The 57671-nt window shown below is 67.9% G+C and carries 43 protein-coding genes and 1 tRNA gene; 17 read left to right on the forward strand and 27 right to left on the reverse strand.

The features are described 5' to 3' along the window. Positions 1 to 70: 70 nt before the first annotated feature. Together ABIC30_RS28160 and ABIC30_RS28165 are read right to left on the reverse strand one after the other, a co-directional pair. A complete protein-coding gene (locus ABIC30_RS28160) occupies positions 71 to 364 on the reverse strand; it encodes a hypothetical protein (protein WP_354456459.1) in 294 nt (97 codons plus the stop codon). Between the two features lie 174 nt (positions 365 to 538). Next, entirely contained in the window at positions 539 to 1630 is a 1092-nt protein-coding gene (locus tag ABIC30_RS28165; protein ID WP_354456460.1) for a GSU2403 family nucleotidyltransferase fold protein, read from the reverse strand. A 284-nt stretch (positions 1631 to 1914) separates the two neighbouring features. On the opposite strand from ABIC30_RS28165, the gene ABIC30_RS28170 reads away from it, so the two are divergent. Both ABIC30_RS28170 and ABIC30_RS28175 read left to right on the forward strand, forming a co-directional pair. After that, positions 1915 to 2301 (forward strand): nucleotidyltransferase family protein, encoded by a 387-nt coding sequence (locus ABIC30_RS28170; protein WP_354456461.1) that lies wholly within the window; start codon positions 1915 to 1917, stop codon positions 2299 to 2301. 10 nt (positions 2302 to 2311) lie between these two features. After that, complete coding sequence (locus ABIC30_RS28175) at positions 2312 to 2914, forward strand: HEPN domain-containing protein (protein WP_354456481.1); 603 nt, start codon at positions 2312 to 2314, stop codon at positions 2912 to 2914. Between the two features lie 54 nt (positions 2915 to 2968). On the opposite strand, the gene ABIC30_RS28180 is transcribed toward ABIC30_RS28175, so the two are convergent. The 5 genes from ABIC30_RS28180 to ABIC30_RS28200 form a co-directional block, all read right to left on the reverse strand. Continuing rightward, entirely contained in the window at positions 2969 to 4987 is a 2019-nt protein-coding gene (locus ABIC30_RS28180; RefSeq protein WP_354456462.1) for a hypothetical protein, read from the reverse strand. Continuing rightward, a complete protein-coding gene (locus tag ABIC30_RS28185; RefSeq protein WP_354456463.1) occupies positions 4984 to 6585 on the reverse strand; it encodes a tyrosine-type recombinase/integrase in 1602 nt (533 codons plus the stop codon). Before ABIC30_RS28185 ends, ABIC30_RS28180 begins: the two co-directional genes overlap by 4 nt. Further along, entirely contained in the window at positions 6582 to 7763 is a 1182-nt protein-coding gene (locus ABIC30_RS28190; protein ID WP_354456464.1) for a tyrosine-type recombinase/integrase, read from the reverse strand. The genes ABIC30_RS28185 and ABIC30_RS28190 overlap by 4 nt, the downstream gene beginning before the upstream one ends. 651 nt (positions 7764 to 8414) lie before the next feature. After that, the gene (locus ABIC30_RS28195; RefSeq protein ID WP_354456465.1) at positions 8415 to 10643 is read right to left on the reverse strand and encodes a TonB-dependent siderophore receptor; all 2229 of its coding nucleotides are present in this window, start codon (positions 10641 to 10643) and stop codon (positions 8415 to 8417) included. Between the two features lie 130 nt (positions 10644 to 10773). Next, positions 10774 to 11661 carry an acid phosphatase gene (locus ABIC30_RS28200; RefSeq protein WP_020094287.1) on the reverse strand — a complete coding sequence of 296 codons (888 nt, stop codon included), beginning with the start codon at positions 11659 to 11661 and terminating at the stop codon, positions 10774 to 10776. Positions 11662 to 11968: 307 nt separating this feature from the next. Between ABIC30_RS28200 and ABIC30_RS28205 the strand changes: the two genes are divergently transcribed. Beyond that, the gene (locus ABIC30_RS28205; protein ID WP_020094286.1) at positions 11969 to 12832 is read left to right on the forward strand and encodes a hypothetical protein; all 864 of its coding nucleotides are present in this window, start codon (positions 11969 to 11971) and stop codon (positions 12830 to 12832) included. A 35-nt stretch (positions 12833 to 12867) separates the two neighbouring features. On the opposite strand, the gene ABIC30_RS28210 is transcribed toward ABIC30_RS28205, so the two are convergent. The 4 genes from ABIC30_RS28210 to ABIC30_RS28225 all read right to left on the reverse strand — a co-directional run bounded on the left by ABIC30_RS28210 (position 12868) and on the right by ABIC30_RS28225 (position 15904). Beyond that, positions 12868 to 13722 (reverse strand): alpha/beta fold hydrolase, encoded by an 855-nt coding sequence (locus tag ABIC30_RS28210; protein ID WP_354456466.1) that lies wholly within the window; start codon positions 13720 to 13722, stop codon positions 12868 to 12870. A 26-nt stretch (positions 13723 to 13748) separates the two neighbouring features. Then, a complete protein-coding gene (gene dapD / locus ABIC30_RS28215; RefSeq protein WP_020094284.1) occupies positions 13749 to 14624 on the reverse strand; it encodes a 2,3,4,5-tetrahydropyridine-2,6-dicarboxylate N-succinyltransferase in 876 nt (291 codons plus the stop codon). Between the two features lie 36 nt (positions 14625 to 14660). Beyond that, a complete protein-coding gene (locus tag ABIC30_RS28220) occupies positions 14661 to 15152 on the reverse strand; it encodes a cyclic nucleotide-binding domain-containing protein (RefSeq protein WP_020094283.1) in 492 nt (163 codons plus the stop codon). 65 nt (positions 15153 to 15217) lie between these two features. Beyond that, on the reverse strand, positions 15218 to 15904 hold the full coding sequence (locus tag ABIC30_RS28225) for a response regulator transcription factor (protein ID WP_020094282.1): 687 nt from the start codon (positions 15902 to 15904) through the stop codon (positions 15218 to 15220). A gap of 377 nt (positions 15905 to 16281) precedes the next feature. On the opposite strand from ABIC30_RS28225, the gene ABIC30_RS28230 reads away from it, so the two are divergent. Further along, on the forward strand, positions 16282 to 16839 hold the full coding sequence (locus ABIC30_RS28230) for a L,D-transpeptidase family protein (RefSeq protein WP_020094281.1): 558 nt from the start codon (positions 16282 to 16284) through the stop codon (positions 16837 to 16839). Positions 16840 to 16890: 51 nt separating this feature from the next. Here ABIC30_RS28230 and ABIC30_RS28235 read toward each other — a convergent pair whose 3' ends face one another. Next, a complete protein-coding gene (locus tag ABIC30_RS28235; RefSeq protein ID WP_199778775.1) occupies positions 16891 to 17598 on the reverse strand; it encodes a YggS family pyridoxal phosphate-dependent enzyme in 708 nt (235 codons plus the stop codon). A gap of 268 nt (positions 17599 to 17866) precedes the next feature. Here ABIC30_RS28235 and leuS point away from each other — a divergent pair, with 268 nt between their 5' ends. Then, positions 17867 to 20452, forward strand: a complete 2586-nt coding sequence (gene leuS, locus ABIC30_RS28240; protein ID WP_020094279.1) for a leucine--tRNA ligase — start codon at positions 17867 to 17869, stop codon at positions 20450 to 20452. Positions 20453 to 20855: 403 nt separating this feature from the next. Here the strand turns inward: leuS and ABIC30_RS28245 are convergent, their stop codons facing one another. From ABIC30_RS28245 to ABIC30_RS28255, 3 genes are read right to left on the reverse strand one after another with little or no spacing between them, the layout of a single operon-like run. Further along, positions 20856 to 21641: an ABC transporter substrate-binding protein gene (locus tag ABIC30_RS28245; protein WP_020094278.1), complete on the reverse strand. Its 786-nt coding sequence runs from the start codon at positions 21639 to 21641 to the stop codon at positions 20856 to 20858. Between the two features lie 15 nt (positions 21642 to 21656). Further along, positions 21657 to 22427, reverse strand: coding sequence for a TerC family protein (locus ABIC30_RS28250; protein ID WP_020094277.1), 771 nt, complete (start codon positions 22425 to 22427; stop codon positions 21657 to 21659). Then, positions 22424 to 23377: a lipid kinase gene (locus tag ABIC30_RS28255; protein WP_020094276.1), complete on the reverse strand. Its 954-nt coding sequence runs from the start codon at positions 23375 to 23377 to the stop codon at positions 22424 to 22426. Before ABIC30_RS28255 ends, ABIC30_RS28250 begins: the two co-directional genes overlap by 4 nt. Before the next feature lie 215 nt (positions 23378 to 23592). Here ABIC30_RS28255 and ABIC30_RS28260 point away from each other — a divergent pair, with 215 nt between their 5' ends. The 3 genes from ABIC30_RS28260 (at position 23593) to ABIC30_RS28270 (ending at position 27078) form a co-directional block, all read left to right on the forward strand. Then, a complete protein-coding gene (locus tag ABIC30_RS28260) occupies positions 23593 to 24525 on the forward strand; it encodes a hypothetical protein (RefSeq protein ID WP_020094275.1) in 933 nt (310 codons plus the stop codon). A gap of 233 nt (positions 24526 to 24758) precedes the next feature. Beyond that, the gene (locus ABIC30_RS28265) at positions 24759 to 26033 is read left to right on the forward strand and encodes a thermonuclease family protein (RefSeq protein WP_042671712.1); all 1275 of its coding nucleotides are present in this window, start codon (positions 24759 to 24761) and stop codon (positions 26031 to 26033) included. A 4-nt stretch (positions 26034 to 26037) separates the two neighbouring features. Continuing rightward, complete coding sequence (locus tag ABIC30_RS28270; protein ID WP_020094273.1) at positions 26038 to 27078, forward strand: aldose epimerase family protein; 1041 nt, start codon at positions 26038 to 26040, stop codon at positions 27076 to 27078. Positions 27079 to 27103: 25 nt separating this feature from the next. Here the strand turns inward: ABIC30_RS28270 and ABIC30_RS28275 are convergent, their stop codons facing one another. The 6 genes from ABIC30_RS28275 to ABIC30_RS28300 form a co-directional block, all read right to left on the reverse strand. Next, positions 27104 to 27460 (reverse strand): hypothetical protein, encoded by a 357-nt coding sequence (locus tag ABIC30_RS28275; RefSeq protein ID WP_020094272.1) that lies wholly within the window; start codon positions 27458 to 27460, stop codon positions 27104 to 27106. 24 nt (positions 27461 to 27484) lie between these two features. Next, complete coding sequence (locus ABIC30_RS28280) at positions 27485 to 27829, reverse strand: hypothetical protein (RefSeq protein ID WP_020094271.1); 345 nt, start codon at positions 27827 to 27829, stop codon at positions 27485 to 27487. Positions 27830 to 27845: 16 nt separating this feature from the next. Continuing rightward, positions 27846 to 28274: a hypothetical protein gene (locus tag ABIC30_RS28285; protein ID WP_020094270.1), complete on the reverse strand. Its 429-nt coding sequence runs from the start codon at positions 28272 to 28274 to the stop codon at positions 27846 to 27848. Positions 28275 to 28405: 131 nt separating this feature from the next. Further along, complete coding sequence (locus ABIC30_RS28290) at positions 28406 to 28924, reverse strand: Hsp20/alpha crystallin family protein (protein ID WP_020094269.1); 519 nt, start codon at positions 28922 to 28924, stop codon at positions 28406 to 28408. A 154-nt stretch (positions 28925 to 29078) separates the two neighbouring features. After that, positions 29079 to 29561: an Hsp20 family protein gene (locus tag ABIC30_RS28295; RefSeq protein ID WP_020094268.1), complete on the reverse strand. Its 483-nt coding sequence runs from the start codon at positions 29559 to 29561 to the stop codon at positions 29079 to 29081. 482 nt (positions 29562 to 30043) lie between these two features. Then, positions 30044 to 32698, reverse strand: coding sequence for a DNA translocase FtsK (locus ABIC30_RS28300; RefSeq protein WP_234081407.1), 2655 nt, complete (start codon positions 32696 to 32698; stop codon positions 30044 to 30046). Positions 32699 to 32865: 167 nt separating this feature from the next. Here ABIC30_RS28300 and mtnA point away from each other — a divergent pair, with 167 nt between their 5' ends. Together mtnA and ABIC30_RS28310 are read left to right on the forward strand one after the other, a co-directional pair. Next, positions 32866 to 33969, forward strand: coding sequence for an S-methyl-5-thioribose-1-phosphate isomerase (gene mtnA, locus ABIC30_RS28305; protein ID WP_020094266.1), 1104 nt, complete (start codon positions 32866 to 32868; stop codon positions 33967 to 33969). Between the two features lie 234 nt (positions 33970 to 34203). Next, a complete protein-coding gene (locus ABIC30_RS28310) occupies positions 34204 to 34899 on the forward strand; it encodes a class I SAM-dependent methyltransferase (RefSeq protein ID WP_042672819.1) in 696 nt (231 codons plus the stop codon). Between the two features lie 7 nt (positions 34900 to 34906). On the opposite strand, the gene ABIC30_RS28315 is transcribed toward ABIC30_RS28310, so the two are convergent. The 3 genes from ABIC30_RS28315 to pth form a co-directional block, all read right to left on the reverse strand. Beyond that, entirely contained in the window at positions 34907 to 35896 is a 990-nt protein-coding gene (locus ABIC30_RS28315; protein ID WP_020094264.1) for a MaoC family dehydratase, read from the reverse strand. 150 nt (positions 35897 to 36046) lie between these two features. After that, positions 36047 to 37144, reverse strand: coding sequence for a redox-regulated ATPase YchF (gene ychF, locus ABIC30_RS28320; RefSeq protein ID WP_020094263.1), 1098 nt, complete (start codon positions 37142 to 37144; stop codon positions 36047 to 36049). A 230-nt stretch (positions 37145 to 37374) separates the two neighbouring features. Beyond that, positions 37375 to 37983 (reverse strand): aminoacyl-tRNA hydrolase, encoded by a 609-nt coding sequence (pth, locus tag ABIC30_RS28325; protein WP_026605103.1) that lies wholly within the window; start codon positions 37981 to 37983, stop codon positions 37375 to 37377. Between the two features lie 295 nt (positions 37984 to 38278). Here pth and ABIC30_RS28330 point away from each other — a divergent pair, with 295 nt between their 5' ends. Next, positions 38279 to 38509 (forward strand): hypothetical protein, encoded by a 231-nt coding sequence (locus tag ABIC30_RS28330; RefSeq protein WP_020094261.1) that lies wholly within the window; start codon positions 38279 to 38281, stop codon positions 38507 to 38509. Positions 38510 to 38523: 14 nt separating this feature from the next. Here the strand turns inward: ABIC30_RS28330 and ABIC30_RS28335 are convergent, their stop codons facing one another. Then, positions 38524 to 40749, reverse strand: a complete 2226-nt coding sequence (locus tag ABIC30_RS28335; protein ID WP_042672812.1) for an FUSC family protein — start codon at positions 40747 to 40749, stop codon at positions 38524 to 38526. A gap of 199 nt (positions 40750 to 40948) precedes the next feature. Here ABIC30_RS28335 and ABIC30_RS28340 point away from each other — a divergent pair. From ABIC30_RS28340 to ABIC30_RS28360, 5 genes are all read left to right on the forward strand, one after another. Then, positions 40949 to 41025, forward strand: a tRNA-Arg gene (locus ABIC30_RS28340). A 396-nt stretch (positions 41026 to 41421) separates the two neighbouring features. Beyond that, a complete protein-coding gene (locus ABIC30_RS28345; RefSeq protein WP_354456467.1) occupies positions 41422 to 44268 on the forward strand; it encodes a hypothetical protein in 2847 nt (948 codons plus the stop codon). After that, positions 44265 to 45341, forward strand: coding sequence for a Druantia-type antiviral defence protein DruD (gene druD / locus ABIC30_RS28350; RefSeq protein WP_354456468.1), 1077 nt, complete (start codon positions 44265 to 44267; stop codon positions 45339 to 45341). Before ABIC30_RS28345 ends, druD begins: the two co-directional genes overlap by 4 nt. Positions 45342 to 45356: 15 nt before the next feature. Then, positions 45357 to 50903 (forward strand): DEAD/DEAH box helicase family protein, encoded by a 5547-nt coding sequence (locus tag ABIC30_RS28355; protein WP_354456469.1) that lies wholly within the window; start codon positions 45357 to 45359, stop codon positions 50901 to 50903. 40 nt (positions 50904 to 50943) lie between these two features. Then, entirely contained in the window at positions 50944 to 52935 is a 1992-nt protein-coding gene (locus ABIC30_RS28360; RefSeq protein WP_354456470.1) for a DEAD/DEAH box helicase family protein, read from the forward strand. Here the strand turns inward: ABIC30_RS28360 and ABIC30_RS28365 are convergent. Together ABIC30_RS28365 and ABIC30_RS28370 are read right to left on the reverse strand one after the other, a co-directional pair. Continuing rightward, on the reverse strand, positions 52932 to 54959 hold the full coding sequence (locus ABIC30_RS28365; protein ID WP_354456471.1) for a Druantia anti-phage system protein DruA: 2028 nt from the start codon (positions 54957 to 54959) through the stop codon (positions 52932 to 52934). The genes ABIC30_RS28360 and ABIC30_RS28365 overlap by 4 nt on opposite strands. Then, complete coding sequence (locus ABIC30_RS28370) at positions 54949 to 56586, reverse strand: ATP-binding protein (RefSeq protein ID WP_354456472.1); 1638 nt, start codon at positions 56584 to 56586, stop codon at positions 54949 to 54951. The genes ABIC30_RS28365 and ABIC30_RS28370 overlap by 11 nt, the downstream gene beginning before the upstream one ends. 264 nt (positions 56587 to 56850) lie before the next feature. Here ABIC30_RS28370 and ABIC30_RS28375 point away from each other — a divergent pair, with 264 nt between their 5' ends. Further along, on the forward strand, positions 56851 to 57555 hold the full coding sequence (locus ABIC30_RS28375) for a hypothetical protein (protein ID WP_354456473.1): 705 nt from the start codon (positions 56851 to 56853) through the stop codon (positions 57553 to 57555). Positions 57556 to 57671: the final 116 nt, after the last annotated feature.

Consider the following 57671-nt stretch of genomic DNA (forward strand, 5'->3'; position numbering starts at 1 on the left):
TGATCCTCGTTCCTGATCATCTCGACCTCCTCGCTCATCGAGGGGGTCAGGTCCTCATGGCGTCAGGGGGTCAGTTTGCCGTGTCGCCTGACACCTGTCTCGACCACGTATAGTTCCAGCGGAGTTCCGCCTTAGCCACGAGGGCTTCCCAGGAAAGCGGTTCGCCAGACCAAGCGACGATCTCCGCCAGCAGCCATTCGACCACTTTCGGATCCAGGGCCTTCCGCTGCACCCTGCGTGCGCGATCGACCGTCCCGTTCTTTCCCCGTTTCGGCATCAGACGTTCGCTTCCGGCGTACGGCACGAGATAGCCGGACGGAGCCTTTCGGAAGCGTGACCATTCCTTCGACGCATGCGGTTGCATGGACGCCGTTCCTTCCGGACGCGCGGGACCATCGCGGCCCGGCGGGCTCTGCCCGGACCCGCAGACTTTCGGATGGAAATGCCAGCCGACGGTCCAGATCCGACCTTCGATGGCGCCTCCGCTTCCAGACGATCGTCCGTCCGCGCAGATGCGCCGACGGACCGACCCGGTGGGCTACATCCGTGGAACGGGTGTGCCCATGTCCGACGTCAGCCCGTATTCCGCCGGGTCGGCGTCGATCTCCTCCAGCCCGTTCTCCAGCGTCCGCTCTAGGGCGTCGCGCAGTTTGGGCTGCATGCACGAGATCCCGGTCTCGAGAGCCTCGCGCCATACGGGTCCGCGATCCCAAGCCTCGGACCACGCCATCGCGAGATCGCCATGGCGCCGTACGGTCTCAAGCGCCGATGCCAGAGCCGCAGCCTGATGGAGGTCGCTCGAGCCCTCCGCGCAGCCGATCGTATCGCCGTTGACGCAGGCGGCTACCAGGATCCTATGGACGGCAAACCGCCCGGGCGCCGGAATAGCCACAGGTACCCCGCTCCTGTGCAACAGAACCGATCTGACCGGCTCCCGGATCAGGAAGTCGAGGAACGTCGCCGGCGGAGCGGGCGCATCGCCGAAGTGGTCCTCCTCGTCATCCAGCGTCAAAAGCTCGACCGTGTAGCCCGTATCCGACGCAAACTGCATCGAGACGCGTCCGCCCGGGCCATGGGACACAGCGCGGAACGAGGAATCGACCGCTCGGAGAAAATCCAGCACCGGAGGCGAACTCTCGCCCACAGCAGCCGAGATCGTATCGAATTTGGCCGTACCCACATCGGCCGGCCGCATGACTGCCGAGGGAAGCCGCACTCCAAGGAACCCGCCCAGGCATTGAAGCGCGACCGGGCCGATCAGCACGCCGCCGAACTCGAATAGACCTGCCTCGGCCAGGGCGGCGACGATGTCCCCGGTCATCGGTTCCGGCTGGGGGAATCCCGTCTCGCGCACGAGGGTCGACACGAGCTTCCGGCGTGCCCGGCGAGCGTTCTTGAGGTTCTGGAAGTCCTCGACCCGTCGCGTGATCTCCTCGTCGGTTGCCGGCCCGACGTAGGTCCGCTTGTTCGCCCCATTCACTGCCTGGTCGAAGTACCAGTAGCGTCGACCTTTCACCTCCACAGGGACGAACCGGCCCGAGAGATCGAGGTCGCTCTCGAACGAGGCGTCCATGACGCGTTCGCAGAGTTCTGCGAACATGGTCCGGTACACGAGGTCGACCTCGCGCATCACGCCCTCGTTATACTGTCTTCGCGAATCAAGTATAACACATAGGCTGCGATCTTGGAAGGCGGATATTCATCTTGCAAACCTTTCGGACCGATCGCGATGCGTGTGATGGCCGGCTCCCGGCGTTTCGGCGCTCGTCCGACCGGAGGCACCACACCGACCTTTCGAGGATCATCAACGAGCGCAACGCGTTCGGTTGCGGCCACCCGGCCAATCTACAGAGGTCGTTGGCTGCGAAAGGGGCGCCAACGTGTTAAGGTGCCGGGCTCGGTGAGGGTGGAACGATGGCATCCGAGGTGGCCGACAGAAGTAAGGGCATCGACGCATCCGTCTGGAGCGCGGTGCAGGATTTCGCACAGGCATTGAGCCGGTCCTACGGCAGCCGTGTTCGCAAGCTCGTCGTCTTCGGCAGCCGCGCGAGACGACAGGCGCAGCCGGACAGCGACATCGATGTGGCCGTCGTCATCGATACTCTGGAGGGGCGCCGCTACGACGAGCGCATGCGAATGGTCGACATCGCCTATGAGATCCTCCTGTCAACCGGGATGGATATCCAGGCGTGGCCCGTGACGGTGTCCGAATGGGAGGGCCTGCAGGAACACTCCAATCCGGAACTCCTGGACAACATGAAGCGCGACGGCATCGAGTTCCGAGGCCAGCTTGCCGCCTGACCTGCTCGCCATGTCCGTGGAATCTGCGGAAGCAGCGCGGGATGCATTCGACAACGGTCACTACGATACCGCGGTGAACCGCGCCTACTATGCGACGTTCAACGCCGCCCGAGCTTGGCTTCGCCACCTCGGCAGGCCTGTCGAGGGCAAGCATGGAGCGATCATCAACGACTTCGGCCTGACGATCGTCAGGCCAGGGCTGGTAGGGCCCGAGGTAGGCAGAGCCTTCAACAGGATGCGCGAGTCCCGGAACGACGCCGACTATGGCGAGTCGAGCTTCGTTCCGCACGAAGTTCTGACGATGGTCGAGCAAGCCGAGAAGCTCGTCGACCGCGCGTTCGCGGAGCTTTCCACGAGAACGGCCACCACCGCTCGGCCGCGGCGACAGAGTGCCAGGGAGCGCGCCGAGGAGACTATGCGGACGGCTTTGGTCTCGATCCTCGTCCGGGCCGCGACAGCCCGCGGCCTCGACGTACCTCCCGAAGTCGCGCGGCAGCTCCACGAGGAAGCTTCTCCATCTGACATCGAGGAACTCATCGTCGAAATCGACGGGTCGACCGACCTGCGGGAGGCTGTGGAGCGGAAGCTGGGCCGGCCGCGGCCGGGCGCATGAGCCGTCCGACCAGCTGAACCGTTCCCGGCTCGTCCGCCTCGTACGGCCTGCAACCTATCCCGCGAGTCGGTCGGGCTCTTCCGGGGCCGGCAACGCGGGCAACTGCACGATGGTCCCGTCAGGGATGGAAGCGTCGTCGTGGATGGCCATGATGGCACGTAGGCCGGCAACCAGCCGCTCGTGGTAGGCCACGAAGTTCGCCGCGCCGTAGGTTCCGTCCCCAGCCTCGGCGCGCGCCTTATCCAGCATGATCTCGGCCTCGGCGAGCCGCTTCCGGGCCCGCTCCCGTCCCGCCGGATCGCCTTTCACGACCGCGCAGTCGGCGCACCCTGCCGCGCACGCGCCGTGGTGAGGGCAGGGGGCGGCGGCCCAGTCGTGCAGGCACATGCCGAGGTCGGTCGTGTGGGCGGTCGAGAGGTGCACCTGCAGAAAGGCCGAGCGTTCGACGGGCGGGTGCCTGTCGAACGCGATCCGGATCGGGCCGCGCATCCGGTCGGTCTCGATCATGGTCCGGGCCTTCTCGGCCAGCTCGTACCCGCTCAGGTGATCGTACACGGCGTTCTGGGCGACGTGCCTGCGCCCGGACCACATCGCCATCTCCAGCTGGCTGATGCCGCCGCGCTGCCCGATGGTGTTCAGGAAGTGCCTGAGCTGATGGGTGTTCATCCGGATCGGCGAGCCGTCCGGCATGGCTAGGCCGTGCCGCTCGAAGATCGACCCCGATCCTCCGCGCCCGCACAGGAATTCCTGGACTGCCGGATAGTCGACGAACTCCACCACCGACCGCTGCTCGCCCTTCAGCGAATGGAAGAAGTTGCGGTGTACGAGCATCAGGCACTCGTGCCGAGCCAACGGATGGCCCTCCGGCAGCGTCTCGCTCCGCGAGAGCAGGAAGGCCTCGAAATCGTCCTGCCGGCAGGCGATCCTCCGACCCGGCAGCTGCTGCACCGGGATCCCGTTGTCGTAGATGATATCGCGGGCGTTCCTGCCGAGGTGATCATTCCGGACGCCGGTCAGATCTGCGATCTCGGGAGGCGTCAGTAGACGATCCGGCGGCCCGCCTCCGTAGGGCAGGGGGAGCCAGGCGCGACCCGGATTGTCGTGCATGTACCGCGCGACGGCTCGGGCCGAGGCCGTGATGCGCGTGATGTCGCGGATCGCGCGCTTGGCGACATCCGTCATCGTGGTCGGGATCCACTTGACGTCCCAGGACCACCCTTTCGATCCCAAATACCGGATGCCGTAGCGCATCACCGGCTGCCCGTCCGCGTCCAGCGCCGGGATGCCGTTGTGCGTGGCCGCCTCATAGACCTCCGGATCGACCGGGAGCGTCAGCAACTCGCCGATCCGCCAGGGAGCGCACGCCAGGAGCTGCACGACCCGGAGCAGCAGAAGATCCCGATCGGAGAGGTCCGCAGTCGGGATCGAGCCGAGGGCCGCCAGGGCGGCCTCGCTCGGCAGCTTCGTGTCGCGGGCCGCTTCCGCCTCCGGAGAGATCCTGGTCTTTTGGTCCTCGTGGGCGAAGGGGTTGGCGAAGTCGATGCGCCTGCCGGCAATCCCGCGATCGCTGACGAACTTCGCCATACGGGCGAGGTAGACGCCGATCCGATAGGGAACAGTGCTTTCGGCCACGTCCCGCCTCGCGAGTTCCGCCGCCCGACGGAAATCCTCGGGCTCCAGCAGACATGGGTCTCGCGCCTTGTCCGCCAGGGCGGCGTAGAGGTAGCGGCCGGCACGGATGGCGTTGCCGTGCCCGCTCATGTTCAACTGTGGGCTGGCGGCCTCATGGAGCCGCACGTACGCCTTGATGAACCCGGCGAACGGTTCGAGCATCGGCTCGGCCACGAACGCTGCTTTCCGCCCCTTCATCGAGCTCGCGGTGAACCAGAGGGTCGTCGTGGTGCTCGCGCTCCCGCCGCTCCTCCGCGTGCCTCCGGCCCCGACCGGCCAACCGGTGGCATCGAAGTCCAGGTCGGTCCCGAAGGCGTGGCTCCTCCGAGCCGCATCGACCATGCGACGGTAGTTCTCGTCCGGCGTGCGGCTCCAGAACGGGACGATCTTGGCGTCGCTCATGAGGGACTTCCGATCTCCTTCGCCCGCTCGGCTTGTATCAGGGCGCATCGGTGGACGACGTCGGCGACCGCGAGGATCAGGTCGTCGTTGAGGGCGATCATCCTGGGACCGAGACCGGCGGCCTGCCGCTCGGCGCGTTCGGCCGCGAGCGAGCGCAGGACGTGCTCGTGGGGAGCGTCGATCCAGGGCTGGAAATGGACGCAGACGTAGCAGGCTCGCGGCGCGGCGAGGCCGCAGAAGGCGAAGTTTCCGCAGGTGCCGACCCCCTGGAGGTCGGCGTCGGGGGCGTCGGCATGGAAGATGCGGCTGGCCCGGTCCCCACCTCTCGTGGCCTCGTGTTCGCCCGCGACGAGCTTGCCCATGAAGGCCTGCGCGAGCGGTGCAAGATCGAGCGCGACGGCGGCATCGAGCTTCTCGACGATGTCGCCTTTGAGGTTCACGTAGCTCTGCACCGACTGCAGATCGGTGTGGTCCAGAAGATCCGCGACGGCTCGGGGCGAGGCGCCCTCCCGCAGGAGACGGGTCGCGAAGAGGTAGCGGAACCGGCGCGGAGTCATGCGCAGAGGTTCGCCGGTGCGGGGCGAGCGGACGTCCAGAGCCGCCACGGTATCGCCGACGATCGCGCTGATCTCGCCGGCCGTCGGATGCATGGCGTAGGCGCGACGGACCCCGTCCAGCAGCTCCGCCCGCGGTCTCCGTCGCGGGAACAACGGCAGGGCGAAATCGGGGTCGGGCCAGCCGAGCCGGGCGCGTTCGTCGGCGTTCGCCCGAAGCACCTTCCGGATGACCGCGAGCGCCCGCGCGTCGATCTTGCGGCTACGGAACTGGGTCCGGACGTCGGCGTCGCGCTTCTTCATCCGCGGTATGCGCAGTTCGGCCAGACCGTCGTCCCGGACGACGAGGTCCTCCTCCCGGAGCAGTGCCAGCTGCCGCGGGTTCGCTCCGAACAGGATGCAGAGCCAGACGATCGCGAGGCTCGAAGCCGGCAGGGTGTCCCGCTCCAGGGCCGCCCTCAGCGCGTTCAGCAGCAGCGTGGTCTCGACGTCGTCCAGCGGACCCTTGTCCGGATCCCGCGACCGGACGGCGGCTGCGGCGGGGCCGGTCTTGATCACGGTGTTGCGCAGGTCGATGGCGGCCTGCCTGTCGAAGGCCGGGCAGCGGGTCGAGCACCACGCGAACCATGCGCGCATGTGCACGAGCCTGAGCTTGTGCCAGCGCTCCTCGTCCCGCGCCTGGAAGAACGCCTGTGCGTCCAGCGTGCTGGCGCAATCGCGGGCGTTGGCGAGGCACTGTTCGGCGAAGACGGAAAGCCGGCCCGCGACCTTGATCGTATCGAACGCGTTCCGGACGTGGCTGGGCGACCTGGAGCAGATCAGCGAGACGACATAGTCGGCGGTGGCTTCGAGGATCGTCGACGAGGGGATGGAGATCTTCGACCAGTCGAGCACGATGCGGGCGGTCGCCTCGTGGATGTGCCAGAGGGGTCCGGAACAGTCGACCTGATGTCCAGCCAGATCGACGATCCCATGGCGCGGCCTCGGGAGAAGCGTCGCCTCCCGATCCTCCGGGGCCTGCGGAAGCGCGGCGGTGGCGGTCATGAGCGCGACGATCCGGAGAAGCTGAGTTCCTGAAGCTTGTGCAGGTAGGCCGCGCCCTGCTCGCGGATGTGGCGCTGGGTGTAGTGCTCGCCCTGGTTCGAGGTCTTCGACCAGCCCATCAGGAAGCGCCTGGTCTGCGCCTCGATGCCCGGCCGCAGCTCCTCCGCGTCGGCAAGCTCGGAGAAGCGGTCGTTCCAGGTGTGTCGCAGGAGATGGGGGACGAGGCCGTCGGGGACGTCGGGAGCCGTCCTCAGCTTCCGGAAGATCGCGTGGATGGTCTCCTCCGCGATCGGCAGGCCTCGCTCCGACACGAACACGTAGGGGTTCCGCTTCGAACCGGGATAGACCCTCGGATCGAGCCGCTCCTTCGTCAGCCAGTTGTTGAGCGCGTACGCCGAAGCGCGAGAGAGGGGCAGCGTCCTCGCCGCGGTCTTCGTCTTCGCCTTCCTGCGCCGGGTGTCGTCCGGGTCGTTGTCCCGCCGATGGACCGTGACGACGGGCTGCGATCCCGACAGCATCAGGTCGTGCCTCTTGATGCCGCGCAGTTCGCCGAGGCGGATCCCCAGCTCGTAGAGCAGGAACACGATGAGGAAGTTGCGCTGCTGGTGCCTCGCCTCGAACGGGTTGCCGGCCGACCCGGGGAGGATCGCCTCCAGGATCGCGACGGTCTCGGCATCGTCGAAGCCCTCGCGCGACACGGTGCCGGCGGAAGGCAGGAGTTCGGTCATCTGCGTGACGAACGCGTCGAGACGCATGGCGCCCTCGACGTACAGCGGAGTTCCGCGGACCAGCCGCTGCAGCGCATGGCCGCCGCACCAGCGGACATAGGCGGCGACGGACCGGCATCTCCCGATCCAGGCCCGATTGCAGATGACGCGGACGGTGCCGTGCCTGGGACTTCTGCGGCCGTTCCGAACGGCGACGTCCTCGCGCAGCCATTGCCGAATGGCGACGACCTCGTCGGTTCCGAGGAACTCCAGGGAGCGGACCCTGTCGGCGAGATCAACGCCGGCTGCGTCGGCCCAGGCATGGGCCTGAACGATCGCGGCAGCGGCGTGCCTCTGCGTCGCGAAGGCGCGTCCGCCGTCGCGCAGGACGACCGACAAGTAGAGGTTGGGCCACCAGACCGGTGCCGCGTCCGCATCGAGCACGACGGCGACATCCTCGCCCCAGCTCATGCGCTGCTGGGTCGAGCGCCAAGGGCGAGGCTCGCGCGGGCCTGCAAGAGTGACGGCACCATCCATGCCGACCACGGTGTACGCGGGACGGGCGGGAGGCAACCGAAGGGCGCAGTTTACGTCAAGCGTGCGTAACCAACTGCATATAAAGAGAAAATAGCGAACAGTTTACGAAATCGTGTGACGACGGCGTCGGGCCCGCCGCCTGCGCGTACCGGGAGCGGTCAGGTGGTGCCAAGTTGCGGGACGTAACCGGCATTCGGTCGGGAAGTCATTGATACGTATGAACAATGCGCGGCAGTTTACGGGACGGGTCGGCGCATGCGTCGCGCCTTCCGTCATCCTTGAGCCGCCTCGCCTCCGGCCAGCAACAGTTTACGCGCCGGAGGGATGGAAATCCTCGCAAGCATCTGACGAAACTCGGGAAGCCCCGCCAGTTCACGCGGAGCGCCCGCAGTTTACGCAATGCCGCCGGCATCCAGGCATCAACATACTGAAAAACCTAACTGATTCCTCGCAGTTTACGCGATGGAACACATTACGGTCGACCAAAAGGCTTTCGACAAAAGTTTACGCCGGCCGAAACGGGAAATTTCCCTTTTCGAACCGGCGCTTGGAGTATTTAGTTTACGTATTTAAGTAGATTACGGTCTACCAGCGGTAGATCAGGCTGCCGATGACCGTCGCGGGCGCGCCGCGGTAGCAGAACCCGGCCTGGCAGGTCGTGTAGCTGCGGTCGAAGATGTTGGACGCGTTGATCTGCGCGCGGAAGCCCCTGTACTTCGGGTCGAGGGCCGCGAAATCGTAGGCGACCAGCGCGTCGAACAGGGTCACGGTCGGATTGCGGACGGTGTTCTCGTCGTCGGCGAAGCTCGTCCCGGCGTAGCGGATGCCGCCGCCCAGTTGCAGGCCGGCCAGCGGCGAGCCGGGCGCGAACTGATAGGTCCCGAAGGCGGTGAAGCTGTCGCCCGGGATCCCCGAGAGGGCGTTGCCGTCGATCGGCCGCCCGGTGACCAGGGAGGTCTGGCGCAGATAGCGAAGGTTGAGGTGGGTGTAGGACAGCGTCAGGTTGGTTCCCGGCGCGAAGTTCGCCGTCAGCTCGGCCTCGAACCCTTTCGACTCGACCGACCCGGTCGCGACCTGATTGGCGATGTTGTTCGGATCCTGCCGCAGGAGCGACGATTGCACGATGTCGAACCCTGAGAACGACGTCGTGATGTTGGTGTTCGGGATGGCCGCCTTCACGCCGGCCTCGATCTGGTCGCCGGTCGCGGCCTTGAACGGGTTCCCGTTCACGTCGACGCCGACCTGCGGCGTGAAGGTCGTGGCGTAGCTGGCGTAGGGCACCAGGAAGTCGGTGAGCAGGTAATTCAGGCCGATGCGGCCCGAGAAGGCCCGATCGGTCTGGTCGGCGACCGTGCCGGCCGTCCGGTCGCTCGTGTTCTGGAAGACCCAGTCGTGCCGGCCGGTGAGGGTCAGCACGAAGCGCCCGAGCTTGGCCTGATCCTGCAAGTAGGCGCCGATCTGATCCTGCGCCTGACTCTGGAAGTTCGTGTAGCGCGGCCGGGCGATCACCTGCTGGCCGTAGTTCAGGGTCAGGAGGTTGAGGTCCGGCGCGGCCCCGAAACCGAAGGCGCGCGTGTAGTCGTAATGGGCGTAATCGACCCCGCCGATCAGGGTGTGCTGGATCGGACCGGTGGTGAAGCGGCCCTCGAGCTGGTTGTCGAGGGAGATCTGGCCCAGCGTGTCCAGGTAGGCGCCGGCCGTCCGCGCGCCCAGGGTCCGGGCCGGGTTCAGCCCCGTGATCGAGGTGTAATCGTAATCCGCGCGAACGTCGTAGTAGCGAAAGTTCTGACGGAAGATCAGATCCGGCGAGAACCTGTGCTCGAAGGCGTAGCCGACGCGATACTGCTGCTGCTTGTACTGGTTGAGCGCCGGATCGCCGGAGTAGAAATTGGTCACCCGGAAGCCCGGATCGTTGTAGAAGAAGGACGTTCCCGGCAGGCGCGACTCGAAATACTCGCTGAGGAAGGTGAAGCTGGTGTCGGAATCCGGGCGCCACGTGAAGGACGGGGCGATGAAGGTGCGGTCGTCGTCTCCGCCGGGCAGGTAGGTGTTGGACTGGCGCTTCACGCCGGTCACGCGGTAGGCCATCGTCCCGTCGGTGCCCGCCACCGGGCCGCCGATGTCGAAATTGCCCTGGAAGCGGTCGTAGTTGCCGGCCTGAAACTGCACCTCTCCGAAGGGTACGAAGACCGGGCGCTTCGAGGTCGAGTCGACGATGCCGCCGGGCGAGCCGAGACCGTAGAGGCCCGAGGCCGGCCCCCTCAGGATGGTGACCGCGTCCAGCCCGTAGGGCTCGCTGCGCGGGATCGTCAGGCCGACGGCATTGAGGCGCAGGCCGTCGCGGAAGATGCCGTTGTAGGTCGCGCTGAAGCCGCGGATGTAGAAGGCATCGTAGCGGGGATCGAAGCCGAACACGCTGCTCGACACGCCCGGCGTGTAGGCGATCGCCTGGGCCAGATCCTGCACGTTGCGGTCGTTGAGCTGCTCCCGGGTGACCACCGAGACCGATTGCGGGGTCTCGAGCAGGGGCGTGTTGGTCTTGGTCGCCGCGGGGCTCACGCGCGCCACGTAGCCGGTGACGCCGGAGGGGCCGCCGCCGCCGCCGCTGGTGGCCGCGCTGCCGCCGTCGCCGCGGCTGACATTGCCGCCGCCGCCGACGCCCGTCGGGGCCGCGGCGGCCGGGCGGGCGGCCTCCACGGAGATCTCGTCGAGCTGGACGGCGGCGCCCTGCGCGGCGGCCGCCGGGACCAGGGCGACGGTGGTCAGTGCGGTGGTGGCGAGGAGCAGACCGGACGGAGCGGAACGAAACGACATCGGGAACCCACGAACGCGCCTCTACACGGCGCCCGGGGCTCCCGTACCATCGATCACGGCCGCTCGATCAAGCCGAAAACGTGTTGTAAATCACACACTTGGAAGCGTTCAAATCTACAATCGTTCGCGCCTAGAACTCGAGCGGGGGCTCCCGCAGGGCGGTCGCCTCCCGGGTGCAGGCGGCCTGATCGGGAACCGTCCCGGGGCTGGCGAGGGCGCCGCGAAGCTCGGCGCGGGCCTTGTCGAGATCGGCGCGGAAGGCCGCGTCGCCCATCAGGGCGGCGAAGACCGCGGTGCCGGTCAGGCGTCCCGCGGCCACGTCGCTGAGCCAGTGCACGCCGCAGACGATCCGGCTCTCGCCGTAGGCCCGGCCGCGGGCCAGGATCGGGGTCGCCTTCTCGGGCACCAGGGAGGCGAGGATCAGCGCGTAGGCCCAGCCCTGCGTGGCGTGGCCCGACGGGTAGCTGAAGCTGTCGGCCAGGGCCTGGCTACGCTGCACGCAGATCGGCGCCTCGTTGCCGACGAACGGGCGGAGGCGCCGGTAATGGACCTTGGGTCCCCGCGTCGCCCGGGCGAGATCGAGGCGGGCGCGCTCCAGGAGGTTGATCACCGCCGGCACCCGCGCCTGATCGATCCGGGTGCCGAGCACGCAGGCGAAGTTCTCCAGGACGGCGGCGGCGCCCTCGGACACGTCGTTGGCGGCCAGCTCCCAGCGCGGCGACCCCTTGAGGGCGCGGGTGCTGTTGAAGGCCGCCCGGTCGGCCTTGTCGAGGGGCGCGTCGTGGGCCGGCGGGGAGGGCAGGAACTGGACGGCGTCCGGCACCGCCGCGTCGGCCAGATAGGGCTTCACGGCCGGCTTGCCGGGCTTCAGCGTGTCGGCACCGAGGGACGGGGCCGCCGGTGTTGCCGGGGGGGCCGAGGGGGCTGGGCGGGGGGAATCCTCGGCGCGGGCCGCGACGGCCAGGAGGAGGGCGAGGGCGGCCGGGGCGAGGAGGGGCAGGGACGGCGTGCGCAGCATCGGATCCGGGACTCTCTCGGATGGAATCTGCGGGGCGCGCCCGCTGCCGGAGGAACGGCTCAGCCGGCCCGTTCAGTCCCTGCACAGGCGGCCCGATCTGTCCAGCGTGCGGCGGCCGAGGCGCCTTATGAACCGCTGCATGTTGTAGGTGCGCATTCCGATCGGCGCGCGGTGCGAAGCGTCGTCAGAGCATGGCGATGCCCGGGGAAACGCACGTCGACAACCTCCGATGCAAGCCCGAGGCAAGTTTGCTCGGCAACACTGACCGGTAGATGTTCTATCGCGGGCAGCGCAAAGCGGCACTCTGATGATTGACACCCAGAAGAAGGATCACCGCCGCGAAGAACTTGGGTCCCTCTACGTCATCACGGCGCATGAATTCAATCATGTCGCGAGATCGACGCCGATAGACAGGAGATTTTTCGACAGGGACCTCCCCGCGAAATTCTATTTCGTCGATAAAACCGGCGCGCCACGCGATTTTCGGAGCACGTACATCGAGGAACGCATCCTCAATCCCAGCATCATTGACGCCGGGAGCAGATTTATCGCGGAATGGTCGTTCCTTCTCACTGAATTCGATAAGCCTTTCGCACAGTATCCGTTCTTCGTCGTGTCGTCACGGTTCTTCGAGAAGAATCTGTCCCTACCCCTGGAGCTTCAGACGTTGCTGGCGTTCGCCTTCCCGTGCCTGAAGTGTTACGGATGGGGATACTTACCTTCGTACGATCGAAAGGCCAATTTCCAAGATCTCCAATTCTACAAGGAAGTTGGCTATCTCGGCATCAAGGATGAGGGAATCGCTTTTCTCGACGGGCTGTACGGCGTGCGCTTCGTCGATCAGTACCGCATGATTTCCGATTTTTTCTGCAACTATATCGGCTTCCAATCGCGTGAACATCTTATCGAGTACGTCAAATTCTACCTTCCATTGATACGAAGATTTTTTGACGCAGACTGGAACATCGTTCGACAGCCCGAATTCTACGTGCGCAGAACAGGGACGTATCGGAACGAGAAGCCATTCACCTTCCTTCTGGAAATGGCGTCCCATTTGTTCTTCTACAAGAATAACCTGAGGTTTTGTGGCGTCAGCTACGACGGCATTCACGAAGTCGACGAGCGCGAAACGATCATGAGGCCGATCATAACGTGGGATCAGGCGGGATGACCGGCTAGAACCTTTCCGGGAGCCCTCGAACGGATTCAGCCTTCCCGGATCGCGGCGGCCACGGCGTCCGGATGCTCCTCGTGCGGGCTCAGGGCGCCGGGGATCGCGGCGCCGGTCACGCGGCCGCCGGCGACGAGGGCGTCCATCTCGGCGCCCGAGCGCCGCGGGGCGCCCGCGGGGCGCAGCACCAGGGTCGGCGGCAGGCCGTCGCCGAACAGGGCCAGGAAGGCGTCGCGGCTGCCCACCGGGTCGAGGCCGCCGGTGACGAAGGCGGCGGTGCCGAAGCGGCCGTTGCGCTGGCGGGTGATGGCGTGCTTGTCGCGGATCACCGCCGGGGTGACCCGGGCCGCGTCGGCGTAGACGTGGGCGCGCATCATCCGGCCGATGATCGGCGGGCTGATGTTGATCCGGTAGAGCGCCTCGCCGAGGATCGGGGCCTCCACGGCCCGGCGGATGCGCGGGAACCAGTGCGCCCGCCCCGGCATCGCGGTGGGCAGCGGTCCCCGCCAGGTCGGGGCCACCAGGACCAGCCGCCCGAAGGCCCCCGGGTGGCGCCGCGCCGCCGCCACGAGGTAGCCGGCGGCGTGGCCGGCCGCGACGCCGAGGGCGTAGGGGCCGGGCGCGGCCGCCAGCAGGGCGTCCAGGAAGGCGTGGAAGGTCGCCGGGGCGAGGGGGACCTGCGCCCGCGGCCGGGCGCCGAAGCCCGGCCAGTCGGGGACGAGGCAGCGGTACTCCGTCCCGAGGCGGTCGGCGAGGCCGCGCATCTCGGCCCGCGCCGAGATGGTCGACAGGGCCGGGAGCAGGAGCGCGTCCGGCCCCGCCCCGATCCGGTCGCAGGGGGTCGGCACCGTCCGGCCCGCCACCGTCAGGGTCAGCTCGGACGTCTCCATCGCGCTCCCGCCAGGTCCCGGATGAATCAGGTGCGCAGCAGCTCGTTGATGGCGGTCTTGGACCGCGTGCCGGCATCGACGCGCTTGACGATCACCGCGCAGTAGAGGCCCGGGCCCGGCGTGCCGTCCGGCAGCGCCTTGCCGGGCATCGTGCCCGAGACGACCACCGAGTAGGGCGGCACCCGGCCGTACATGACCTCGCCGGTGGTCCGGTCGACGATCTTGGTGGAGGCGCCGATATAGACGCCCATGGACAGGACGCTGCCCTGGCCGACGATGACGCCCTCCGCCACCTCGGCGCGGGCGCCGATGAAGCAGTCGTCCTCGATGATCACCGGGTTCGCCTGCAGCGGCTCCAGAACGCCCGCGATGCCGGCGCCGCCCGAGATGTGGCAGTTCTTCCCGACCTGCGCGCAGGAGCCGATCGTCACCCAGGTGTCGACCATCGTGCCCTCGCCGACATGGGCGCCGAGATTGACGAAGCTCGGCATCAGCACGGCGCCGGGGGCGATGTAGGAGCCCCGGCGGACGAAGCAGCCCGGCACGGCGCGCAGGCCCGCGGCGCGGAACTCGGCCTCGCCCCAGCCGGCGAATTTCGACGCGACCTTGTCCCACCAGGGCGCGCCGCCGGGGCCGCCCTCGATCGTCGCCATGTCGTTGAGGCGGAAGGAGAGCAGCACCGCCTTCTTCAGCCACTGGTTCACCACCCAGTCGTGGTTGCCCGACTTCTCGGCGACGCGGGCCTTACCCGAATCGAGCAGCTCCAGGGCCGCCTCGACCGCCTCGCGCACCGCGCCCTTGGTGGCGGTCGACACGTTGGCGCGGTCGTCCCAGGCGGCTTCGATGGTCTGGGCGAGATCGGAATGGGCGAGATCGGAATGGGGCTTGCCGGCCTGGGACATGGGACGGGTCAGAACTCTTGCGGCGGGAGCCCGTGCTTACAAGCGGCCACCGGAGCTGTCACCTGAGGAGATGCCGTCGATGACCTCGAGCAGTTCGCGCACCTGATCGAGATCGGTCACCAGGCCGGCGAGGTCGTCCGCCAGGGTGTCGTGGACGGCCCGCGCGGCGGCGGGGAACTCCTCCAGCACGCGGCGCATCAGCATCGGGGTGATCCGCATCACCGCGGCGCTCCCCTCGGCCCGGGCCTCGGTCGGGCGCGTCCCGCGCACGAACAGGGCGAGCTGGCCGATCAGGGCCGAGCGCCCGGCCCGCACCGGCTCGGCCGTCGGAACCCGGGGCTCCAGGCGGATCGTGCCCGCCATCACCACGAAGCCGCCATCGGCCGGATCGCCGCGGGCGAAGAGCAGGTCGCCGTCCGCGAGGTCGCGCCGCTCGGCCGCGAAGGTCAGCAGGCGCAGGGCGTCCCGGTCGAGGAAGCCGAACAGCGGCGCGGCCGCGAGGATCGCGATATCGTCGTCGAGCCCCAAGAACGCCTCACCACCCTGCGCATACGCGAACCCGCCGGATCGCCTACACGTAAAGCTTCAATTCGTCAGGGCAGCAACTTGTATCCGCCGCCCTCGGTCACGAGGATCGCGGCGGTGGCGGGGTTCGGCTCGATCTTCTGGCGCAGCCGGTAGATATGCGTCTCCAGCGTGTGCGTGGTCACCTGGGCGTTGTAGCCCCAGACCTCGGCCAGCAGGGTGTCGCGGTTCACCACGGCCCGGCCCGCCCGGTAGAGGAAGCGCAGGATCGCGGTCTCCTTCTCGGTGAGCTTCAGCTTGGAGCCGCGCTCGCCGACGAGGAGCTTGGCGCCCGGGCGGAACGTGTACGGGCCGATCTGGAAGACCGCGTCCTCGGAGGCCTCGTGGCTGCGCAGGTGGGCGCGGATCCGGGCCAGCAGGATGCCGAACTTGAACGGCTTGGTGACGTAGTCGTTGGCGCCGGCCTCCAGCCCCTCGACGTGATCCGCCTCGGAATCCTGGGCGGTCAGCATGATCACCGGGCCGCGGAAGCCGGCGGCGCGCATCCGGCGCACGGCCTCGCGCCCGTCGAGGTCGGGCAGGCCGACATCCATGACGGCGAGGTCGATCCGCTCCGCGGCGACCCGCCGGATCGCGTCGGTGGCGTTGGCCTCGGTGAAGACCGTGAACTCGTCGCAGAGATCGAGCTGCTCGGTCAGGGTATCGCGCAGGACCGCGTCGTCGTCGCAGATCAGCAGGCGGTAGACATTCGGCATCGTCCGGGCCCCAATGCGTGCTGCGGGAGGGGCGAGGGCCGCCTGCCGGGTGCAGCATGCGATGATGTCAGATCTCGGCAGGATCGCGCGACGACCCTACCCAGGCTTGTGTTTCCGCATCCTTTCGCCGCCGTGACAAGCGCCCCGGCGAACGGGCTGCGGGATCGGGGGCGCGCCGCTCCGGGATCACGGCGGCGGTCCCCGCGGCGCGGCGGGGGGCTGGCGCGCTCCCGAATCCCGGCTCGGCGGCCCGGGTTCAACCGAGAGATAGAGCATCCTTTGTGGCCGGAAGTTGCCTTGTGCGCAATTTTTCACCGGTTCGAAGTACCGATCCCGGGCATAAGGCCCCGGGACCGGGCGGATTCGGGAGGACGGAGATGCGGCGGCCGAGCAGGGGACCCATCCGCCTGACCCTGGGGGAGATCCGCGTCCGCGCCCTCGTCGGGGACCGGCGGCGCGGGCAACTCCTCGTCGGCCCGGCGGTGATTCCCTGCGCCCTCGGGGCGGGCGGGATCGTCGGCGACAAGCGCGAGGGCGACGGCGGCTCGCCGCGCGGGCGCTTCCGCCTGCGCGGCGGCGCGTACCGGCCCGACCACCTCGCGGTCCGGCCGCGCACGCTGCTGCCCCTGCGGGCGACCCGCCCCGACGACGGCTGGTGCGACGAGAGCCGGGACCGCCGCTACAACCGGCCGATCCGCCTGCCGGCCCCGGGGGTCAGCGCCGAATCGATGTGGCGGGGCGACGGGCTCTACGATGTGGTGATCGACCTCGACTACAACCGCGCCCCGATCCGGAAGGGGCGGGGCTCGGCGATCTTCCTGCACATCGCCCGGGACGGCTACCGCCCCACGGAGGGCTGCGTCGCCCTGGCCCGGGCCGATCTCCTGCGCCTGCTCGGGCGCCTCGGGCCGCGGACGCACCTGCGGATCGGCTGAGGCCCGGGCCCAGGTTGAGGCCCGGGCCCAGGTTGAGGCCCGGGCCCAGCGTCAGGCCTTCCGGGTCCGGGCCCCGAAGATCGCGGTCCCGACCCGGACATGGGTGGCGCCGATCTGGATCGCCGCTGGGAAGTCCGCGCTCATGCCCATGGAGAGGATCGGCAGGTTGTGCTCGTGGGCGAGCCGGGCCAGCAGGGCGAAATGGGCCGAGGGCGGGTCGTCCGCGGGCGGGATGCACATCAGGCCCTGGATCGCCAGCCCGTGGGTCTCCTGGCACTCCGAGAGGAGGGTGGCGAGCTGGTCCGGGAGCACGCCGCCCTTCTGCGGCTCCGCGCCGGTGTTGACCTGGATGAGCAGCTTCGGGGTCCGGCCGGACCGCTCGATCTCCTTGGCCAGGGCCGCCGCGAGCGACAGCCGGTCGAGGGAGTGGATCACGTCGAACAGCGCCACCGCCTCCCGGGCCTTGTTGGATTGCAGCGGCCCAACGAGGTGCAGCTCCACGTCCGGGAAGCGGTGGCGGAGGGCCGGCCACTTCGCGGTGGATTCCTGGACGTAGTTCTCGCCGAAGACGCGATGGCCGGCCTTCAGCGCCGGCAGGATGCCCTCGGCCGGTACGGTCTTGGAGACCGCCACGAGTTGCACTTCGGCCGGGTCGCGCTCCGAATCCTCGGCCGCGCGGGCGATGGCGGCGCGCACCTCGGCGAGCCCGGCCGCGACATCGGCCTGACCGACGGGGAGCTTGTCGGTCCTCTGTCCCATCCCGTCGGTCGGAGGGGCGTTCGTGCCGGTCGTCGCGTCGTCCATGGCGTGCCTGTCCTGTCGCTGCCGGGCGTCGGTCTGCGTGGTATGAGCCTCGGCGCGCGTCGTCGTCGCGCCTGATCCCCGCCGACCTATGCGTTCGCGCGCCCCGCGCAAGCCCGAATCGCGCGCCGCGTTGACCGGCTGCGGCGCAGATATGCTATCGCGGCGCGACCGTGCCGTGGTCATCCTTCGGAATGACCGACGAGCCCCTGACGCAGCCGGATCCATGACCGCCAGCACCGCCCCCCAGCCCGTCGAGCGCTACAACGCCAAGGATGCCGAGCCGCGCTGGCAGGAGGCCTGGGCCGAGAAGCGGCTGTTCGAGACCGACAATGCCGACGGCCGCCCGAAATACTACGTGCTCGAGATGTTCCCCTACCCGTCGGGGCGCATCCACATGGGCCACGTCCGCAACTACGCGATGGGCGACGTGGTCGCCCGCTACAAGCGCGCCCGCGGCTTCAACGTGCTGCACCCGATGGGCTGGGACGCCTTCGGCCTGCCGGCCGAGAACGCCGCCATGGAGCGCAAGGTCAACCCACGGGACTGGACCTACGCCAACATCGCGTCGATGCGCGACCAGCTGAAGGCCATGGGCCTGTCGCTCGACTGGAGCCGGGAGATCGCGACCTGCGATCCCGACTACTACAAGCACCAGCAGCGCATGTTCCTGGACTTCCTGGCCAAGGGCCTCGTCACCCGCCGCACCGCGAAGGTGAACTGGGACCCGGTGGACCACACGGTGCTGGCCAACGAGCAGGTGATCGACGGCCGCGGCTGGCGCTCCGGCGCGCTGGTGGAGCAGCGCGAGCTGACCCAGTGGTTCTTCAAGATCACCGACTTCGCCGAGGACCTGCTGACCGCCCTGGACGGGCTGGACCGCTGGCCCGAGAAGGTCCGGCTGATGCAGAAGAACTGGATCGGCCGCTCGGAGGGCCTGGAGGTTCAGTTCGCCCTGGCCCGGCCGGTGGCCGGCGCGGCCGATCCGGTGACCGTCTACACGACCCGGCCCGACACCCTGTTCGGCGCCAAGTTCCTGGCGATCGCCGCCGACCATCCCCTGGCCGCCGCGCTGGCCGAGGGACGGCCGGAGCTGCAGACCTTCATCGAGGAGTGCCGTCGCACCGGCACCGCCCAGGCCGCCATCGACACCGCCGAGAAGCACGGCTTCGACACCGGCCTGACCGTCCGCCATCCCCTGGACCCGTCCTGGGAGCTGCCGGTCTACGTGGCGAACTTCGTGCTCATGGAGTACGGCACCGGCGCGGTGTTCGGCTGCCCGGCGCACGACCAGCGCGACCTCGATTTCGCCAACAAGTACGGGCTCGGCAACACGCCCGTGGTCTGCCCGGAAGGGCAGGATCCGGCGAGCTTCGTGATCACCGACACCGCCTATGTCGAGGACGGGCGGATGATCAACTCGCGCTTCCTCGACGGGATGCGCACGGACGAGGCCTTCGAGGCCGTGGCCCGGCGCCTCGAAGGGGAGGGGGTCGCCCGGCGCAAGGTCCAGTTCCGCCTGCGCGACTGGGGCGTCTCCCGGCAGCGCTACTGGGGCTGCCCGATCCCGATCATCCACTGCGACAGCTGCGGCCCGGTCCCGGTGCCGGTGGCCGACCTGCCGGTGAAGCTCCCCGAGGAGGTGTCGTTCGATCAGCCCGGCAACCCGCTGGAGCGCGACGCGGCGTGGCGGAACGTGCCCTGCCCGCATTGCGGCGCGCCGGCCCGGCGCGAGACCGACACGATGGACACGTTCGTCGACTCGTCCTGGTACTACGCGCGCTTCACCGCGCCCTGGCTGGCGGACGCGCCCACCGACCGGGCCGTGGTCGACCGCTGGCTGGCGGTGGACCAGTATATCGGCGGCATCGAGCACGCGATCCTGCACCTGCTCTACGCCCGGTTCTTCATGCGGGCGATGCGCGAGACCGGCTGGGCCGGCGTGGCCGAGCCGTTCGCCGGCCTGTTCACGCAGGGCATGGTCGTCCACGAGACCTACAAGGACGCGGCCGGCGCCTGGGTGCCGCCGGCCGAGATCCGCTTCGCCACCGAGGAGGGCGAGCGCCGCGCGTTTCACGTGAAAACTCAGGCGCCGATCGCGATCGGCCCGATCGAGAAGATGTCGAAGTCGAAGAAGAACGTGGTCGACCCCGACGACATCATCGCGAGCTACGGGGCCGACACGGCGCGCTGGTTCATGCTGTCCGACTCGCCGCCCGAGCGCGACGTGATCTGGACCGAGGAGGGCGTGCAGGGCGCGGCCCGGTTCGTCCAGAAGGTCTGGCGGCTGGTGAACGCGGCCGGGCAGGCGGCGGGCGACGGCGCCGCGGACCTGACCCTGCGCAAGGCCGCCCACCGGGCGCTCGCCTCCGTGCAGGACGATATCGAGCGCCTGCGCTTCAACCGCTGCGTCGCCCACATCTACACCCTGGCCAACGCCCTGGAGGACGGCCTGCGCGGGCCGGTCTCGGCCGGTGCCGCCCAGGAGGCGGCCGGCATCCTGGTGCAGCTCATCGCCCCGATGATGCCGCACCTCGCCGAGGAGTGCTGGTCCGTCCTCGGCCGCGGTGGCCTCGTCGCCCAGGCGCCCTGGCCCGAGACCGAGGCGGGGCTCCTGGTCGAGGACGAGATCACCCTGCCGGTCCAGATCAACGGCAAGAAGCGCGCGGACGTGACCGTGCCGCGGGACGCCGACGCCAAGGCCGTGGAGGCCGCGACCCTGGCGCTGGAGGCCGTCCAGAAGGTGCTGGAGGGCAAGGCGCCGCGGAAGGTGATCGTGGTGCCGGGGCGGATCGTGAACCTGGTGGTGTGATCCGGCGTCCGGTTGATGGCATCGATCTGACCGTCTTTGCGAGCGGAGCGAAGCAACCCAGCGGCACGACGCCCACCGAGGTCGCGCTACCCTGGGTCACTTCGCTTCGCTCGTGATGACGGAGCGCGTGACGCCGGCCGAGAGCCTCCTCGGGACATGGAGAGAACCCCGGATCGTGACGTTCCGCTCGATCCTCTGTCCGTCCGTAGATCCGATCGTGAGGTGCCTGCCCCGGCAGGCCTCGAATGAGGGATCCAGTCGGCCGCACGAGCCCTGAAAGGGCTCCTTCGAGGCTCCTTCGAGGCTCCTTCGAGGCTCCTTCGAGGCTCCTTCGAGGCTCCTTCGAGGCTCCTTCCGCTCGCACCTCAGGACGAGGTGTGCGGGTTCGATGGCCGCCGATAACTCATGGCGCCGCCAGATCCGGATCCTGTCCGCTGGCCTCCAGACCGCGCCGCACCAGCCCGTCCCGCTTCGCCCGCGCGACGAAATCCGCGAGATACGCGGCGCCGGCCGGATGCCCGACCGGCATTCCCATCGCCTGCGGGATCTCCATGAAGTGCCCCGGCAGCAGCCGCACCTCCGGGTGGGCCGCCGCGTAGCCGGCGAGGGGCTGGTGGACGCCGGCCGCGACGTCGAGCCCGTCCCGGGCGAAGGCCGTGACCGCCTCGGCGGAGGTCGGCGCCCGCACCAGGGTCGCGTGCTGGAGGGCGCGGGTCAGATACAGGTCGTAGGCGCTCCCGCGCCCGACCGACACGCGCACGCCGTCGCGGTCCACCGCCTCCGGGGAGCGGATCGGCGAGGCGGCCGGCACGAGGTAGCTGCCGGCGATCAGCACGTAGGGCTCCGTGAAGGCGATCCCCTCCGCCCGCTTCGGGTCGATCGCCAGGAAGCAGATGTCCCAGGTCCCGGAGCCCGCCGAGCCCGAGACCGCGCCGGCCCCCGGGAAGGTCACGAACGCCACCGGCACGCCGAGTCGGGCCGCCAGCGCCCGCGCGAGGTCGACCGACACCCCCGCGGGGCCGTCGGCGCCGGCCTGGGCCAGGACCGGATTGCCGAGGTTGATCGCCGCCCGCAGCGTGCCGGTGGGGGCGAGGTCGTGCAGGACCGTCGGATCGGGCGCCATCGGTTTCGTCTCTGCGTGGACGGCGGCGGGGAGGAGCAGGAGGAGGAGGGCCGCGCGCATCCGCATGACGGTCGCTCCCTCTCAGGCGCGCCGCGCCGGACCGGTCGACGCGGGGGCGCCGTCCCGGGCGGGACGGCGGCGCCGGCGGGCCAGCATGTTGAGGCCCTCGACGCCGGCCGAGAAGGCCATCGCGGTGTAGATGTAGCCCTTCGGCACGTGCGCGCCGAACCCCTCGGCGATCAGCGTCATGCCGATCATGATCAGGAAGCCGAGGGCCAGCATCACCACGGTGGGGTTTCGGGCGATGAAGGCCGAGAGCGGCTCGGCGGCGACCAGCATCACCACCACGGCGACCACCACCGCCACCATCATCACCGGCACGTGCTCGGTCATGCCGACCGCCGTGATAATCGAGTCGATGGAGAAGACGAGGTCGAGGAGCAGGATCTGGCCGATCGCCGCGCCGAAGCCGATCGTACCCCCGGTCACGCCCGGGGTCTCGGGCTCCGGATCCACCGTGTGGTGAATCTCCTTGGTCGCCTTCCAGAGCAGGAACAGGCCGCCGCCGATCAGGATCATGTCGCGCCAGGAGAAGTCCTGGCCCAGCACCGAGAAGACCGGCTCGGTCAGGTGCACGATGAACGCCACCGTGCCGAGCAGCCCCAGCCGCAGGATCAGAGCCAGCCCGATCCCGATGCGCCGCGCCCGCGTCTGATGCTCGGGCGGCAGCTTGTTGGTCAGGATCGAGATGAAGATCAGGTTGTCGATGCCGAGCACCACCTCCATCACCACGAGCGTGGCGAGGGCAGCCCAGACGGCGGGCTGACTGGCGAGCTGGAGCAGATCGGTCACGGGCGCGGTGCCTCGCTGGTCGGGAACAGGCGGCTCCCGAGGGCCGTCAGGTCGAAGGGGGCCGGTCCGCGCACCGGTTCGGGCGCCAGGACCTGCAGGATCTTCGGGAAGACCTTGAAATGGGCGGGCGTGCGCGTGGTCAGCTCGCCGTCGGTGTTCACCGGCCGGGGCCTGCGGGTCGAGAGCCGGATCTCCTGGGTGTGGAACGCCCGCACGTCGGCGGCCCGTCCATGCGTGCCCCGCCGCAGGGCGGGCAGCAGCGCGAGGAGCCGCCACCAGTGCTTGATCTCCAGGCTGTAGAAATCGAGCTTGCCGTCGTCGACCGCGGCACTCTCCTCCACGGTCATGCCGCCGCCGTAGTGGCGCCCGTTGCCGACCGAAACCTGGATCGTGGTGACCTTCTCCACCACGCCGTCGTGCTCGATCGTCACCGTGAAGGGCCGGACCCGGCGCAGGACCCGGACGGCCGCCACCGCGTAGCCGAGGACGCCCCAGGTCTTCTTCGATTCGGACGTCAACTCGCCCGCGAGCTCCGCCGAGAAGCCGATGCTCGCCACGTTGAAGTAGTAGTGGCCGTTGACCCAGCCGAGATCCACCGGCCGCGCCTGCGCGGTCGGGATGAAGCGGGCCGCCGCCAGGGGGTCGAGCGGCAGGTTGAGGGAGCGTGCGAGGTCGTTCGCCGTGCCGAGCGGCAGGATCGCGAAGGGCAGGCCGCTCGCCACCAGCGCGGGCGCGGCGTAGTTCATGGTGCCGTCGCCGCCGCCCAGGATCACGAGATCGACCGCGCCGGCCCGGTCGCGGATCACGTCGCGGCAATCGGCTTCCGGCGGCGGCTCCTCCGGCTCGATGCCGCCCGCACGCAGGATTTCCCGCACCTCGTCGAGATCCAGGGCGCCGTTGCGCGCCTTGGCGTTGCAGAGCAGCAGGGCCCGGCGCGGCTGCGTGCTCATCGCGCGCTCCCGGGAAGCGGGCCGGAGGGCGACTCGGTCTCAGGTCGGGCCAAGGGAGCCTCGGTGCACGGGGGAGCGGGCAGTCTGGAACGCGGTAGGGAACCCGGGACCGGCCAAAGGCCAAGTCTGTCCCCGACTTGGTACCCAAACGCACGAACGCAACCCCATCATCCCCGCAATTCCGGGCTGGTCGCCGTCGCGGAGTTCGGCAGGATGTGGGCGCGCCCGAGCCCTTCGTGGAACCCCCGACCCACGCGGGCGCGTTCTCCATGATGCCCGCCCCGGCCGCCAGGAAGGCACCGATGTCCGCCACACGTCCCGTCCGTCCCCAGGCCCTCGCCCTCGGCATGCTCCTGCCGTTCGCCCTCGCGGGCGGTGCCGCCGCCCAGAGCGCCTGGGTCGACCCGCCGCCCCGGGCCGCCGCGCAGGCGCAGGGTTCCGCGCAGGGTCCGGGAAAGGAATCGGCGCAGGAGGCGGCGAAGGAATCGACGAAGGACGCGGCGAAAGCGCCGGTACGCGCCGCCGAGCCGGTCCGGCAGGCCGCCAGACCCGAGCCGGGCGAGGACGCCCTGCCGAAGGCGGCGGCCACGCGGGCGCCGGGACCGAAGCGGGCGGCCGCCCTGGAGCGTCCGCCGGTCCGGGAACACCTGCACCACCCCGCGCGCCATCCGCACCGGCTCGCCGAGACGCCGGCCGCGACCGCCCCGGCGCCGGGCGCGTCGGCGGAGCGCGTGGCCGCCGCCCGGGCGCTGACGACGAGCTACCTCGCCACCGTCTCGGGTCCAAGCGACACCATGGTCGGGGCCGCGACCCAGTACTACGCGACCCGCGTACGCTTCTACGGGCGGCCGATCACCACGGCGGCCCTGGTCGCCGAGAAGCGCAGCTTCGTCCAGCGCTGGCCCGAGCGGCGCTACGAGCCGCGGGCGATGCGCGCCGCCTGCGACACCGAGACCTGCACGATCCGCACGATCGTCGATTTCCGCACCGCCAATCCGGGCCGGGGCGCCGTGTCCAGCGGCGAGGCCGAGCTGGTCCTGGAGGTGGGTTTCGCCGGGACGCGGCCCTACATCCTCGGCGAGACCGGTCGCGTCCTGCGGCGGAGCATCCAGGCCGGGACCCTGGCCGCCTCGCCCGGCAAGGCGTAAGAGCCGCGCGTCGCGGTCCGCCACCCCGCGGCGAGCACGGGCTCGCGCGGGGTGTGCGGCGGCCCCTACAAGAATGCCCGCAAGGGCGGCTAGGAAGGGCGCCAGCGAGGGAGCGTGCGGCGGGGCGCGTTGCGGGATCGGTCCTGCGGGTGGGGCGCCCGCGGGCGCCCTTCGTCGGGAGGCGCGATCGAGCTTCCTTCGCGCCGCGCGTCGGTGATGCCGGGATCGGGTGAATGACGTCTTCAACGGTGGTGGAGCAACAGGAGACGGAGCCGGCCCGGCCGGTTCTCGACAGTCCCGGCCGCCTCGCCCTGCGCGAGACGATCCGGGCCGAGATCGCGCGCGCGCGTCCGCGTCCCGTCGCGGTCCGGACCCTGGAGCTCCTGGCCGAGGCCGCCTGCGCCCCCGACGAGTCCGGGACCGGCCTCCGCGTCCTCGACCGCCACGGGGCCGCGCGGCGGCGGGAGGGCACCTCCGAGCCGATGACCTTGGCGGACCTCGTCGCGGAGCTGCGCGCGCGCCATCCCGCCCTGTTCCTGCCGCCGGAGCCCGAGCCCGAACCGGCCCCGGCGACCGCCGAGGAGGCCCGGGACTCGTCCCTGCTGAGCGGCGCCTACGAGATGAAGGCCGCGACCGCCCGCTTCGTCGGGACCCAGTCCGAGCGGGCGCGCTCCCTGGCGGAGCGCTCCTCCGAGCAGGGCCGCGTGCTGGCGCAGACCGCCGCCGGCCGGTTCGCCAGCCTGCGGACGAACCTGCGCGGACGCTTCGCCCGCCCGCCCGTCGACGCGGAGGCCGGGCCGGCCGCGGGCGCGGATCCGGCGGCGGCCTGGAACAGCGGTCCCGGACGGTTCGGCGAGACGCTGCGCGACGGCCTCGGCCACGTGCGCGACCGCCTCAGCCTCGGCGGGGGCGGGATCGATGAAGGCGGGCGCCGGCAGCGCCGGCTGCTCCTCGGCGCCGTCGCCGGCACCCTGGTGGCGGTGCTCGCCGCGGGGCTCGTGCTGGACCGCTCCGCGCCGGAATCCGGGCGCCCCGCCGCCCCGACCGCTTCCCGCACGGATTCCCGCGCGGAAGCCCCGAGCGGCGCCGCGCCGAACGCGCGGCCCGCAGCCCCCCCGGCCTCGGCCCCCGACACGGTGACGCCGCCCCCCGAGACAGGCGGCGATCCCGAGCCCGACGCGCCGCTGCCGCCGAACGCCGTGACCGGACAGGCCCAGGTGATCGATACCGCGACCCTCAAGGTCGGCGGCAAGGTCGTGCATCTGTTCGGCGTCGAGTGGGTGCGGGGCGGCCAGGCGGAGGAGCTGGCCCGGTACATCGGCAACCGGTCGGTGACCTGCCAGCCCGCCCCCGGCAGCGCGAACATGAACTGCCTCGTGGACGGGCGCGATCTCTCCGAGGTGGTGCTGTTCAACGGCGGCGGCCGCGCCGCCCCGGAGGCGAGCCCCGAACTGGTCGCGGCCGAGGACCACGCCCGGAGCGAGCGGCTCGGGGTCTGGAAGCGCTAGCCGGATGCCGGCCGAACCGTTCGGCACGACGGCGGACGGCCGACCGGTCGGCCGCCACACCCTGAGCCGGGGCAGCCTGCGCGTCGCCGTCATCGAGTACGGCGCGGCCGTCACGGCGATCGAGGTGCCCGACCGCACCGGCCGTCCGGCCAACGTCGTGCTCGGCCTCGACACCCTGGCGGGCTACGAGACCGTGAGCCCGAGCTTCGGCGCGATCGTCGGGCGCTACGCGAACCGCATCGCGGGCGGGCGCTTCAGCCTCGACGGGCACGACTACCGGCTGCCGGTGAACGAGCCCCCCAACACCCTCCACGGCGGCCCGGAGAATTTCGGCCGGCGCCTGTGGCGGGCGGAACTCAGCGACGCGACGCGCCTCGTCCTGAGCCGCCGCTCGCCGGACGGGGAGGAGGGGTTTCCGGGCACTCTCGACGTCCGCGTCACCTACAGCCTGCCCGCGGAGGGCGTGCTGCGCGTGGACTACGCCGCGGTGACCGACCGGCCCACGGTCCTGAACCTCACGAACCACAGCTACTTCAACCTCGCCGGCGAGGGGGCGGGCGGCGTCCTCGGCCACGTCGTGCAGGTCGAGGCGGACGCCTTCGCGCCGACCGACGCGACTCAGATCCCCACCGGCGCGCTGCTGCCGGTCGCCGGGACGCCGTTCGATTTCCGCGCGCCGCGGGCCCTGGAGGCGCGGATCCGCGCCGGGGACACGCAGCTCATCTACGCCAAGGGCTACGACCACACCTTCGCGCTGCGCGGGGCCGCCGGGACGCTGCGGCCGGCCGCCACCTGCGTCGATCCCGGCAGCGGGCGGCGGCTCGACGTCTGGACCACGCAGCCGGCGCTGCAGCTCTACAGCGGCAACACCCTCGACGGGCGCCTGATCGGCCCGTCCGGGCGGATCTACCGGTCGGGCGACGGCGTCTGCTTCGAGACGCAGGGCTTTCCGGACGCGCCGAACCAGCCCGGCTTCCCCTCTGCGGTCCTGCGGCCGGGCGAGACCTTCGCGGCCGCCACGGAGTTCCGGTTCTCGGTCGTGTGATGGTCGTGTGACGGCCGCGGCGCGCTCAGGCCGCCGCGCGATCGAGCGCCCGGGGCGCCGGGATCGCGGCGGCCGGCGCGGCGGGATCGGGACGCCGCGCCTCGCCGAGCGCCAGGAGGGCAGCCTTCACGGCGTCGAGCCGCGACGGCTCGCCCTCGGCCATGCCCTCGGCGGCGGCGACCTCCTTCAGGTACTCGTCCCAGGCCCAGCGCCGCAGGATCTCCCGCTTGCAGCTCGGGAGCAGCCGGGGATGATCGCGCAACGCGGCCGGGGTGTCGAACACCGCGGCCGGGTTGACCAGGGCGCGCTCCATGTCGGGCAGGCGCGCGGCCGCCGGGCCGGGCGAGATGGCGTTTCGGATTCCGATCGTCCCATCTTGCATGGTTGCCTCCCTGGAGGGGCGCGCTCAGCCGCCGAAGAGGCCGAGGCGCGCCGCCGATTGGACGGCGAAGCTCGCCGCGAAGGACAGCAGGGCCGCGTCCCAGGCGGTCAGGTGCCGGGCGTTGGCCGGCGGCCCGGCCCGCGTGATCGCCCGGCCGAGCCACGCGAAGCCCGACAGGCTCAGCAGGGCCGCCAGCACCCAGGGCAGGGCGGGCGCCGGGCAGGGCGCCGCCAGGGCGAGGCACAGGGCCACGGACAGGAACCAGCGGCCGAGCACCGTGCTGTCGGTGGTCCGCGCCGGCCCTCGGCGCCGGCCGCGCCGCGACCGGGGCAGGAGCCCGTGCCCACCCCGCAGGTCGAAGGTTGCCATCGCGCGCCTCCCCGGCTCAGTTCAGCAGGGGCTCCGGTCCGGCCGGACCGCGCTCCCAGCGCCGGAAGAGCGCCGCGGGGACGGGGGGCTCGGGCGGCGGGGCTGCGGGCGGTGCCGAACCCTCGTCGAGCGCCTGGAGCGCCTCCAGGATCGCGCTCAGCGGCACGGGCTCGGCCCGGCAGCCCGGCAGGCAGCGCAGCGTCGGGCAGGACTCGACCGCGCGGGCGTCGGAGGCCCAGGAGGCGAGGATCGCCCGCTTCTCGGCCCGCGACAGGCCGGGATAGCGCAGCACCTCCCGGGGATGCCGGAAGACGTCGCCCGGCGCCACGAAGGCCTCGAACGGCTCGACCGCCTGCGGCCTCAGGCTGGCGGCCGCCACCGGACCGAGGCGCCCGATCTCGGGATGGAACGCGGGATGGACGGGGTTGGTATCGATCGGCTGCATGCGACCCTCCTCATCGTGAGCAAAGGCTGGGGTGGCCGGCACGCCCGATCGGGCCGCGCCGGCCGTCGCGTCATGCGTTCGGGTCCGCGACCGCGCAGGCGGTCACCCCCAGGGTCGGCCCAGGGCCCGGCTCAGTGCTTGGCGGCCGGCGCGCCGGTGCCGTTGATGGCGATGCGCCGGCGGCGCTCCGGCGCCTCGGCCGCGCGCGGCAGCGTCACCGTGAGGACGCCGTTGCGGAACGTCGCCTCGGCCTTGTCCTCCTCCACCGGCACGGGCAGGGCGATCGACCGCTCGAAGCGGCCGTAGCTGCGCTCGGAATAGCCGCGGCCCGTGTCGGTGGTCTCCGCGCGCTTCTCGCCCTTCAGGGTCAGGACGCCGTCCGCGATGAGCAGCTCGACGTCCTTCTCGTCGAGGCCGGGAAGCTCGGCGGAGACGCGGAGCGCGCCGTCCGCCTCCGCCAGCTCGACATGGGGCCAGCCGAAGCCGCGGCCCGCGAGGCTCGGCATCCCGCCGAACCCGCCGAACACGTCGTCGAACAGGCGGTTCATCTCCCGGTGCAGCGTCAGGAAGGGGTTGGCCGGCTCCTGCGACAGGGCGGCCGGCGCCGGGGCGGGGTTGCGGTCCCAGGGAATCAGATCTCTCACGCTCATGGTCCTCGCTCCATCGAATGCGGTGCAGTCGTGGGAACGGGCCCGCGGGTCCGCGGACCCGTGAGGGATGTCATCCGTGTCGACAGGGGTGCCCGGGCGCGCCGCCCGGGGCACCGGATCAGGCCGCCATTCAGGCCGCCATTCAGGCTGCCATTCAGGCTGCCTTGGCCTCGCGGGCGATCTGCGCCGGGGCGTTGTCCTGGCCGGACGCGGCCGTCGTGCCGCCGATGGCGATGCGGCGGGGCTTCAGCGCCTCCGGCACCTCGCGCTTCAGCGCGACGGTGAGCAGGCCGTTCTCCAGCGACGCGCCCACGACCTTCACGTGCTCGGCCAGATTGAACGTCTGGCGGAACGTGCGGGCCGCGATGCCGCGGTAGAGATAGTGCTTCTCACCCTCCTGGGCGGCCTTCTGACCCGAGACGAGGAGCGTGGTGTCCTGCTGGGTCAGCTCGATCTCGTCCGGCGTGAAGCCCGCGACCGCCATGGTGATGCGGTACTGGTCCTCGGCCACCTTCTCGATGTTGTAGGGCGGCCAGGCGGCCGACGGCTCGACGCGGTCGGCTTGGTTGATCAGTTCGAACAGGCGGTCGAACCCGATGGACGACCGGAACAGGGGCGAAACGTCGTACGTCCTCATAACCACATCCTCCGACGAGCAACGTGACTACAAGCAGCACCGGACACCGTGCCCGGCGCCCTCAGAGCGAGCCCGTTTCCAGGCCTCGCACGCGCGTAACGTGCGGGCGAAGGGCCGGTTCCGCGTCGCGCGAAATTTTTCGGGTTGGGCGGGGGCTGGCCGAATACGGTGATCCGATCCGCGCGGCCTCTCCCGCTGAGCTGCCGGCTGCACGCGCTCGCGGTCTCTCTGTCCCTGAGATCGAGAGCGCGGGTCCCCTCTCCCGTGCGGGAGAGGGTGGGGGTGAGGGACGCGAAGCTTCAGAAGACGGCGCGCCCCGTCCGCGCGTCAAACGCGTGCCCTGTCCGGAGACTTCCCATGCCTCCCCCCAACACTCTCCCGCTCGGGAGAGGGGGCGCGTCGTGCTCCGTCGCAGGGCGCACCGCGAACACGCGTCGGCCGCACGGGGGAGGGGGTGCCGCGAGCGCGGCAGGCCCGCGCTCTCAGCCGACCGCCTCCTCGACCAGGATCTCGCGCTTGCCGGCGTGGTTGGCCGGGCCGACGATGCCCTCGATCTCCATCCGCTCCATGAGCGAGGCGGCGCGGTTGTAGCCGATCTGCAGGCGGCGCTGGATGTAGCTCGTCGACGCCTTCTGGTCGCGCAGCACGACCTGCACGGCCTGGTCGTAGAGGTCGCCGCCGGCCTCGCCGAAGGAGCCCTGATCGAACACCGCGCCGTCGAGTTCGAGCTCCGCGGCGCCGGCCTTGCCCTTGCCGCCGCCCTTCTCGGGCGTCCCCTCCTCGTCGTCGGCGGTGACGGCGTCGAGGTAGCTGGGGCGGCCCTGGCGCTTGAGGTGGGCGACCACGCTCTCGACCTCGCTGTCCGAGCAGAACGGCCCGTGCACCCGCGTCGTGCGCCCGCCCCCGGCCATGAACAGCATGTCGCCCTGGCCCAGAAGCTGCTCGGCGCCCATCTCGCCCAGGATCGTGCGGCTGTCGATCTTGCTCGTCACCTGGAAGCTGATCCGGGTCGGGAAGTTCGCCTTGATCGTCCCGGTGATCACGTCCACCGACGGGCGCTGCGTCGCCATGATCAGGTGGATGCCCGCCGCGCGCGCCATCTGCGCCAGGCGCTGGATCGCCCCCTCGATGTCCTTGCCGGCCACCATCATCAGGTCGGCCATCTCGTCGACCACGATCACGATGTACGGCAGCGGCGCCAGATCCATCGCCTCGTCCTCGTACACCGCCTCGCCGGTGTGGCGGTCGAAGCCGGTCTGCACGGTCCGGGTCAGCACCTCGCCGCGCGCCGCCGCCTCGGCGACCCGGGCGTTGTAGCCGTCGATGTTCCGGACGGCGATCTTGGCCATCTTCTTGTAGCGCTCCTCCATCTCGCGCACGGCCCACTTGAGGGCGATGACCGCCTTCTTGGGGTCGGTGACGACCGGGGAGAGCAGGTGCGGGATGCCGTCGTAGACCGACAGCTCCAGCATCTTCGGGTCGACCATGATCAGGCGGCACTCCTCGGGCTTCAGCCGGTAGAGCAGCGACAGGATCATGGTGTTGATCGCCACCGACTTGCCCGAGCCGGTGGTGCCGGCGACCAAAAGGTGCGGCATGCGCGCGAGGTCGGCGATGATCGGCTCGCCGCCGATGTTCTTGCCTAAGCACAGCGCCAGCTTGTGCTTGCTCTCGGCGAAGTCCGTCGAGGCCAGGAGCTCGCGCAGGTAGACCGTCTCGCGCTTGGCGTTCGGCAGCTCGATGCCGATGGCGTTCCGGCCGGGCACGACCGCGACGCGGGCCGAGACCGCCGACATCGACCGGGCGATGTCGTCGGCGAGCGCGATCACGCGGCTGGACTTGGTGCCGGGGGCGGGCTCGAGCTCGTAGAGGGTGACGACCGGGCCCGGCCGCACCGCCAGGATGTCGCCGCGCACGCCGAAATCGCCGAGGGTCGCCTCCAGCAGCGTGGCGTTCTGCTCCAGGGCATCGGCCGAGATCAGGCTCGCCTGGGACGGGCCGCGGGGGGCCGCCAGCAGGTCGAGGGCGGGCAGGGCGTAATCCTCGGGACGGACGGGCGGCGCGGGCGCGCGCCGTGCCGGCACGGGCGCTGCGGGCGGCGGCGCCACCCGGGACGCGTTCGGCTCGGCCCGCGGCGGGACCGGGCGCTGCGGCGCCTCGAACGCCTCCGGATCGTCCTCCGCGTCGTCCCGCGGCGGCGCGGCGCGGCGGGCCGGTGCCGCGGGGGAGTCCTCGGACGCGTCGAAGACGGGCTCGCGCCGGCTCGCGCCGGCCTGCCGGCCTTCGGGCAGGTGCTCGGCCCAGGGAAGGTCGGCGTCCGTGAAGGCGCGGCGGGCTGCGAGGGCGGGCGACGCGCCGTCGATCGGCTCGGCCCGGCCGGCGCGCCACGCGGCGATCCGGTCGGCCGCGGCGCCGCGCAGGCCCATCAGCCCCTGCGCCAGGGCGCCGACACCCACGAGGCCGAGGCTCGGCTCGTCGGAATCCTCGCGCTCGTCGCGGCCCGAATCCCGGCCCCGCGCCGGCGCGCGCCGGACGGGGTAGGGATCGTCGTGCAGGCTGTCCTCCTCGACGGCGCCGAACCGGCAGGCGCCGGTCAGGCTGAGGATCGCCACGGCGGCGTAGCCGAAGCCGACGAGGTGGGCCGCCGCCGACGAGACCGCGCCGACGATCACCCGCGCCATCGACAGCAGGCCGTCGCCGGCCACGCCGCCGAGGCCGGTGGGCAGGGGCCAGCGGGTCGTCGGCGGGAGCGCGCTCGCCACCGCGCTCGCGGCGCAGAAGCCGATGATCCAGAGGGCGATGCGCAGCCCGCCCTCGGGCAGGTTGCGCTCCCGCATCAGCCGGATGCCCCAGAGCACCGGCGGCAGCACGAAGGCCAGGGAACCCAGGCCCAGGATCTGCATGGCGAGGTCGGCCACGACGGCGCCCGGCTGGCCGAGGACGTTGTGGGCGGCGTGGTCGGTGGCGTGGTTGAGGCTCGGGTCGTCGATCGACCACGTGGCCAGGGCCACGGTCAGCGCGACCGCGCCGGTGAACAGCACGAAGCCGCCGAGCTCCGTCAGGCGCTTGCCCAGGAAGGGGCGAACGCTGTCGACGAAAGTCTCGTAGGGCGATGCGGGACGGCGAAGCGAGCGCATGCGGGACCGGACGCAGGACGGGGACTTACCCCCGAGGCTAGGCACGACCCCCTTAACGACCTGCTAAGGTTGAGGAAGGCTCACCGGCGCCCGGCCGCGCATCCCCAGGCTGTCGCCGTCCGCGCCCACGGGTGCAAAATCCGCCCCGCTGTGGCACAGGAGCGGCCATGAACATCGACGGCCAGCCCTACCGCACGATCTTCCCGGACCCGGACGGCCTCAGCGTCCAGGTGATCGACCAGACCCGCCTGCCCTTCGCGTTCGAGCTGAAGCGCCTCGCCACGCTGGAGGACGCCGCGGTGGCGATCCGCACGATGATCGTGCGGGGCGCGCCGCTGATCGGCGTCACGGCCGCCTACGGGCTGGCGCTCGCCATGCGCGCCGACGCGTCCCACGACGGGATCGACCGGGCGGTGGCGACCCTCTCGGCGACGCGGCCGACAGCGATCAACCTGCGCTGGGCACTGGACCGGGTCTCCACCAACCTGCGCCAGGTCGCGCCGGACGAGCGCTTCGCCCGCGCCTTCGCGGAGGCCGGCCGCATCGCCGAGGAGGACGTGGCGAGCTGCCGCTCGATCGGCGCCCACGGCGGCCAGATCATCGCCGACCTCCACGCGGCAAGGGGCGGCGACCGGCCGGTCACGGTCCTGACCCACTGCAATGCCGGCTGGCTGGCGACGGTGGACTGGGGCACGGCGCTCGCGCCGATCTACGCCGCCCACGAGCGGGGCGTGCCGGTCCACGTCCTGGTCGACGAGACCCGGCCGCGCAGCCAGGGTGCCGCGCTCACGGCCTTCGAGCTGAACGGCCACGGCGTGCCGCACACGGTCATCGCCGACAATGCCGGGGGCCACCTCATGCAGCACGGCGGCGTCGATCTCTGCATCGTCGGCTCGGACCGGACCACGGCGAGCGGCGACGTCTGCAACAAGATCGGCACCTACCTGAAGGCGCTGGCGGCCCACGACAACGGCGTGCCGTTCTACGCCGCCCTGCCGTTCTCGACCATCGACTGGACCCTCGACGACGGGGTGAAGGAGATCCCGATCGAGGAGCGCGACGGGCGCGAGGTCACCCACATGACCGGCCGGCTGCCCGACGGCGGCTTCGCCACGATCGAGGTCGTCTCCCCCGGCAGCCCGGTGGCCAACCCCGCCTTCGACGTGACTCCGTCGCGCCTCGTGACCGGGATCATCACCGAGCGCGGCATCTGCGCGGCGAGCCGCGAGGGCCTGTACGAGCTCTACCCGGAGCGCCGCCGGGCGGCGTGAGGGCGGATTCTCCCGCAGCCGCGGCCGCCCGGCGCAGTATCCGGGTCTTCCCGAACGCGGTGTGACCGAAAAGGCAGCCTCGGGGGCAATTCGCGCCCCGTATCCGCGCGGCCGCTTTCGCGGCTCGACGGTGTTCGGCAGAACGGATGCCGGAGCGCCGTGGGGAAGAACAAATCTCGACGGCGGATGGACTGATCATCCCAGTCCGATCTCGACACCTTCGAGGTGGCCGCGATGGCGAAATTTCATTTCGTCGAGGATTACGAGGCGTACGTCCGCCAACTGATGCGCGACTTGCCCCTGGATGAGGCGATGAGCGTGGCGGTGGGCGGCGACTACGACCGCATCGGCGCGATCGAGTGCGAGATCCTCCAGCATTTCGGGCTCCGGGACGGCCAGTCGGTGGTCGATTTCGGGTGCGGCTCCGGGCGCCTGGCGGTGCATCTCGCCCGCACCGCGAGCGTCGCGTATCTGGGCCTCGACGTCGTTCAGGACCTGCTGGACTACGCGAAGCGCCGCTGTCCCAGGGACTACCGCTTCGCCCGGAACACGGCGCTGTCGCTGCCGGTCGCCGACGGCAGCGTCGACCTCGTCTCGGCCTTCAGCGTGTTCACGCATCTCCTGCACACGGAGTGCTACATCTACCTGGAGGAGATGCACCGCGCCCTCAGGCCCGGGGGCCGCGTCGTGGCCTCGTTCCTCGAGTTCGGCATGGCCTCGCACTGGGGTGTCTTCACCAAGACGGTCGGCGAGCAGCGCACCAGCACGGTGCCGCACCTCAACACGTTCATCGAGCGCAGCGTCTGGCAGACCTGGGCCGACCATATCGGCTTCGACAGCGTGACGTTCCTCGACGGCACGGCGGCGCCGTGGCCGTCGGGCGTGTATCTGGGTCAGTCCCTCGCGGTGCTCGGCAAGGCGCCGGCCTGAGGCCCGCTCACGGCTCCCACTGGTGGAAGACCGCGCTGTCGAAGGCGAAGACCGCCTCGCCGCGCTGGTTCACCCCGGTGTTGCGCGCGAAGGCCAAGCCCCAGCCCGGCCGCGACGCCGAGGCGCGCTTGTCGGTGAGCTTGGCGCTGAACCGGACCGTGTCGCCCGCGTAGACCGGCTTCAGCCAGCGCAGGTTCTTGAACCCGGGGGAGGGGCCCGCCTCCGGGACCGGCCCCCGGGCGGCCGTGTAGGCGGCGTCCCGGGCGCGGGTCGTCAGCATCCGGTTCATGTAGGCGGCCGCCGTGTGCCAGCCGGAGGCGCAGAGGCCGCCGAAATGGCTGCGCTTGGCCGCGTCGTGGTCGAGGTGGAAGGCCTGCGGGTCGTAGGCCCGCGCGAAGGCCACGATCGCCTCGGCGCTGAACGGGTAGGCGCCTAGCTCCCGCACGGCCCCGATCTCGGCGTCCCGCAGGAACGGCAGGATCTCGGCATCCTCCGGCTCGGTGACCGGCCCCGGCACGCCGATCTCCACGGGCCGCGGGGGCAGGGGATCGGTGCCGCGGCGGGCCAGCATGAAGGTGAAGCGCTGGGTCAGGACCGTCTCGCCGCGCTGGTTGGCGAGGGCGACCTCGGCGGTCAGGAAGCCGAGGCCCGGCTTCGAGGCCGAGTCGCGCAGGCCCGCGACCCGGAAGGTCAGCGTCAGCGCGTCCCCCGGCAGGACCGGCGCGAGCCACCGCAGCTCGTCGATGCCGGGCGCGCCCAGCGACGAGCCGCCCCGGAACGGCCCCTGCTGGAGCAGGCGCATGCCCAGGGCCGCCGTGTGCCAGCCCGAGCCGATCAGCCGGCCCGCGAAGGTCGTCTCCGCCGCCGCCTCGTCGAGGTGAAAGGGCTGAAAGTCGAAATCCTTCGCGAAGCCCACGATGTCGTCGCGGGTCACCGTCAGCGGCTCCCCGACGATCACGTCGCCGACGGAGAAGTCTTCCAGGGCGGGATCGGGCATGGCGGGCTCGTCACGTTGATCAGTGGGGCAGGCGATTGGGATCGCCGTCTTTGCGAGCGGAGCGAAGCGATCCAGGCGGCGCCGCGCTCACCGGGGTCGCGCTGCCCTGGGTCGCGTCGCTGCGCGCGCGATGACGGGGTGAGGCCGACCTCAGTTGGCGAAGCGGAAGTGCAGCACGTCGCCGTCCTGCACCACGTAATCCTTGCCCTCCAGCCGGAGCTTGCCGGCGTCCCGGGCCCCGGCCTCGCCGTTGAGCGCCGTGTAGTCCTTGAACGCGATGGTCTCGGCCCGGATGAAGCCCTTCTCGAAATCCGAGTGGATCACCCCGGCCGCGCCCGGCGCTCGGGTGCCCTTGGTGATCGTCCAGGCGCGGGCCTCCTTGGGGCCGACCGTGAAGTAGGTGACGAGGCCGAGCAGGTCGTAGCCGGCGCGGATCACCCGGTTCAGGCCCGGCTCGGCGAGGCCCACCGCCTCCAGGAACTCGGCCTGGTCGGCCTCCGGCATCACGGCGATCTCGCTCTCGATCTTGGCCGAGACCACCACCGCCACGGCGCCCTCCGCCTTGGCGCGGGCGAAGACCGCGTCCGAGTAGGCGTTGCCCTTGTCGGCGTCGCCCTCGTCGACGTTGCAGACGTAGAGGACGGGCTTGGCCGTCATCAGGCCGAGCGACTGGAACAGCTTCTCCTCGTCGGGCTTGCGCTCCACGAGGCGGGCGGGCTTGCCGTCGCGCAGCAGCGGCAGGGCGCGGTTGACGAGGTCGAGGGTCTCCTTGGCCTCCTTGTCGGCGCCCTTGGCCTTCTTCTCCAGCGCCTGGGCGCGGCGCTCCAGGCTGTCGAGGTCGGCGAGCATCAGCTCGGTCTCGATGGTCTCGATGTCGGCGGCCGGATCGACCTTGCCCTCCACGTGGGTGACGTCGCCGTCCGTGAAGCAGCGGACCACGTGGGCGATGGCGTCGACCTCGCGGATATTGGCCAGGAACTGGTTGCCCAGGCCCTCGCCCTTGGAGGCGCCGCGCACGAGGCCGGCGATGTCCACGAAGGTCAGCCGCGTCGGGATGATCTCCTTCGAGGAGGCGATCCGGGCGAGGTCATTCAGCCGCGGATCCGGCACCGCCACCTCGCCGACATTCGGCTCGATGGTGCAGAACGGGTAGTTCGCCGCCTGGGCGGCCGCCGTCTGCGTCAGCGCGTTGAAGAGGGTCGACTTGCCGACGTTCGGCAGGCCGACGATGCCGCATTTGAAGCCCATGGGTCAGTTCCGTCGCAGCGCGTCGTCGGGCGACGCGCGGAATGGGTTGATGAGAATCGGGCCCGCGAACACGACGCCGCGCGCCCCGTCCTCGGTCGAGCGCGCGCGACACCGACGCGCCGGGCCGCGGCGGCCGGGAGGCAATCGAACCGCCGACAGCCGGGCGCGACGCGCACCGCCTTCATCGGACCCTCTCGCCCGCCCCGATATCCCGTCCCCGTGTGGGCGTGTCAATTTCTGGCGCCCAGCGTCTTCACGTCGTCCCAGCCGCGGCCGGCCATGGCGAGGTGGACCTTGTTCTGGAAGCTCGCGTCCTCGCCGGCGGCGAGCAGGGCGGCGTGGTCGGCCACCGCCCGGCAGAGATCCTCGACCCAGGGCAGCTCGGCCTTGCCGAAATCGTTGAGCACGTAGGCATGGACCAGCGCCTTGTCGCCGGGATGGCCGATGCCGAGCCGCACCCGGCGGTAATCGTTGCCGCACTGCGCGGTGATCGAGCGCAGGCCGTTATGGCCGGCATTGCCGCCGCCGAGCTTCACCCGGAGCTTGGCGGGCGCGAGGTCGAGCTCGTCGTGCAGCACGATCACGTCGCTGAGCGGGATCTTGTAGAAGCGCTGCGCCTCCGAGACCGCGCGGCCGGACTCGTTCATGAAGGTCGAGGGCTTCAGCAGGATCGCCCGCTCGGTGCCCAGCACCACCTCGGCGGCCTCGCCCTGGAACCGGTGGCGGAACGGGCTCGCCCGGTGCTGTCGGGCGATCGCGTCGACGGCGAGGAAGCCGATATTGTGGCGGTTGCCCGCGTAGCGCGCGCCCGGGTTTCCGAGGCCGACGATCAGCCGCATGGTCTGCATCCCTCTCAGGCCGCGGTCTGTGCCACGCTTCGGCGCGGGACGCATCCCCGGCCGTGCCTGGACCCGTCGCGCGCCTTCCGGCCCGCGCCGCGTCTCCCCGTGCGCCAGCGCACGGCGGCGGTCGAACCCGGGGCAGAGTATCTCCGTTGAGAGGTCACATTCGGCCAAGCAAAGCCGGAGCGATCAAGACCGCCGCCCAGCGCATCGCGACGACGATCTTCCTCACTCGACACGGTTGACCGGATGACTTCCCGCTGAAGTCATACGAAGACACTCGGAGATCATCATGACCGTTCGCATGCTCGCTGCCGCCGCCCTGGTCGCCGCGGTCGCCACGCCCGCCCTCGCGCAGGGCCTGGACTCGAAGCACTCGCCCTACCCGGCCTCGGCCTATTCGGGCTGGGTCGGCAACGCCCCCGTCCTGTACCGGGACGCCGCCGGCCCGGCCCGGCCGGCCGCCTACCGCTACAGCGGCCCGCATGCCGGCGGCCCGGCCAACGCCCTGCCGCGGTTCTGACGGGGGGCCGTCCGTCAGGACGGCAGGACGGGCTGACCGGCCCGCGCCGCGGTCCCGTTGCTCGAAGCCGGGGCTCCGCCATCCGCAACCGTCGCGGCCCGGATCTCCCCGGGCCGCAGGGTTCCCACCAGAAGATCGACCTGGCTGACGAGGCGCACGAGCGACTGTCCGCGATCCAGCGCCGGCCGCTCGGGCACGGGCCTGTCCGCGCCCAGGGCCGCCAGGGTCGCGGTGATCCAGGCCCGCCAGGGCTCCGCCTCGGGGGCGGCCGCCTCCGGGGCGTGCCGCAGGACGATCAGCCGGGCGCTGATCCGGCGCAGAGTCGCGTCGGCCACCAGGGCGGATTCCACCTCCGGGTGGCTGCCGGCCCGGGGCTGCTGCAGGGCGCGGGACAGCGCCGCCTCCAGATCGTTGAGGGCGAGTCCGGCCTCGCGGCTCTGCGCCGCGATCGCGGCCTCGCGGCCCTCGCCGGGCGGCGCGCGGAGCACCGCCTCGGCGAGCCCGGCCTGGGCCTTCAGCGCTCGGCGCAGCTCCTGCCGGACCTGATCGGGCTCCCAGATCGGCCAGAGCACCAGGCAGCTCGCCACCGCGATCACGCCGCCCAGCACCGTGAAGCCGCCCCGCATGGCGACGATCTCCCAGGAGCTGTGGCCGGGCTCCAGCAACTCGACGAGCAGCACCACGAGGGGCGTCAGGCAGGTGACGAAGAACCCGTACGAGATCTGGCGCGCCGCGAAGCCGACGATGCTGAGCACGAGGATGAGCCCGGCCTCCGCCAGCGGGCTCGTGGCGTAGTAGGCGAGCACGGCCCCCACGAGGCCGCCCAGCACCGTGCCGCCGATCCGCTCCAGGGCCCGCTGCCACGTCGCCGCGTAGAAGGGCTGCATGGTGAGCACCACGGTCATCACCAGCCAGTGCGTGAAGGCGCCCGCGTAGGTCAGGGTGGCGGCGAGCGCCGGCGCCGCGACCGCGCTCGCCCGCAGGGCGTGCCGCAGGTTGGGCGAGGCCAGGGTGAAGTTCTGCGCCAGCGGCCCGACGTAGCGGGTCCAGCGGTCGAGGCTGCCGCCCTCCGTGATCGTGCCACCGGGCCGGTAGCCCTCCGGCGTCGACAGCTTGGCGCCGAGCCGCACGCGCCCGGCGATCCGGTCGGCGAGACGGGCCAGGGTCGGGTCCTCCGACAGGCCGTCGGCCACCCGGACGATGGAGTGCTCCAGGCGGCCGAGGTCGAGGTTGACGTCGTCGCGGATCGCCCGGGCGATGGTCACCAGCAGGGGGCGCAGGCGCCGCAGGAAGACCTTGGCGAGCGCCCGGCGGCGCGCGTCGGGCCGGCTGTCGATCAACTCGCCCACGGCGATCAGCGCGGCGAAGATCTGCTCGGCGCTCTCCAGGCGCAGCAGGGCCTGGGCGGTGCGGTCCGAGACCCGCTCGCGGGAGCGGGCGAGGTCGAGGATCATGGTCCGCGCGGTCTCGATGCTCGCCCGCACGCCGCGGCGGTGGCCCCGCGCGTGGCCGTCGAAGGCGGCCGTGTCGGGCTCCGGCAGGGCGACGAGCCGCTCGAGGTCGCCGCAGAGCCGGGCGAGATTGTGCCAGACCTCCGCCACCGCCCGGTGGGCCGGTCGGTACGGGTGCAGCCGCCAGATGACCAGGGCCAGGAAGGTCGCCCAGAGACCGCCGGCCGCGAACATCGCCGCGGTGACGGCCGCCTGCGCGACGTCGAGCGGCCGGTCGAGAGCGATGCACAGCACCACCACGAGCACGTTGCCGGCCGACTGGGCCTGCACGCTCCAGACGCGCGCGTACGAGCAGGCGAAGATCAGCGCGCAGGCGACCGGGACGACCACCGGCAGGCCGAGGGGCTGGATCAGGCCGAGGCCGGCCCAGAGCAGGCCGCCGAGGAACGAGAAGGCGGTGAGGACGCGCAGGCGCGCCCGCATCGGGCCGCCGTTGTCGCAGAAGCAGGCGAGGTTGGCGGCGAGCGCCATGGTCAGCAGCGGCGACCACTGGATCCAGATGTTGAGGAGGATGACGACGCCGAACGCGAAGGCGGCGCGCACGCCCTCCACGAGCCGCACGTTCCGGAGGTCGAGGCCCGTGGGCAGGCGCCGCAGATCGCCGCCCGGCCGGCTCAGGCTGCCCCGGCCGGCGGCGAGGCGGCGGCGCCGGACATGTCCGGAGGGCGAGGCTGTGGGACTCGGCGCGGTCAAGCTCGGTCTCCCGACGGGGGCGCGGCGCCCCGGCATGAACCGCGCTCCGGCCTGACCGGATCCGCGGCGGCGCGCAACCCCGGCCCGCTCCCGGCGCCGGATCGCTAAGGCGCGTCCGGCGCATCGCCGCGGGGCAGTCTCTCCATCCTCGGCCCGATCCGGGACGCCGCGCCGGTCCTCGCCCCGCGCGCTTGACCCTCGGGCGAGCCCGTGGCTTCTGGGGCCGCCTGGCCCCGACTCCGTAGCTCAGCTGGATAGAGCAGCCGCCTTCTAAGCGGCAGGTCGTAGGTTCGAGCCCTACCGGGGTCGCCAGGTCGTCTCTACCTAGAGGCAAAGTGAATTTTTGGTCGTCTGGGGCGACTTACGGGAGCGGCTCCTAGGCCGCGGTTACCGCGCGGTTACAAGAAAGTCAGAGCCCTCGGGCTTCGCACGGCTCGCCTTACTGGGTCGCTTTCGCGCCATTCAGGTGAGTCAACGCTCTCGGAGCGATAGTCGGCCACGACCGCCAAGCGGACGTGCTGAACGGTTTCAGCTAAGGCCACACTGTCTGTGAGAACCGTCAAATCGAATGAGCTTAGCAGTTGCCTAGCGCACCGCATTCTTCGATGGTAGCCAACAAAACCAAGGGTTGTCGATGTGAGCTTCAACGAGGCTCCCTCGAGCGCTGGAGGAAGCCGCGGTGGATTGGGGTCGGTGGGCCGATTACCCGTGAGCAGCGAAATCGACGCAATGCAGGTGCGTCTCGAAGAGCACTTCGCGGCCCTTCGAGAGGCGCGTTCCAAGCAGGGACTGCCGGTATTCGCCCTTGAACACGGCCTCAATGCGAGCGAGTTGTCCTCGCTGGTGGCGCTCCTCAAGACTCAATTAATCTCTGGCGGCAGGCTTGGGGTGCATTGGCTGCTCTGGGTCGTTTACGCGACGGAACAAGGATATAACTACGAAGGCGAAGAGTATTGGTATACATTCGAAAGCAAGATGCCGTTGTGGGATCGGAGGTGGCGACCGAGTCTGCGAACGTGGTTTGAGAAATTCTGCACGATGTACGGCGGCCTTAGCCCAGAGGGTTCATGGGCCAAAAATTTTTCGATTATCGCGTGGCCAATTACACATGCTCTGCTTCCGAAGGATCTCCAAGAGCAGTTGGCTTACGCGCTCTACAACCTGCGGTATCAAATCGTGTCGCGCCTCGATCGACCTCCTGCTGAGATCGGAGGTTACGTTGCGAGGATGGCGCACGGGGGAAGCTCGCGGTTCGAGAATTTTGTCGAGCAGGAAGAACTGGTCGGACGGATTATCCTTGCACTCCTAGATTATCAATCAGTCGATAACGGGAGCGCCATCCGTCCTGACACGCTGGCGAGGATCGCCAGCGATCTTGAGAAGGTCAGGAGCGCGCGACAGTGGCTGCACGACACCCGGAAGGCTGTCGAGATCGCCACGCTTCGGGGAACCGCACCCCGAGGGGGCACCGAGTCTCACAATCGTGACCAACTCGACTCTCCGGCGAAGGAGCGTAAGCCATCTATACGCCCCTCGTTGATATTGAGGCGGACGGGCCAGGACGAATGGACACCCATCTTGGAGGTTCCGAGCTTCCGCGAGGTTGCTTACCTGAACCATGAACTTGCGACGTTCCTGCGCCGAACAAGGTGTTCAGTGGCGGGTTCGACCGGCCTCCGGCCGCCGGGTTGGCTTCTGATCGGTGCACAGCGTCGCACTCTGACAACCTGGCCAGCGACGGGAAAGCCAGTGCTTTCCTTCCAGGCCCCGAACGCCGCGTTGGAGCATCTGCTGTCCAGCGAGGGCCGCATCTCGCCGGGCCCGACGTGGATATTCCGCCGCGGCTCGGACGGGCAAGCGGTAGAAGTACTCGGAAGATTGGTCCGGCCGAACCGGTCGTACATCTTCGTCACTCAGGGGGAACTTCCAGTACTGTCCATGGGCGCACCCACGAGGATCCTCTGTGGTGGGGTCAAGGCGGTCCAGATTGACGTGCCTGCCGTGCTGACAGAGGGGCAAATCGACGAACTGAAGAAGGTGGGATTGTCGGTTGCCCAAACGATTCGGATCTGGCCGGTCGGCCTGGCCGCTCGGGGCTGGGATGGGGAGGGCACCACGGAGTGGCTTGAGAGCGAGCGCCCCTGTTTCGCGGTTGAGCACGATCATCCCGTTGCTGAATATGAATTGAGCCTTGGCGCCGGTCCAACAACAAGGGTGAAGGCAAAGCCGCCTGGGATCGCGACCTTTATCCGGCTGCAACCACTTCCGCCTGGAAACCACGTCCTGTCGGTCAGCGTGATCCGAAATTTGGGTTCAGGCGCCGTATCGCGACCCGCGGAGGGCGTGATCTCGTTGTCCGTCCGACCACCAAACCCATGGATCAGCGGCACCATCGAACACAATGGCTTGATCGTAGGATCGGAACCTCCCGAACCGACGCTCGATGAATTTTGGGAGGGGCTCACCCAGTTAAACGTTCTCGGCCCGGCCGGACGCCATGTGAATGTGTGCGTGGAACTGCTTAGTGGTTCGGGCAGCCGGCTTGCCCTAGAGCAGGTCGGGCAACTCACGTTGCCGCTCGGACCCGGCTCTTGGCGCAACATGTTCGCTGGGTTTGCCCGGCGCGAGAAGGATCCGTGGAGTTACCTCGAAGCGAGTTCAGGGCGCATCATCGTGGACGGCGAGGAACTCGGGATTGTCCACATTCCGCTTCATCGGAACCTCTCGCCGGTACGATGGGTCTGGCGCACGACATCGAAATCAACACTTCTTCGGCTGGTCGATGACCAAGACGCGGATGCACCGTTAGAGGTTACCTTCCACTCCTTCGCTACGCCGCTTCAAACTGTGGTGCTCCCACCCGACGAGGTGGCCGGCGGGATCGAGCCGCAGCCTCCGGGAGGGCTCGTCGTCGCCAATTACGCTGACCGGCGCGAAGCGCTCGTCGTGAGCATGCGGAAGGTAGATGGCGGCTTCGGCGGGCTCATCGTTGAGCCAAAATTTGAGAAAATTGTGAGAACTCAAGACCAGGCGCTCGCCGTTCTGAAATCGGTTGTCGCTTGGTCAGATTCGCGCCTCGCGGGCGTGTTGGCGTCAGAGCGTCGAGAGCGCGTCGTCCGCCGATTGAAGGAAAGACTATACAGTATCTTGTGCGGGGCAAATTGGGAGCGTGCTGAAAGTCGCCTTGAACTCGGGTTATCTACTCAAGCAGGCGTCGAAGGCCTGCTCCGGTGCTTCGGCGACAAGCGAGTATTCGCTCTAGTACTTGCGCGCGATGCCACCAAGTTCGCCAGGATGCCCGACCAGGTCCGGAAGCGCGAATTCGCTGCTTTGGCGCAACGATACAAGGTTGCGCCATCCGCGCCTTCCAAACGAGCGCTCGACCTCGCTAGCGTTTTGGATCAGGCGCTGCGCCCGTCAGACGCGGATCTGCGATCGCTGATCGCGCTCCTGTGGGATTACCCGGCACTCGTCGCTGGTGCTCGCATACTTCAACTACTAGGCGGGCAGGTCGCTTCTAGTCAGCAGGTGTTCCCTGCAGCAGGTGTCGCATGATCGAGGTAATCACCTCGGATGCAGTGATCGAGAACGCCTGTGCTTCGTTCGGCATTGCGCCGGGCGACGCGGGTCTTCTGGACGAATCTTACCTCGCCGCTGCCCTTCGCAGACTCGCCGGTTTCCTGTGCCCCTGTTCGCCGAAAACGGTTTTGAGGGCCATGGTTGAGAGCCATCTCGGGCTAGTCTCCGATGCCGCTGCCTTCTCCGAACGCGTCGAGACCATAATCGAGACCCTCGTCTTCGCCGGGGATCTGCTTGAACTCGCTGACATAGCGCTGGAGGGTGACGCGACCAAAAGTACATGGCTCGTCGCGGCTCCCCCGGCCTTCGTTGCCCGGGAGAGCGGTAGCGTCTTTATTCTCGGGCTATCCGCGGATGAGCAAACACCCCTGCCGATCGAGATGCGCTCGCGCATGTCGCTTCGTCGAACAATTAGATCGATCGATCCGTCACCTGGCGAGGACCTCGCCGCAGCGCTACGCGGTCTCGGACTACGGGAACTGTCAAACACGGCATGGATCAGATGCCCAAGGGCGGTGAACGCAACCGCTCTGGTTGCTGCCTACGACACAAAGTTGGCGGCTCAGCGCTCGTCCGGCGACATTCCTGACCTTAGCGTCCTGAATTGGAGCCGGAAAACCCGCAGTTATCGGGCACGCTGGACCGGACCAGAAGCGCTCACGGGACAGTTCGTCGTAAGAAGGCCACAAACCTTCGGCGCCAACCTTTGGGGCTACGCTCAACTCCGTGACGGCGTGCCCCTGAAGTTGCTCGATTTACCCCTCCACGGCGAGCGCTGGCGCGGCTGCGATGTGGCTTGGCGCATACAGATGGCCATCGATTCGCTCGCAGGACGGCCCCAGGAGTACAGGCTGAGGGCCGCCGAAGATGGTGCAAGATTCGACTTCTTCTCACCAATTCCAAATTGGGCCCGTCGTCGCCTGACACTGGTCGGAGAGGAGGTCGATACTGCTGGATGCCTGATGTCCTTCCTTGTGCCGGCTCGCGAGGTCGCCGCGAAGGAGCGATTTTTGAGTCAATTATTGTACCTGTCGCGAGCGGCGGAATGAGGAGGAGAACCTAGGATGGCGAGAACGATCCAGGAGACGATCGACCACCTCCATTCGTCACTTAAAGAGTACATTGAAGCCACGTACCACATCGGCGATCCTGCACTTATTACCCAACGTCGGAAGCTTCTAGAGCGGATAGGCGTAACTCATCAGGAACCATTCCTCGAATCGACCCCAAAATATCAGGTTGGCCGACTGTTCAAAGATATGGATGGACTGCCGGCCGCTGCGAGGGCCATTTACGAGAAGCTGTCGGGCACCCGGAAGGATCGTCCGCGACTGATTTTTGACCCTCCGTACAGGCATCAAGGGGACGCGGTCCAGCACGCACTGATCGAGGGAAAAAACCTCGTCATCATGACCGGAACGGGTTCAGGAAAGACCGAGTCCTTCCTTCTACCCATACTAGGCAAGTTCGCCCGGGAGGCGGCCGAACGACCGGCTTCCTTCGGCGGACAGCCGGCCATGCGAGCGCTTCTTCTCTATCCCATGAACGCCCTCGTGAACGATCAACTCGGACGTCTGCGGGCTATCTTCGGCGATCCGGATCTGGTGACGCAGTTCACGGATTGGGCGGGACGTCCGCCGCGCTTCGCGCGTTATACGAGCCGTACGCCGTACGCCGGCGTGCGCTCTGGCAAGAAGGACGGGAGGAAGCTCTCTTCCTTCGAGAGCTTCTACGTCGAGATCGAACGTCAGGCGGAGGGACACAAGTCCGAGGAGCAGGAGGCTGCCGCTCATCTACGGTCGCAGTTGAAAGATCGCGGCAAGTGGCCCGCGAAACCCGATTTGGACAAGTGGTTCGGTACAAAGAACTCTCGCTGGTACAATCCCAAAACAGAAACTTTCCTTCGCGCAGTGACCTTGCCTGAGGATTCGGAACTCATCACTCGCCACGAGGTACAGGCATCCTGCCCGGATTTGCTGGTCACCAACTACTCGATGCTCGAGTACATGATGATGAGGCCGATCGAGCGTTCGATCTTTGACAACACCCGCAATTGGCTGGCGGCCAATCCCGCAGAAAAGATGATGGTGGTGCTTGACGAGGCCCACCTCTACCGCGGCGCAGCCGGTGCGGAGGTCGGTCTGCTTCTACGTCGGCTGCGAGACAGGCTCGATGTGCCCGCGGAGCGCTTCCAAATTGTCTGTGCTACAGCGAGCTTCAATGACCGAGAATACGCCGCTCAGTTCGGCGCGCAACTCTCCGGCATCCCAGCAGAAAGCTTCGTAGCAGTCACGGGCGATCTCGATCTGCGCCCGCATGCGGCAGTCGGAACGACGACCGACGCCGAAGTCCTTGCCGACCTAGATCTTAAGCTTTTCTATTCGTCGGAGGAAGCCGATCGAACGGCTTCGATCGCCCCGTTCCTCAAGCATCGCGGCGTGACGGCCGGGTCTGGCGTTGAGCGGGACCTGTTCCAGGCGTTGAAGGACTTCGGGCCACTCGGTCGTCTGGTAAACACAACGATGGGGTCGGCGCAGCCGGTCGTCGGCCTCGGCGCCAAACTGTTTCCGGACTCGCCCGAGATCGCGGATCAGGCCGTGACTACCCTCCTCACTCTGGGCAGCGTGGCACGCGAACAGCCGGACGCCGCTGGTCCCCTCCCGTGCCGAATCCACAATTTTTACCGCGGTCTTCCGGGATTGTGGGTTTGCATGGATCCCGACTGCGTCGAACTCGCCGAGGAGGAGCGTAACGGCATCAGTGGGAAGATGTTTAGCCAACCACACGAGACCTGCGGCTGCGGCTCGCGGGTCCTAGAGTTCTTCACGTGCCGCAACTGCGGTTCGGCGTACGCGAGGGCCTATTCAGACGATCTCGACTGCCCGGATGCACTCTGGTCGGAGCCTGGTCGGAGACTGCACATGCCGGGCGGCGAGACCGTACCGCTGCTTGACCTCGACCTACTGCTCGAAGAGCCCCGGCATCACGACATCGCAGAAATGGCGGAATACGATCTGGATACCGGGCGCTTAGCTGCGGGGCAACGCACCCGCACCGTGTATATCAGAAAGGACCGGCTAACGCCGGCAGTCGATGACGACGGCGAGACCGACACCAACGCGGAGAGGCGCGGCCAATTCGTCCCCTGCGGAGTCTGCCGGCAGACGGCCAGGGGTCGCACGACTGTGCAGAATCACCAGACCAAGGGCGATCAGCCCTTCCAGGCGCTGGTATCGAGGCAGCTTTCGGTCCAGCCGCCCGGCAAGCAGGCCGCGTCGCGATTTGCTCCCCTCCGCGGCCGAAAGGTACTCGTGTTCTCGGACTCACGACAGGTGGCTGCGCGGCTGGCGCCAAACCTGCAAATGTACTCGGTAAGGGACGCGCTCCGCCCGCTCATTGTCTGGGGGTTCGACCGCCTGGGGAAGCCGCCAGTGCTTCAGCAGATGTTGAGCCTCGATGAATTGTACCTCGCCGTGCTGCTTGCGTCGCAGAGTCTCGGCGTCCGTCTGCGCCCAGAGAGGAAGTCCGGCGAGAACTTCTCAGCCGTCGAGGACCTAGTGGCGAAGGCGATTGCGGAGGGAGCACTCACCGATGACAACAGTCTGACAATGCTCTGGATGGAGGCGAAGGGCCAGGTGCCTCCCGCCGCTCTCCTCGATGATATAGTGAAGACAGTCCAGGATAAGTATCTGGGCCTTGAGGCGCTTGCGCTCGCCTCAATCCGAGAGCGCGTGAGCAATACGAAGGACATTCACAAGCTACCACCGATTACTGGCATCGCGGAAACCGAGGAGGATAAGGTGGCTCTGGCCAGAGCCTGGTTGCGCTGCTGGCGTCCGGTTGGTTTTTGGCTCAACACGATGCCGATTGCTTGGTACAAGCGGCCTAAGGAACGGGGAACTAGCGTCGGTTCGCGCAAGGGCGCCTTCGCAGCCATGGACGTGGTGCTCAAGAATCCGGCTGCGCGGAAGGCCTTCAGGCAAGGCTGGACGCGGCCGCTGCTCGATATTTTCACGCAGGACATGGATGCCGGCAACCGCCGGCTCTCAGGTCAGAACCTCTCGCTTCAGTTGGTGGGAGAATGGAAGCGGTGCGCCAGTTGCAAGTCAGTGCATCGCCCCGTACGGACCATTCCGCACTGCCTTGATTGCGGAAGTGATGAAGTCGTCGCGCTTGATCCCACCCAGGACAGCGTCTTCTCGGCTCGCAAGGGCTACTACCGGTCGCCGGCGCTGGGTGCTTTAGCCACGCCTCCAGAAGTGCCGATAGCCCTAATCGCGGCGGAGCACACCGCTCAACTCAATGCGCCACAGAGTGACGACGTCTTCTCTAAAGCAGAGGAGAACGAACTCCTGTTTCAGGACGTCGAGCTCAATTGGGGTTCGAGCGGCCGACAGACAGCAGCAATCGATGTGCTCTCGAGCACGACCACGATGGAGGTCGGCATTGACATCGGCGCGCTGTCCGGTGTGGCACTGCGAAACATGCCGCCGGGACGCGCGAACTACCAGCAGCGGGCCGGCCGGGCAGGCCGACGCGGAAATGCGGTCGCGACCGTAGTGGCATTCGGCAGCGCCGACAGTCACGACGAGCACTACTTCAGCGAGCCCAAGGAGATGATCTCCGGCAAGGTAATCGACCCGAAACTCACGCTCGACAACCCGGACATCGTAAAGCGGCACATCCGTGCGTACCTGCTCCAAGCGTATCACCAGGTCCGCCTTCCGGTGTTCGATCCTAATGCAAATCCGGACCTCTTCTCGGTCCTAGGATCGGTCCAAGAATTCAAGACGACCACCGCACCGCTCAACGTCCAAGACTTCAAGGCTTGGCTTATTGAGAATGAGAGGGGCCTCCGGGGCCGCGTAGCATCGTGGATACCTCATGAATTGATTGGGCGCATTCGGGATAACCTGCTCGATGAAATGATTTCCGATTGTATCTCCGCAGTTGAGCAGGCGATTGCGAACGATCCCGCCGGCAGACGCTCTGCCGAGGAGGATGACGGCGGGGCTGAGAACAGGGGGAATGAACTGCCAGAGGAGGTGGGCGAGGAGGTTCCTCCTGAGAGGGCGCTCACCGGAACGCTGCTCGACCGCCTTCTCTATGAGGGTGTCCTGCCGCGCTACGCGTTCCCGACCGATGTGGCTACGTTCAATGTCTTCGATATTGAGCGATCGACTCCCTACAGGCCCGTTATGCGCTTTGCGCCGTCGCAAGGACTGCCGGTAGCACTGTCGCAGTATGCCCCAGGCAAACAGGTGTGGATTTCAGGTAAGTGCTACACCTCCGGGGCGATCTACTCGCCGATGGCGGAGGATCGCTTCGGCGCTTGGCAGAAGCGGAGGTTGTATCGGGAGTGCAGTGAGTGCAGCTTCGCCGAGACCGTCAAGATAGACGCCGGGCTCGGTCGCGACGTCGTTACGGACTGCCGCGCCTGCGGATGCGAGGACAGCTTCGGCCCGACTCGCTACTGGCTCCGCCCTCCCGGCTTCGCACATCGGGTCGATCAAGAGGTGGTCACATCCCCTGACGACATGCCGGAGACCAGCTACGCTACTCGGGCCAAGCTAGTGATGCCGACGCCGGCGGACGACAGCAAATGGACGTGGGTGAATGACCGTATCCGCGTGATGCCAAACCGAGAGCACCTATTGGTGTCTAATACCGGCCCAAAACAAGAGGGCTACAACTACTGCACCCTGTGCGGCCGCATCGAGTCGTCGGCCGAAGGCACTGCGTCCATGTTTGCTCCGCATCCGAAGCCGTTCCCAGACAAGGAGGCGACCTGCCCCGGTACCCGCACTTCGAGGCACGTTGTGCTCGGCACCGACTTCATCACGGACATTGCGTTGTTCTCTATGCGGGTGGAAGCGCCGTTGAAGCTAAAGCCCGGCTACTATCCGACGGAAGTGGCGCTGCGGACAGTCAGCGAGGCGCTCGCCAAAGCAGCCTGTGGTCTACTGGGAGTTGAGCCCGGTGAGTTGATGGCCGAATACCGGCCAGCACTGACTCCGGCAGGCAAATCTGGATTGGAGGCTGAGATATTCCTCTACGACACACTTCCTGGTGGCGCGGGTTTCTCGCGCCAACTGGCGGAGCGAGGAGATGAGCTTTTCCGGCGCGCGCTTACCATCATGGAGACATGCCCTGAAGACTGCGACGCTTCGTGTTATCGCTGCCTGCGTAGCTTCAAGAACAAGTTCGAGCATGGCCAACTGGACAGGCATGTCGGAGCCGAACTGCTGAAATTCCTTCTGACTGACCGGATTCAGCCGTTCAGCCTGGAGCGAGTTGCTGCATCGACCAGGATCCTGATGCTCGACTTGGAGCGCAACGCCGATAACGGCGTGACATACGAAACGGACGCGGTGGTTAACGTGCCTGGAATGGGCGAGGTCGCGGTCCCGATACTCGCCGTCCGACCGGACGGCAGACAGTTTGTCATCGCCGTGGCCGGTCCGCTTACGGCGGACCACCCGGCGAGCCCACTGATCGCCGAGCTACGCGAGCGATGGGATGCAGGGCGCGTGATCCCGATCAACGAATTGCTTGTCAGGGGCAATCTGCCGGCCGCGACGAGGATCGTCGAGGAGGCTGTACTCGCATGACGTTGGCCCATATCGCCACGAACGCTTCCAGGCACCGTCCATGATCGTGATTACTGGCGTCACCGAGGGTGACGAATACGAGGCTGCCAAGCGTCTTGAGCGTAGGCTGCTGGATCTCTGGCCGGATATTGCCCAGAGCAAGGCAGACGTTGTGCGCATCTTCGTCGGACTGAAGATGCACGGGCAGAAGATGGAAGATCTCGACCTCGTCGTCATCGGCTTCTTCGCGGAAGCGCGTAGCTTCGACGTCGAGTGGAAGTTCTATCCACGGGATGGGGAGCCGTTCACGCCCAAGGCGGCACGAGTTCGTAACTTCGCCCTTGTCATCGAGGTGAAATCGCACGACGCGAAAGGAGTACGGTTTGAGAACACCGCCGCCTTCGTCAAGTACACGCGGAATGGGGACGCTTCGTGGCAGTGCGTGACCGAAAAGAATCGGAGCCAAATGTTCGAGTTCAAAAAGTGGCTCGACCGGTTTGGCCTCGACAATGTGCACGTCCAGAATCTGGTACTCTTCACCGGTCTAAAGGAACGGGATCTTCCCCGGCGCCCACATGTATGTATAGCAAGCGATACAAGCTTTGAGCGAATCCTCAACGTTCTCGGGCAGGTTTCCGGTATACGCGAGAAGGACAGGAAGGTTACTCTATCCTATGGAGCGGAGGAGGCCTTCGCTCGACTGCTAGCCCCGAACTCACCATTGTTTGAGACCATCGCGCCTACGCCGCTTGATCGCCGCCGGATGGACTTGATCGCAAAGTCCGCATTACAGGATGCTTGGCTCGAGGACCTAGGCGAGCGTCAAATCCTGCTGAAGGGCCGGGGCGGCGTTGGCAAGACGGTGATCCTACTGCAGATGGCCTATCGGGCTTTCGACCAATCGGGACAGCGTTCGCTCGTCCTCACCTTCAACAAGGCGCTTGTCGCTGACATGCGCAGGACAATGTCTCTCCTTGGCGTGCCAAGAAGCGTCGAGCGCGGCGGCGTCGCCATCGAGACAGTGCACGGCTTTATCCGACAGTTGATGTTGAAGCTGGGTGTCATCGACTGTCGTGAGGGCTTCCTCGACGGCTACGAAACTCATAAGTCCACGCTGCTACACTATCTCCTCAGCGGGACGGTAACGGGCGACGACCTAGCCGAAACGATACGGTCGGATGCGACACAATTTGACTGGGACCTGGTGTTCGTTGACGAGGGACAGGACTGGCCGGGCGACGAGATAGCCATCCTGAACGCCGTTTACGGGCCCAAGCGCTTGGTGGTCTCTGACGGTGTCGATCAGTACGTGCGGAATTCAGTGGCAGACTGGACTTCCAGTCTTTCGAAGGGTGAATCGAAGGTTCGTCCGCTGAAAAAGTGTCTACGGATGAAGGCCAACATCGCCTCGTTCGTAGCGGACGTCGCAGCCGGCCTTGGGCTCGACGATTGGGATCTTGAACCGAACGTCGACGCAGCCGGAGGCCGGGTAATAGTGTTCGAGGGCGATCTCGCCGCCGAGCCCGCACGGATTGCAGCACTCGTGGAGGAGGCTCGCGAACTAGGTAACTTCCCCGTTGACCTACTCGCATGCGTGCCTCCCGGCTTGGTAGTTAAGACGGCGCAGGGCCCCGAAAACGAAGCTGCTGCGGCCTATGTCGAGCATGGTGGGCGCGTATGGGACGGAACAGCGGCCGACGTCCGCGAGCACTATCCGATCGACCGCGACGAGCTTCGCTTCGTGCAGTACGACTCGTGTCGAGGGCTGGAGGGTTGGACCACCATCAACTACGATCTCGATCAACTATGGGACTATAAGGCCTCGCAGTGGCTTTCTGAAAAGCACACTCACGACCCACTTTTGGAGACACGCGAGGAGGCAGCGGCACGGCATGCCGCCCGCTGGATCATGATCCCGCTGACGCGAGCTATCGACACGCTGGTGATTGGCATCGGGGCGAACCCTGGACCGTTACGCGACGTACTCAGGAAGGTTGCTGACCGCCGTGAGGACTTCGTCGAATGGATTGACCTTACTCGAAGCAAAGTCTAGCTATCAATTCTCGACATCAGATCATCGTCGGGCTCGGCACGCAGACTTTGTTGGACGCTGGCTGGACCAAGCGAACGCAGCTTGACGAGCGTCTCCTCACGCTGGACGCGACCATCGAGCCAACGCCGACGCCAGGCAGCAGCGATCATCGCTGCGCTCGTCGGAAGGAAGTTGTCGGTCTCCATGCCTATGAGGGATGCCCGGAATGCAGGCCCGAGTTCGCAGGCGTAGAAGAGGCGCGGGGTTGCGTGATGCAATATGGCATCGCTGTCTATGCCAAGTGCGTCGAGCCCTTCTCTGATCTGCCGCAGCCGCGGACTCGTGCCCTCGCCAAAGCGGTTGTTTACCCGGCGCGACGTGTGAACTCTTTGGGCCATCTGCCGCAAGGCGTGAGCGGTGTCGGCGCCGAGGTGTAGCGTGCCGAAGCCGCCGGTCTTGCTTTTGCCAATTGAGTCCCATCGCAGATCGTGGTTGAGGCCAGCGTTCTCGGCAGAGCTAAGCTTCAGGCGGTTGTACTGGCTGGAGCCCACGCCATAGAGGCTCGTCGTCGTGAGCACTCGCAGATCGGCTGGCTTTGAGACCGCTCGGCCTGCCATCTGAGACGCGATCACACTTACCTGATCGCCGTACCGGTCGGCGTAGTGGTCGCGGACCTCCTTCGATGCGAGGAGAAGCGCCACAAGCTTGCCGCCCAGCAACTCGTTGTACGGCGCGATCGCCCCGCAGATGCTCACGTCGGCCACACGGCTCGAGAGTCCTGCTTTACGGAACTCCGTGAGTACGATGTCGATCGCGCGTTGTCCGCTTCGGGCGGAAAGAAGTTGTCCGAGACCTCTCACCGGATTAGCGTAAAGCTCTGCCGCGCGGAACATCTGCTTCGCGAAAAGCAACTGGGCGAGCAGTTCGGCGCGCTTTCGCACGAATAGCAAGTCCTCCGAGGCCGCGCGCCAGTCGGTGTCCGCACTGGCCGCCTTCACGGCTCCGCGCATCGGCCTAACTCCGTCGCCCTCCTGGACGCTAGCTTCGTAATGAGTGCGGAGTTCCAATTCGCGAGCGAAAGCCGCACCGGATGCCTTCTGCTCCAGCCTGAGGATTGTGTTCTCCACGGGCGATTCGAGTTCGTCCGCGCGCACAAAGTCGTCCCAGCGCACCTCCGCGATTGAGGCGTCCAGCCGCGCGATGAGGGCCTCGGCTAGGGTCCTGGTATCCCAGAGGCCGGATCGGAGATTCATCTCCATCGCCTCCCGCAGCCAACCGATCCATTTGTCCCTCACCGTCACCCGCATCACTGGGCTAGCCAACATCGCGATGCCGATAATGGGCCTTTGGGGGCGTGCGGCGTTCCTGACCAAGACAAGCAATTGTCGTCCCGGGATCGGACGGTATTCGTGGGCCCAGGTATGGCGAAAGTAACGCCAGATGTCGTTCAGCGGCAGGCCCGTGTCGCGGCACCGAAGACCAGATTGACAGATCTCGACGACGGGCTCGACTACCCGGCCGAGTGCGGACTCTCGCTCGCATTCGGGTAGCCTTCCGACGGCCGTTAATTCGTCCGCCAACTGTTTGCCGTTATCGACCAGATCGAGGACGGAACTGCGCACACCGGATGCCCGGACCGTCCGCCGCTCCATTCGTCTAATAAAAGCGGCGACCGACGGTTCTAACAACTGACGGCGACGAGCCGTCTGCAGCGCAGACCTGACGCGGAACTTGACGTCCTCGACCGTCTGATCGCCGCTCCGGTGTATACCAGGCGGCTCGAAGTGGATACCGCTAGTCTCTACGGAGACCCGCCAGCCCTGCTCGAAGAGGTCGGCGACGAGCAGGCAAACCGCCCTGAGTTTGGTGCTGTCGCCGTCGTCTATGTAACTTCGGGCTAGGTTGCGGAGGCTGTCGGCAAATTGCGGCGGAGTCGGGCCGGCGAAGCTAAGAAGCTCATGTAGTTCCTCGCGCTCGTTCGGCGCGAGGAATGGCGCGAATGGGCGAGGGCCGCCGTTGAACCGCTCATCGCCGTTATGTGCCACGATTGCTCCCCTTTGGCCGCTTCTCTGATAGCAATGCCAATTCCTTGGTTGCCACGCCAGCAGCCAAGCGATGAGTTGCGTGGACGAAATTCCCGGGGCGATTTTTCGGCTCCGGCGACGAGGTGGCGGTCTGTCTTGCCCATTGGCGGAGCAGGCGCTCGTATTCCACTACGATGGCCGTGTCTGCCTCGGCCATGCGCTGTCCGATGTGGCTCAATAGCGTGTCCAGGGCGGCAGCCGGATCGGCCGTGGCAACGATGCTGCGCATTGCCGCGACCAGACCGTCTGGTCCTAGTGCGCGGCGCCGTCGTCGCAGTAATTCCCCCCTGGTGCGTACGCCGCCCGTGGCAAGTGGTTCTCGTATGGTGCTCGGTTTCGCGATGCCTGTGTTCGTCCGATCAGTTGGCCGGCTTTGACGTTCGGCCTTCGCGATCCTTACCATGGCTCGAAGATGCTCGATTGCCTTATGGAGGCCGGCTACGCGGAGGCGGTTCCACATATCTGGCGAAACAGACACCTGCTGCTTCGAGGTCGTTACACCGAATGCCTCGTCGAGCGACGCAGAGAATTCGATCTCGATGCGGATGTACCGGTCGTTGTTGATGAAAGAGGTCCAGGGAGTGCGCGACTTTACGTCGACGAGCCGGCCGTTCCTGCTGAAGATGATCCCGTGATACTGCTTGATGATCGGGAAGCGCGCATTGGCGTTGATACCGATCGCGTCGCGCGACTTGTCGGTGGCGCCGAACGTTGGCGGGAGCCAAGCATAGCGAAGTGTAACTTCGCCGAAGCCACCGGAGGCGCCTCCGCCCTCGATCCTGAACGTGACTGGATCAAGAGCATGGGCCCGATCGACATCGAGCGCGTGGAACTCACCATCGGGCGATAGAAAGAGTGGGTCAATGGGATGGACTTGTTCCCCGTCAACGTGGAGCGCAGTGGCGCGGAGCAACTTATGGTAGGCGACACCGAAGTGGCGCATGAGGTTCCGCCGCAACCCTATTCTTGTAGTCCATTCCAGTCGGTCGAGCTTCTCCACGAGCACGATTGTGCCAGACTTCCAGCCGCCGGGGTGGATGCGTCGAAGAGACTCGCGAAGGAACCCGGGAAGGATCGCCGGTTGGGCAGACGGCATAGCGGTCTCGGCCTGCGCATTGCGGTAACCATCATCATCGAGCATGTCGAGATCAAGCGTGACCGCGTGGATCCTGCCGCGCCTCAGCTTCGAGTAGACCGTGAAGCGACGCCCCATGCTGACCGTCGAGCATGGAAGCCCGTACCCGAAACGCCCCAGTCCACCTCGGTCGTTCTCCCTGTGCGTGCCCCCCCACATCATGGCGAAGCGCACCATGTCCGGCCCCATGCCGTGGCCGTCGTCGATGACAGCCAGTTGGGCTGGTTTGCTCGCGGAATCTTTGTATCCGAACACCAGATCTACACGTTCGGCATAGGCTTGCATCGAGTTATCAATAAGCTCGGCTATTGCTTCAACGTTGCCCCTGTATCCGATGTGTCTGATTCCTCGAATAAAGGACTCCGGAATAATAAATCCGAGATCGCGGCGGCCAGATAGGTTCGATGTGTACGTCTGTTGTGATTTTACGGTTTCACCATGATCATCTTTCATTCGAAAAATCCTCTCGATAAACTAACAGCAATAGTAATGCGCTGATAAGCCGAAACTAGCCTTTTAGTGTCGCTGCCTGCCCTTCAAGGTTGTCGACAGGCTGCAGTCCGCCTCCAATTTCGAGATGCTCGCGAATATGCTGATTTGATAGGCGAGCGCGTTCGCATAGATGCTGGAGCCTGTCACAACCGTTGAGCCGCCGAGTGAAAGGCGCTAATCGGTAATCATCAATGCAGCGGTGCGGCTCCTAACTCCGATTGGTTGATGCAAAATTGGTTTTTAAGTTTATGTGACTTATTCTGGCTGGTAGACCTCAAACACCGCGACCTGATAACAAAAAGTCCGGAAGCAAAGCTCGCTAATCAGCATTTTTTACGCAGCGGAAGCATCTTCCGCCCGCGCTGCGGCGCTCTCCGCCTCGGCGCGGGCATCCTCAGCCTCTTCGCTGCCTGGCGCCAATGCCTCAGCAGCTTCGGCGTGTCGCTTGGCAGCCGCTGCGTGGTGCTTGGCGGCCGCTGCGTGGGCGTCACGAGGATCCTCGCCGTCCTCTGCCTGCAGAACTGCCTCGCCTGCCTCGCGACCCGCGTCACGCACCACTCTCAAGATCATGCCCGTCGCCTCGGTCGCCTCGGCGGCAGTGTCGGTCTGCGTTGCTGCGTCAGAGCTGGCTTTCTCAGCGTCTTCCTGCTGGCTCGGGTCGGCGCCCTCGCCCGGTTTGCGAGCTTCGAAGTGCATCTCGGCGGCCAGCGCATGAGCATCGGCGGCAGCCGCGTGCTGACGGGCGGCCTCAACATGGGCGGCAGCGAGACGGCGGCCACTGAGCCCAGTTCCAGCAGCTGCGGCAGAGGTCTCGTAGAGGGAACTGCTCGACATTGTCGCGTCTCTCTGGTGGGAACGTTCTGTCAGAACAGAGAACCACGCGCGATGGTCGAGAACAATTTCATAATTTCTGGCGCAGTTAACGCATGAACACTACCGGGTGTTTGCGCTATCGATTTTAGGATTCTTTACGCGGTGCCTAGGCACGCTGCCCACCTACACAATCCGTGTGGCGGCGAGCAAAGGTGCAACATTATAGGCACTAC

The sequence above is a fragment of the Methylobacterium sp. 1030 genome, from assembly GCF_040544715.1.
Classification (GTDB): domain Bacteria; phylum Pseudomonadota; class Alphaproteobacteria; order Rhizobiales; family Beijerinckiaceae; genus Methylobacterium.

Coding starts and splice junctions, on each gene's coding strand:
- ABIC30_RS28160 (WP_354456459.1), bottom strand. CDS start 364: ATGCAACCGCATGCGTCGAAGGAATGGTCACGCTTCCGAAAGGCTCCG.
- ABIC30_RS28165 (WP_354456460.1), bottom strand. CDS start 1,630: ATGCGCGAGGTCGACCTCGTGTACCGGACCATGTTCGCAGAACTCTGC.
- ABIC30_RS28170 (WP_354456461.1), top strand. CDS start 1,915: ATGGCATCCGAGGTGGCCGACAGAAGTAAGGGCATCGACGCATCCGTC.
- ABIC30_RS28175 (WP_354456481.1), top strand. CDS start 2,312: ATGTCCGTGGAATCTGCGGAAGCAGCGCGGGATGCATTCGACAACGGT.
- ABIC30_RS28180 (WP_354456462.1), bottom strand. CDS start 4,987: ATGAGCGACGCCAAGATCGTCCCGTTCTGGAGCCGCACGCCGGACGAG.
- ABIC30_RS28185 (WP_354456463.1), bottom strand. CDS start 6,585: ATGACCGCCACCGCCGCGCTTCCGCAGGCCCCGGAGGATCGGGAGGCG.
- ABIC30_RS28190 (WP_354456464.1), bottom strand. CDS start 7,763: ATGAGCTGGGGCGAGGATGTCGCCGTCGTGCTCGATGCGGACGCGGCA.
- ABIC30_RS28195 (WP_354456465.1), bottom strand. CDS start 10,643: ATGTCGTTTCGTTCCGCTCCGTCCGGTCTGCTCCTCGCCACCACCGCA.
- ABIC30_RS28200 (WP_020094287.1), bottom strand. CDS start 11,661: ATGCTGCGCACGCCGTCCCTGCCCCTCCTCGCCCCGGCCGCCCTCGCC.
- ABIC30_RS28205 (WP_020094286.1), top strand. CDS start 11,969: ATGATTGACACCCAGAAGAAGGATCACCGCCGCGAAGAACTTGGGTCC.
- ABIC30_RS28210 (WP_354456466.1), bottom strand. CDS start 13,722: ATGGAGACGTCCGAGCTGACCCTGACGGTGGCGGGCCGGACGGTGCCG.
- dapD (WP_020094284.1), bottom strand. CDS start 14,624: ATGTCCCAGGCCGGCAAGCCCCATTCCGATCTCGCCCATTCCGATCTC.
- ABIC30_RS28225 (WP_020094282.1), bottom strand. CDS start 15,904: ATGCCGAATGTCTACCGCCTGCTGATCTGCGACGACGACGCGGTCCTG.
- ABIC30_RS28230 (WP_020094281.1), top strand. CDS start 16,282: ATGCGGCGGCCGAGCAGGGGACCCATCCGCCTGACCCTGGGGGAGATC.
- ABIC30_RS28235 (WP_199778775.1), bottom strand. CDS start 17,598: ATGGGACAGAGGACCGACAAGCTCCCCGTCGGTCAGGCCGATGTCGCG.
- leuS (WP_020094279.1), top strand. CDS start 17,867: ATGACCGCCAGCACCGCCCCCCAGCCCGTCGAGCGCTACAACGCCAAG.
- ABIC30_RS28245 (WP_020094278.1), bottom strand. CDS start 21,641: ATGCGGATGCGCGCGGCCCTCCTCCTCCTGCTCCTCCCCGCCGCCGTC.
- ABIC30_RS28255 (WP_020094276.1), bottom strand. CDS start 23,377: ATGAGCACGCAGCCGCGCCGGGCCCTGCTGCTCTGCAACGCCAAGGCG.
- ABIC30_RS28265 (WP_042671712.1), top strand. CDS start 24,759: ATGACGTCTTCAACGGTGGTGGAGCAACAGGAGACGGAGCCGGCCCGG.
- ABIC30_RS28270 (WP_020094273.1), top strand. CDS start 26,038: ATGCCGGCCGAACCGTTCGGCACGACGGCGGACGGCCGACCGGTCGGC.
- ABIC30_RS28275 (WP_020094272.1), bottom strand. CDS start 27,460: ATGCAAGATGGGACGATCGGAATCCGAAACGCCATCTCGCCCGGCCCG.
- ABIC30_RS28280 (WP_020094271.1), bottom strand. CDS start 27,829: ATGGCAACCTTCGACCTGCGGGGTGGGCACGGGCTCCTGCCCCGGTCG.
- ABIC30_RS28285 (WP_020094270.1), bottom strand. CDS start 28,274: ATGCAGCCGATCGATACCAACCCCGTCCATCCCGCGTTCCATCCCGAG.
- ABIC30_RS28290 (WP_020094269.1), bottom strand. CDS start 28,924: ATGAGCGTGAGAGATCTGATTCCCTGGGACCGCAACCCCGCCCCGGCG.
- ABIC30_RS28295 (WP_020094268.1), bottom strand. CDS start 29,561: ATGAGGACGTACGACGTTTCGCCCCTGTTCCGGTCGTCCATCGGGTTC.
- ABIC30_RS28300 (WP_234081407.1), bottom strand. CDS start 32,698: ATGCGCTCGCTTCGCCGTCCCGCATCGCCCTACGAGACTTTCGTCGAC.
- mtnA (WP_020094266.1), top strand. CDS start 32,866: ATGAACATCGACGGCCAGCCCTACCGCACGATCTTCCCGGACCCGGAC.
- ABIC30_RS28310 (WP_042672819.1), top strand. CDS start 34,204: ATGGCGAAATTTCATTTCGTCGAGGATTACGAGGCGTACGTCCGCCAA.
- ABIC30_RS28315 (WP_020094264.1), bottom strand. CDS start 35,896: ATGCCCGATCCCGCCCTGGAAGACTTCTCCGTCGGCGACGTGATCGTC.
- ychF (WP_020094263.1), bottom strand. CDS start 37,144: ATGGGCTTCAAATGCGGCATCGTCGGCCTGCCGAACGTCGGCAAGTCG.
- pth (WP_026605103.1), bottom strand. CDS start 37,983: ATGCGGCTGATCGTCGGCCTCGGAAACCCGGGCGCGCGCTACGCGGGC.
- ABIC30_RS28330 (WP_020094261.1), top strand. CDS start 38,279: ATGACCGTTCGCATGCTCGCTGCCGCCGCCCTGGTCGCCGCGGTCGCC.
- ABIC30_RS28335 (WP_042672812.1), bottom strand. CDS start 40,749: ATGCCGGGGCGCCGCGCCCCCGTCGGGAGACCGAGCTTGACCGCGCCG.
- druD (WP_354456468.1), top strand. CDS start 44,265: ATGATCGAGGTAATCACCTCGGATGCAGTGATCGAGAACGCCTGTGCT.
- ABIC30_RS28355 (WP_354456469.1), top strand. CDS start 45,357: ATGGCGAGAACGATCCAGGAGACGATCGACCACCTCCATTCGTCACTT.
- ABIC30_RS28360 (WP_354456470.1), top strand. CDS start 50,944: ATGATCGTGATTACTGGCGTCACCGAGGGTGACGAATACGAGGCTGCC.
- ABIC30_RS28370 (WP_354456472.1), bottom strand. CDS start 56,586: ATGAAAGATGATCATGGTGAAACCGTAAAATCACAACAGACGTACACA.
- ABIC30_RS28375 (WP_354456473.1), top strand. CDS start 56,851: ATGCAAAATTGGTTTTTAAGTTTATGTGACTTATTCTGGCTGGTAGAC.